The following is a 57,671-nucleotide window of genomic DNA, read 5'->3' as shown; positions in this document are numbered from 1 at the left end:
CAAACCAGCTTGCTTGTCTTTTGGCGTAGCCTTCAGCAAACCAAGAATCTTATTTGTATCAAACTCTTCTGCTTTAGTTGGATCGTAACGGTAGATGATAGTGGTCTTCTTATCATTACTCCAAGAAATACCTTCATCGGTATCGCGACCATCAATCTTATTACTCTTCCAAGTAACTTCGTAATCTGTGCGAATATTTGGAAGCTTTGTAAGCTTGCTCTCTTTTACATTAGATGTAAACTCGGCAACTGATTTGTCAGTTTTAATCTTAACTGTAATCTTGTTTTCTGCCTGACCATTAGAGATGCCTATATTTTCATGACCAACGGTAGTATCACCCGTAACATACTCAAGCGTAATTTGATCTTTGCTAGTAAGACCAAGCTCTTTATTTTCTTTGTTAGCGTCAAGAATAGCCTGCTTGATTCGGTCAATCTCGGCTTTTGAATATCCAAGTGGGTTAGACACAAAGACCGCTTTATCGTTTGCAGGAACAGAAATATCCTTTTCTGCAAACTTCTTCAACACAAGGTTGCGCAAAGGAATCTTAGGAGCGTCCTTTTCATCAACACCAGTGAAGTTGATAGCAACAGTGCCGTCATTGTTAATTACAACACTGTCTTCTGGCACGTGATTAAGGCGCGAAAGCTTCTTTTTAATATCGGTTTTCACCTCGTCAGACACCTTGGACGGGTCAGTGTCCTCAACAACTGGCTTTTGGATACGCGTATCGTAGCGCGCAACAGTAAGCGGTAAATCATCAGAGGTATAACCAGTGTCGGTTATGAGATGAGTTTTAAGGGTTTGTACTGTAGTTATATAAGTTGTTTCAGCAGCACCCTGTTTAGATGTTGTTCTATTAAAGCGAGTAAGCTCAGTTGGAAGATACGCACGCTGATTGTTAATAATTACCTTGTTTTCAGGGTCATCTGGCGTGTTGGTAAACGTTTTGGCTTCAACATTTCTCACACCCACGCCTTTAGATTTACTTGCGACTGTAATTTGCTCGCGAATTGATTGCTTACCGGTAGCTTCTGTAGGAGCATCTAAAGCAGCCTTGAGCTTATCTTGAATTTGTTTTTCAGTAAGCGCTTCATTATACTTCAGCACAATTGAGCCAGCTGTTTTAGGTGGAACAAGTGTTGCTGCACGCACAATATTCGTCTTATACAGCAGAACTTCCTTCCCGTCTTTCATGCCATACACATAGATGCAGCGGTTTGCAGCATAGCCAACAGCCGGCATATTGTTGTTTCTATAAAGAGAAGTCATGGTAAGCGTAGCTGAGCCATCATCGTGTGGCTGAAAGTCATATGTACCCGAATATGGCTGATGCTCATCAGAAGCAGAATAATACTCAAGGTACCTTCTACTCTTAGTATTATCAACAGTATTACCATCAGATGGGAAAATAGCTACCTTAGTAATGGTGCTGCCATCTGTTGGTTTTGCAAATTTAAAGGTTACTGCTTGGTTTTGCCCCTTTTCAATGTACACATTGTCAGAAGATCCCCATGCATACAAATTAGGGAGCGTATCTTTTGTTTCCTGTGAAATCGTTATCTCACTGTTGACTTTTGGAGCAGGTGCAGGCGTAGCTGAACGATCCGAATAAGTTGGAGTATTTCCATTAACACCATCTCTATTAACTTCAGCACCATCGCTGCCGGCACCATTAGCATCAGCACCAGAATCACTTTGAGTATTATCAAGATTCGATTGAATGTTTTGATCGTTACCACTTTGCGCAACACTACTAACAGCTACAGCCGGAGTAGTTCCTAATGCAAGAGCAGCGCCTGCAATTACGCCAGCAGCACTCGCTGTGAACGAAGCAACTTTGCGAGCGTCAACAGCACGTGCAATCGCGTTATTTACACTTGAATCCAACTTTACTTTACGCGCATGCTTACTAGACTTTGCACCCATTTTCTACTTCTTTCTTATTGTCTATTAGTTCAAAGTTAGGTAATTCTTAGAGATGATTTTTAGAGTGCAAAATCATATGCGCACAAATGTTTTCTACTTCTGCTACGTAAATTTAAACTTACGTAACTAAAAAGTTCACAACAACACATTGCACACAGCAACCGCATTCTTAATCATGCTCTGTTACTAATTTTTACGTATTTCCTTTTTTCAAAACATGGCACAACTGCGTCTTTGCATCAACTTTCAAACGCGCCAAAACAAAACTAGCGCACGAAACTTAACGCATCAGCGATGTTCCGCCGTAAGTTCAATAGCGTGCAACCAAAGTAGTATGGCTACAGCAACACTGTTAAGTCATTATAACATTTTAAAAAATTTTTTAAAGGCAAATAACATATGTTTAGACGAGAAAGCCTTGATGCCCCCCCCCCAGGGCATATTTTTCAACGATTTTTAAAAATATTATTTATTTGTGAATGTTTTGAAATGCGATATTTTTCACAACTTTTCACCAGTCAATCTAAACATTTGTTATAGTACAAATGTTGATTTCAATAATACAAATTCGTAAAACACAAACCAACCAACACACAACCACCACACCAGTAAACCACACAAACTCACTCACTAGAACGTAACAAAATCTCCTCAAGAGCGTGCTTTACAGACGCAGGCAAAGTACAACGCCATTGCGCCCACTTAACTACAGAAGGTTGCACGCAAGCATGAGCATTCACCATATCAACACTGTCACGCTGTTCAATCATCTGCTCTTCGCTTTCATATTCAAGAGCAGAAAGCGCACTCAAAGCACTCGCACTACCACAAGACTCACGAATAGCATCAAAAGCCATCTCTTTACCTCGATAAGGCACTTGAGCTTGCAAAAGCAAACGATAAGAATCCCCAACTTTAGGATCTTGTGCAATAAACAAACCTCCATCCACAATCACTCGCACACGCTTGCAAACAGGCACATTGCGCACAGAAACAGTAAGACTTAACGTAGATTCTTCGCCTTCATATGAAACTTCCACAGCGCTAGATTCAAGCTGAAACTCTCCACGAGAATCGCCCAGCAAAACGCGAACGCGCGAAAAATCAGGGCACGCCACGCCCCTAAATACAACGCTCCAATTGCGCTCAGACGGCAGAGATGACACAACACTGTCACAACCTTTTACAGCATCAATCACAAATTGCGTAGAAGAATTTTCATCTCTGAAAACAAATTTCATCTTCGTGTCGGCAGTTTTCCCAGCGCGCGCATCTTCAAAGCGACCATTATCTTCGCGCATCACAAACTCGCCGTTACCTCCAGGGAACGCCAGCACTCGCAAAGATTTCGGATTTTCAATACTATTAACAGACTTCGAAACATCACAATCGCGAGCGCATTCTTCAACGCTTGGCAAAACTTGCATCGGTATAATCGCTCCAGCTTTAGCAAATACAGGTACTCTATCAATCGCTCGCCAAGCTTCAAATCTGCGACCACCAAGAGAACGAGATACGTAGCGCCGCCCGTCAAAGAAATCATACCAATCTCCTTCAGGAAGCCACACTCCAGCACACCCTTTAGTAGTAGCATCGTCATTTTTAGAAACTATAGGCGAAACTATAAGCTCACTTCCAAAACGATATTCTTGCGGCATCTCGTAAGCAGCTCCAACTTCTGGAGATTGCCAATACATTGGCTCTACTATTGGCATATTCTCAAATGATGCACGATAATTCATCGTATATAAATAAGGTAGCAAAGATGCTCTTAATCTAAGCATTTTAACCATTGCGTCACGAGTTTCACGCGGAAAATTCCAAGGCTCTTTGCCAGCAAAAGGAGAACAACTTGAGTGAAGACGGTTAATAGGACTAAAAGCTCCAAGAGCATACCATCGCGCTTCCAACTCGTTATCTCGCACACCAAGCATATGACCACCAATATCGTGACTCCACCAGCCATAACCAATATTTGACGCAGTAGATGTGAAATATGCTTGAAAAGCAAGCGACTTCCAGGTTGTTACAGTATCTCCAGAGAATCCAACCGGGTATCGATGTGAGCCTGGGCCTGCATATCGCGAGAATGTAAGCGGCCAGCCACCATCACGAGCCAAATCCTCATAATGCATGTGATTAAGCATCCAAAGTGGATCTAATCCACGTTCACGCGTAACTCCGCCCTGCTGCCAATCAATCCACCAGAATTTAACGCCTTCGTCTTCCATGCGATGATGCATATTGAAATACGCTTCAACAAATCGCGGATTTGTTAAGTCAAATTCAACAGCTTTACCACTAGCTGGATCAATGCCCATATCGCGCGCAACTTGCGGATAATCCTTTTCAAAAGCGCGAATGCCATCTCTAGGATGCAAATTTAAAGTAGACGCCAATCCTTCGTTCGCGAGTTTTTTCAAGAAAGATTTATGATCTGGGAAAAGTTGATTATTCCACGTATAGCCAGTCCATCCAGATCCATACTTTGGATCAACGTCTGTAACATGCCAATCCATATCTATAACTGCTGTGCTAAAAGGTATTCCTTCATGCTTGAATTTGCTCATAAGATTTTCATAATCAGATTGCGAATACCTGCAATATCTACTCCACCAATTGCCAAGTGCAAACCTCGGCAACAGTGGCTGAGAGCCTGTAAGCTTATAAAAATCGCGGATTGCATCAATGTAGTTGTGACCATAGCCAAAAAAGTACAAGTCGTGATAACGCTTACTTTTAGAAGATAATTCTTTAGATGCATCAGAAACATCAGATTCTTCGGACGCATCAGACGAATCAGACACACAACCAGACGCATCAGATTTACCAAATCCGCTAGATCCGCTAAAACGCGGCTTAACCCACGCTCCATACGGATTTGGATTACCATTTACTTCGTCTGATTGCACAATAACACAAGATTTTGAATCATCTAACACAGCCCAACCATCTCGTGAAATAACGCCATAGTCGAGTTTTACAGCGCCATCTGCCTCATCTAAAGTACGAGCTGTTCCTAAAAGATTTCCAGGATTATCATCGCCATAATGCCAAGTATTAAATTGCGAGCACGGCACGCCGCGCACAACTACACTCAACCCTTCTTTAGTAAAAGATTTGCGATTATAGCTTAAAAGCAGCTTGTCTGTTTCAACTTCAAGCCAGCCATTTTCGTTTTCGCGCACAGAAAACTTTGGCTGCACAGAACTATCACTATAAAAATCACGACATACAACCATTTGAGTAGGAGAGTCAACAAAATAACCGTCATCACTCCACTCAAGACGTAGCATAGAATCAGTTATTACAGTAATCCTCCAGCAATCACCTTTGATAACCTGCTTAGGATTAGCTTTCACACTAGGATTATTTACAAAATCAGCAAAAATTCGTGATTTGTTTTTATGCACTATTCTTTCCTTTCCCACACAAAGCTATTCTATTAAAAAAGTAGGTTATAAAACAAAACTAAATACGCGAATACGAAACGAATAAAAGCAAATACACAGAGATCTAAACATAAAAAGCATGTTCAAATCTCTGTGTATTACATATAATTATCTGCTATCACTCAGATTGCGATCATCATTTACCTTGCATTACGGCAGCCATTGAAAGAACTCTAGCAGACTTAAACACTTCATCCGTGTGAACAACATTGCCATTCTCATCCGCAAGAGGAATACGCCAATTCGGGTACTCTGTGCTAGTGCCAGGCTGATTTTGAGAGCGTTTTTCGCCAACAGCATCAACCAATGCAACTTGCAACAAAAGCGATGGCGAAGTTCTTAACACAGCATGCATTCCTTCAACAATTTCTTGCACATGATTTTCAACATCATCTGCAGCTTCTTTGCTAATCCAACCGCCTTTAAGAAGCATAGCCATCATTGCATCACGCTCAGCTTGAGCAGCTTTCTTAAAGTTCTCAACAGGTTCAGTAAGCAAATGCAATTCTTCACGCAATTTCACATGCTCAAATTCCAGATATCCTGCAGTTGGAGGTAAATCATGAGTAGTAACAGAAGCTAAAGCATATTCGCGATACGTAGAAGGATTTGCGTAAATAATTTCCTTCTTTCCAGCTTTCTTACTAGCAGCCTCAGCTTTATCATCATGAGTAAACCACTCAACAACTGTTCCCAACACTCCATGAGATGCAAGAACTTTAGAAACATAAGCAGGAACTGTACCCAAATCCTCGCCTATAACAAGTCCGCCAGCTCGAGTAGCTTCAATAGTCAAAACTGCAAGCATCGCGTCAACGTTATAGTAAACATACGCACCATTTTTAGCGCCCTGACCTTGCGGAATCCACCACAAGCGGAAAAGCCCAAGCACGTGATCGATTCGAGCAGCACCAGCATGCAAGAACACATTGTGTACCATATCTCTATACGCAATGTATCCCGTTTCATCCAAATAATTTGGATCAAACGGTGGCTGTCCCCAATCCTGACCCTGCTGATTATAGAAATCAGGAGGAGCACCAACACTTACTCCATTAGCAAATCGCTCAGGACTCCACCAAACGTCAGCACCGTATCCATGAACTCCAACAGCCATATCTTGCATAAGGCCAATCGCCATTCCAGAATCTTTTGCCTCAGCGTGAGCAGCAGCAACCTGTTCGTCTGCAATCCACTGAAGCCAACGATGGAATTCCAATAAATCGGCATGTTCTTTCTTCAAAGATTCAATCTGAGGAGTTCCTTTACCTGTAGTATCAAACCACAAATTATCTCCCCAAGGAGCACCCCAAACTTCAAAAGCTACACACCAAGTTGCAAAAGCATCCAGATCTTCGCCGGAACGCAACTTAAATTCACTAAATTCACGCTCACGCGCATCACTACGCTTTTTCTTAAAAATCAAACGCAACGCTGGAAGCTTAGCGTCCCAAGCAGCATTGATATCAATTGGATTTGGATTGTCATTAGATGCAGCAACCTTATTATGCAATCTATCTACTTCTGCTTTTTCTTCACCAGATAACTCTGCATATTCAGGAATATCTTGAGGTCTAATATACGTCACGTTCAAGAATCTACGCGATTCAGGCAAATAAGGTGAAGGCTCTAACGGAGAAATAGGAGCGCAAGCATGTATAGGATTGATTAGCATAAAATCAGCCTTACCAATTTCACCAGCGTCCTTAAGAAGCCTGCGCAAATCACCGTAATCGCCCACTCCCCACGAATCTTTAGAGCGAACAGAATAAAGTTGCGTCATATAACCCCAGCGATGATGTTCCTTAACGCTTTGAGGAAGAGGAATACGTTCAGGTGCAGCTATAAGTGTTGAATCAGCATGAGCTACTAATTTGCCGTTATTATTTGTGATTCGAGCATGAATAGTGTGATATCCCATAGGAAGCTCATCTGTAAGTTCAATATAGAATTCACCATCTTCATCGACTTTAATCTCACCAAGATCACCCTCGTAATCTTTACCATCTTCGAGAGTTAAAGTAACAGAAATATTCTTTTCAGTTACTTTATTACCTTGCAATTCATAATTTTTAACGGCATGCATTGGCACGCAAGTTTTCACACCGTTAAACGCAACTACAGTTGGAGGTAACAATTCACTAGCTGTTTTTGCTAAAACACGCTCATAAGAATCAGCTATGCTTTCAGGAGTATCGGACTTAAACCCTAAAGCGTCAAGGACTCCAACCAACGCTTCATCAGTAATTTCAGTGTAATCACCTAATTGATCAATATAAAAAGTAGCCACTCCGCACGCTTTAGCTAATTTAATAAGTGGACGTTGAAGACGCTCTGCACTTTCTTCAACGGAAACTGCGCTCTCGGCTTTTTTGTCAGCCTCTTTTTTATCAGCCTCTTTGCTCATTATGCTCCTTTGTTAATAGCACATTTTATCTCATTGCACTAGTACCATGTGTGCAAACGATAGCGCGAGCGCAATAAACTTAACACATCTCTGGATTAAGACGCACTCTAGCTAATAATTATATAAATTATTGATATCGTTTGCAAACAAGTACTATTATTTATTCCTTCTAATTTTCATTGATTTCGCAGCGTTACCAATTCGATAACAATCTCACTAACCGTTTTCAAGCGGCTTCGCAAAACGTTTCACAAACAGTTTCACCACTGATTAAACCACTAGTTTTTCGCTAATAATTTACATTATTATTGTTATTTCTATCTATTATTTTTATGTTTATTTACTATTTTTATGTTTATTTCTACCTATTATTTTTCTATCCACTATTTTTCTATCCACTATTTTTACTTCCTGTTTTTCTATTTTTACCACTATTTCTACTTCTATCTACTTCTATCTATTTCTATCTATTTCTATCAACCTACTATTTTTTTGGCGTTTGGGCTGCATTACCAGACTTGCTTAGCACTACGAAAGTTCTAGATGGAATATGCAACACATGCGAACCCGTATTTAAGTTCTTCGAATCTAAATCCTCCAAGCGAGAATCGTTCACACTGTGACTATCTTTGCGCTCACAAGATTCTATATTCGCACACTTTGCATCTTTACCAGTCCAGTCAGCAAAGTAGAAGGAAGAATCAAGAACAATACTCCAATCATTACAACTTTCTTTACAAGACGCTTTTCCAGACGCTTTTCCAGACGCTTTAGAGTCTACATTCCCAGATAATTCAGGCAAAGTAACGCAAGCATCTGAATTATACATAGGATTAACGCATACTATTACGTCATCACCAATAAGAGAAGCTAGTACAGTTTTATTTGAAGCAGGAATTTGCACGCGCTTCGAATCATAGAAAGACTTATGTTTTGATCGCAAAGAAATCAAATCTTTATACCAGCGAACAAGCGGCTCAAACTTCTGCGAACGCACCCAATCAAGCTTATTAACATTTACACCGCTCTTATAAGTATTGTCATTGCCGCCTTTAGTTCGCCCAAATTCTTCACCACTTAACATAAACGGCAAACCTGCAGAGCACAAAACCATTCCAGCAGCAAGCATATTAGCAGTGAAAAGATCTGCAACTGAATTAGCGTCTTTAGCATAAAAATCGCAATCGCTAGGCTTTTCGCGCAAAGAAATACACAATTTATCCCACAGAGTTAAATCATCATGAGCAGAAATATATTGAATAATCTGTCCAACTTTTTTACCTGCAGAAGGAGTGCCGCGCCACCCATCTAAAGCTTGACGAGCAGAGTCAGAAGTCCAAAATTCATTTCCGTTAATATATCCATGCTCATGATGATCCATAACGTTACCCTTGAGAGTATCGCGAGTTTCATCACTAAACCAACCTATTCGATCATCTAAATTATGCCTTCCTAGCTTATCTCCCATGCTTGTTCCTTCAGGCACAGCAGTAAATCCAGCAGACCACGGTTCTCCATACATAAGTATGTTCTTACCGTCAGGAAGTTTATCAAGAGCTTGACGAGCTTGATTCAATGTTTCAGTATCAATCAAGCCCATAAGGTCGAATCTGAATCCGTCAATATGATAGCACCGAGCCCAATGCAATAGCGACTCAATAATGAACCTGCGGAACATAGGACGTTCACTAGCCATATCATTACCACAACCAGATCCATTAGAAAGTATACTTTCTTCATTTCTCCTGCAGAAGTAACCTGGAGCTGTACGTTCAAACGCATTATCCGCATGATACATATGGTTGTAAACCACATCCATAACCACGCGCAAACCATGCGCATGTAGCGAGGAAATCATAGCTTTGCATTCACGAATACGAACCGTTCCATCATAAGGGTCTGTAGAATAAGCTCCTTCTGGAACGTTATAAGCATCCGGATCGTAACCCCAGTTGTATAGAGAATCAACATTTTCGCCATTTTTACGAGCTTTATCGAGATTTATCTCGTTTACAGTGCAAAAATCATAAATTGGCATCAGCTGCACATGCGTAATTCCAAGCTTCTTAAGATAATCAAGACCTGTTGGAGAAGTTAAAGTTTTACCATCAACTTCAGAAGTTACGCAAGTATGTTCATCTGTAAAAGCTAAGAACCTTCCTCTATGATCTGGATTAAAACCGCCATTAGTATCGCTACTGTAATCAGACACGTGCGTTTCCCAAATCACAGTAGAATGAGCAGAAAACTTTGGAGATTTATCTTTATGCCAATTTGCAGGAGCTACACGATCTTCATCAATGACTAAACTTCTCTCACCGTTAATACCACTAGCAATACCCCAAGGATCACTCGTTCGATTAACTGTTCCATCTTGGAACGCAACTAAATAATCGTAATAAGTTCCATCAAGACGTTTACGAATATTAACTCGCCAAGCTCCATCATGATGAGGTTTTAATTCATAAGATTGAATTGGCTCGCTATTATTACCTGTTTCAAAAAGACGCAACGTCACTGAAGTTGCAGTAGGCGCCCATAATGTAAAAGTAGTTGATTTTGCATTTAGAGAAAAGCCAAGAGATCCTTCATAAGTTGGCCATTGCGCCGAAGGTAAATACGTCATAAAGCAATCCTTATAATTGTTAAGATAAACTCATCTAAGCTAAACAGAAATAAGCTAAACAGAAATACTCAGCTAAATTAAACTCAGCTAAATTAAACTCAGCTAAATACACGTTTTGCTAAAAATATTACTACATTTTTGAATATATAAATTAGATAGCGAAGGCCGAAACGCTTAATAACGTCCGGCCCTCACTACTATTTACTGAATCTGTATTTGTCCAATTTTTTAGTGTAAAAATCAGCCCTTTACAGAACCAGACATTGATTCTTCGTAGAATCGCTGCATCACAATGAACAGAATTGCAATTGGAATTGACACGCAAACAGCACCAGCTGAGAATCGTGCAAACCACTGATTTATATACTCTTTCTGCAACATTTGATACAGACCCAAAGCAACAGTGTAGTTATCTTGAGTACGAGCGATTGCCTTTGCTAAAACGAAGTCAAGCCATGGTCCAAGGAAGCCAACAATAGCCTGGAACACAATCATAGGCTTGCATATTGGAAGAATAATTCTCCAGAATACCTGCCAAGTTGTGCAGCCATCCAAATAAGCAGCTTCATCCAACGACTTTGGAATTGTATCCATATAGCCTTTCATAACATAGAAGCCTGCACCGCTACCTGCTGAATAAACTATAATCAGCGAGATAAGTACCACAGAACCGTTTGTTAATCCAAAGGCTTTAAGAATGAAGTAGATTGCAACAACAGCCATAATGGATGGGAACATGCCAAGAATCAAAGCAATATTCATGAATGTACGACGTCCGCGGAAGCGTAAACGTGACATGCAGAATGCCACTGCCAATACGAAGAACAGCGAAATTATGCACACGAATATAGACACAATAAGTGTGTTCATGAACATGCGTGGGAAATCAAGCACATTGCGCTCAGTGAACAATCTAACGTAGTTATCAAACGTATATTCCGTTGGGAAGAACGTCCTCTGATAAGGAGCTGGATTCTTGTTGAAACTTTCGAGCACAACCCATGCAATTGGCGCTAGCCAGATAATTGACATAACCACAAGGAATATGTGAGTAAGAATATCCCCAATGATTCTCAATACACGCTGGTCTCGCAATAATGGAACTGTACGAGTGCTGTGTACTACAGCAGACTTATATTTCTTCTTTCCAGTCGCTCCAGCAGATCTAGGATTTTTATCACTCACCGGAATCCCTCCTCGTTCTTGTAAGAGCCAGAGTTACGGTATGTAATCAATGCGACTACAGCCAACACGATGAAGGTCATAATACCGATTACCGCGCCCATGCAGTAGTTGTCTTTATCAACAGTCAACTTGTACAGCCATGTAATAAGCAAATCAGTCTTACCTGCAGAAGATCCGACTTCCGTTGGAGCACCGCCGGAAAGCAGGTAGATGACGTTGAAGTTATTGACATTGCCTGTAAAGGTGGTAATTAAGTACGGGGTCATAACGAAGAAGATATATGGCATTGTAACGTTCATAAAACGCTGCCACCATCCTGCACCATCGAGTTGTGCAGCTTCGTAAAGCTCCGCTGGCACGTTCTGCAAAATACCTGTAATTTGCATTATCGTATAAGGAATACCAACCCAAAGGTTGATAAGAATAACAGTTACGCGAGCCCATGTAGCGTCTTCAAAGAATGGAAGTGGGTCACCAATCCAACCCAATGAATGCAAAAGACGATTGATTGCACCATCATGCTGAAGCATGCTATGCATAATCAACAATGACACGAACTGAGGAACTGCAATTGTTAACGAGAAGCAAGTACGCCACAAGTTCTTCAACACAGTTGTGCGCCTGTTAATAATCATTGCAATAAACATGCCAAAGAAGAAGTTCAGGAATGTAGCAAAGAATGCCCACACAAGAGTCCATACAAGAACTTCTATGAATGTTGCTGCGTTGATTGCACCGCTAGACGTAGAGAAAATCTTGAAGAAGTTAGTTAATCCAACCCACTGGAACAGCGGAACATGCTTAGAATCGTAGTTAGTGAAGGCCATGGAAATCATGAAGATCAATGGCAAAATGCTAAATACAACTATGCCAGCTGTTGGTAATGACATTAAGCCAACATGCGCATTACGATCAAAAAGCGAAGCTACGTCTTCTATAAAGTTAACAGGACGTTTGCCTTTAGCAACAATTGATTGAGCTTTGTACGCGCTACGCAAAGACAAAGTTGCTACATAAACAAGTAAAACAACTGCCGCTATTGACATAACACTGTAAAGCAAAATTTCTACAGAACTGTCTCCTGCTGTGCACTCTGGGAAACCGTCAACTTTAACGCAATGCTGCGTCTCAGTACCTAAAGTCACTATTTTAGGAAGATACTCAGCGCCGATGGTGAATAAGAATGCAAAGATTGCGACCTCAGACGCCAAGAAAACAATGCCCTTAACGAACTGACGGCGTGCAAAAGTACCAAATCCGAAAATAAGAATTGAAATCCAGGAAAGAACGTCAGCATTCTTTGCTGCCTCTTTTAAGGAAAAAGCTGAAGGCTCAAAGCGCTCAGGATCTGGCGACTTTTTGCGCTTGCCTTTGGTGGATGCCGTGCTAGTCATGACATACCTTTCATATGGTTATGGGCTTTATAAGGCAAGATGCCCCGCCCCGTGCAACTTTAAAAATGGGGAGCGGGGCATCTGCCGGTAAGAAGCCATAAGATAATAAATTCCTATGACCTATTTTGTTTTATAAGTTACTTGCTCAAAGCAGCTTCAAAGCCCTTGGCCCAATCTGCAGTCTTAGCAGCAGCATTACCTTCGTTAATTTCCTTATTAGCGAGGGCGGTACCGAAGGTCTTGGTTGGATCCCAGAAGGAACCCATCTCAGCAATAGTTGGCTGCAACACGGAGGTGTTGGCGATGGTGTTCATCTGAGCAACAGCAGCTGGATCACCCTTAACGATGTCTGCAAGAGACTTATCGGAAGGAATGGTGTTCTGAAGCTCATAGTACTTCTTCTGAGATTCCTTAGAACCTAGGAATGCTGCAAACTTAGCAGCAATGCGTGCAGCCTTGGAGTTCGGGTTGTAAGCAACAGCCTTAGAACCAGCGAAGGACTTCATCTGGAATTCGCCAGCTTCAGTCTTGAACTTTGGAAGCTGAGCAGCAGCATAGTTTGCGCCCAAAGCTTTCTTAACGTCATTTGCTTGCCAAGAACCAGAGAAGAATGCGTCAGCAGTGTGGTTCTGGATTGCAGCTAAGCCAGCGCCTTCATCATTATCCATGACGAAGTTCTTGTTAGCAACGAGCTTAACGAGGTACTTAGTGATGGCAGCAGCTTTATCGCTGAGCTTAATGCCAGCCTTGCCGTCATTGCTCTTCTCACCAAAGAGGGACATATTGCCATCGAGATAGAAGCCTGGGAGATACCAAGCGTTAGCAACGTTGAAAGCAACCTTGCCCTTTGCGAGCATAGCATCGAGAGACTTAACATCTTCATCGGTGAACTTGGACTTATCGTAGTACATGAACCAAGTATTACCAGTGAATGGAACGCCGTACATCTTGCCATTCTGAGCAGTTACAGACTGAATCAATGGCTCCGCATCCTGCTGCTTAACCTGTGCAACTGCGTCATCGCTCAACTCACCAATAGCATTAGCCTGTACCAAATCGCCCAACTGATCGTTAGCGAAGAGATACACATCAGCTGCAGCCTTAGCATCCTGCTTTACAGTCTTGGAAGCATCTGGTGGAGCAACCACAGCGTTCTTAAAAGTAATCTTGTACTCTGGATGAGCCTTCTTGAAGGCCTCTTCCATAGTTGGTAACCAAGAATCAGACTTTGCCTGATCTTCTGAAGCTGCCCATACAGTGAGCTTGGCTTCCTTTGGTTCCGAGCTTTTTGTGCTGGAGCTTGAACCACATGCTGCAAATCCAAGCAATGAAGCAACTGCAATACCAGCGCCCAGCATCTTCTTGATATTCGTCATCCTTGACCTCCTCATGTCATGCCCTTGTTGGCATGTTCCTTGGTGGCGTAGTGACGGATTAAGCTGTGGCGCAACATCGCGTTTTGCTGCGCTTGGCAGCGTCACATGCTTTGAGTATCCGTCCGTAAGCACTGTGAAGTATACACGAATATGAATACGTTCGCAAACCACGTATAACAGCATGCTTGATTTTGTTATTAAAATGTTTGGTTTATGTTTGGTTTATGTTTAGTTTTGTGTGAAAAATATAGTTTTAATAGTTAATGCAAAATCTAAAAAATGTTGATATCGCTTGCATTTAATATTTTTAATAATGTTATAGCTGTATATTCTTTAATTATTTATGGTATGTTTTGTGAGTTTTGCATATATCTGCATGTTTGCATTTAATAAATTCGGCTTGTTTACTGAAAAAATGATGCGAAAACTCCAAATAAAATTGACTGATTAACTTTATTGAATAATTTACTGATTAAATGATTAAATCTGATTAAATTATTAACTAAATCTGATTGAATAATTTACTGATTAACTAATTGGCTGATTGAATAATTGGCTGATTAACTGATCAATGTAAGCAACAACTGATTGATAACAATTGATAATAATTGATAATGAAAAATCTATACGAGATAATAAAAATAAATAAGATAAAAAATACTAAATAAGATAAAAAATAAATAGAAAATTGGCAAATTTACAAGCGAATTAAGTACAAAGAGGTTTTAAAATGTCATTACACGATCACCCTGAATGGCTTAAAGATGCCGTATTTTACGAAATTTATCCTCAAAGCTTCTGCGATTCAAATGGCGATGGAATTGGCGATATAGCTGGAATTATTGAAAAATTAGATTATGTGAAATCTATCGGATGTAACGCAATTTGGCTTAATCCTTGCTATGACTCACCTTTCAAAGATGCTGGATACGATGTGCGTAACTACAAAAAGGTTGCTAAGCGTTATGGAACTAATGAGGATTTGAAACGTCTTTTTCTTGAAGCTCACAAAAGGGATATGCATATTTTGCTTGACTTAGTTCCCGGTCATACAAGCGAAGAGCACGAATGGTTTAAGAAAAGCTCTAGTGCTGAAGAAAATGAATTTACTAAGCGTTACATTTGGACAGATAGCGCTTTTTCTGGTTATTCTATGCCATTTATTGGCGGAGAAACAGATAGAGATGCAACGTATATTTTGAATTTCTTTAAGTGTCAGCCAGCGTTAAATTACGGTTTCGCTAATCGTGATAGATCTTGGCAATCTTCTCCAGAGTCTGAAGAAGCTGCAGCAACTCGCTTATCAATGGTCGATGTAATGCGTTTTTGGCTTGGAATGGGTGCAGATGGATTCCGTGTTGACATGGCAGATTCGCTTGTAAAAAATGACGACAATAATGGCGAAGGAAGTCTAGGTAAAGATAACACAATTCACGCTTGGCAAGAGATGTTAGGAATTGTGAAAGATGAATATCCACAAGCTGCATTTGTTTCAGAATGGGGCAGACCACGTCAAGCTTTGGCTGCCGGATTTGATATGGATTTCTATCTTAATTGGAGATGGGACGGTTATCCAAATGGCTACGCTAGACTCACGAGGGATGTTGACAATGCGTTAGATAATAACCCTGAACATGATCACAGTTATTTTAACGCTCTAGGCGGTGGTAGTATTTGTCAATTTTTGGACGATTATTGCCCACAATATGAATCTACTTGCAATGAGGGCTATTTTAGTTTTATAACTTGCAATCATGACACTCCTCGCATGGCTCCACGCTTAAGCGACAGGGAAAGACGCGTGGCTTTTGGCATGATTCTCACCATGCCGGGAGTTCCATTCGTGTATTACGGCGATGAAATAGGCATGAAATATCGCGATATTCCAACTAAAGAAGGCGGATACGCTAGGACTGGAACTCGCACACCAATGCAGTGGGACGATTCTAAGAATTTAGGTTTTTCTACAGCGCCAAAGTCGAAATTGTATTTGCCTGTTGAAGAAAGTTCAAACGCTTCCGAACGCCGTTGCCTAGTGAAATCTGGAGAGATACCTACAGTGTCAGCTCAAGAAGAATGTGAAGATTCTTTACTCTCATGGGTACGCGCGCTGATATTCTTGCGACACAATCGCGCTTCTTTACATGCAAATGCTTCATGGAGAGTATTACACGCTCCTGTTAATGGGCGTAGTTTTGCATATGAACGTTGCTCTGTAGACAGTTTAGAAGGATCTGATTTTAGAGCTGAAAAGACTATTGTTGTAATGAATCCTAGCTTAAGCAATGAGTCTATCCCGCTTGACGCTCTTGCAGGACTAAATTCTAAAGAATCAAACCAAGCTCTATTGCAAATTGGAGAAATTTCTTTCAACAGTTCTTCTCTTATACTTGGATCACAATCTTTCGCAATATTTAAGCTGTAAGCAGAATTGATACTAACTTGTAAGCGGCAAGCATCACTATCAGCTTGCATACGAAACTGATACGAACTTGTAAGCAACAAACATCGCTATCAGCTTGCATACAAAAGGCATCTTCATCAACTCGCACATGAAAGACATTGATACTAAGCAGATAAATATGCAGACTACATTCTAAATTGCTTGGTTACACTCTAAGCATGCTGACTAGATAATTTGATCTCAAGCCAAACTACACTGCAATACAGCCTAATTACGTCAATAATTACACTCTTGAAAAAACAAAGCGCAAACAAAACTTCGAGTCCACAGCTAAACAGCTAACACTTATAGCTATAAGTAGTAACCAAATCCATAAGTAGCGCCAAAGTTATAAGTAGCGCCAAAACTGAAGTTAAAGCTCTGTAGCTACAGCTGTACTAGCGCTTAAAGCTATAAATCTAATGGATTATCGCAAAAAATCGAATGTAAACTTGCCTGATTCTAACTATGAATTGAATCTACAGAAGTATTATTATTGACGCAACTAGCAGCATTAACGGATACCAAGCGTACATAATCCATCTGAATCTATTAGTTGGCATAGGACCATCACCATATACGCTCCTGTAGTGCAATACTGCTACTCCAATTCCAGGCGCTACAAGAGATAGTCCACCAAACATGCCTGCTGTAAGTTCCATGCTAATTTCGCGCTTCTTCATAAGCTCAAAAATCATAGCTAAAACAAAAATAATTATTCCTCCCCACATGATTCTCTGCCTTACGCCAACCATTCCAATCAAATTCCATAAAGCTCCTGCAATTACAATAATTGAAGACATAAGTATTTTGATAAAGCCTTTTAATTTTGATTGCGCCATATCTAAGCCACTAAGAACAACAAGCGATATAAGAAGTGCAAATACCGGATTTTGTGAGCTCATATCCCATATTTTTCCTGATGTTACAAAGTCGTAAGGCACTTCGCATATTAAAGCCAAAGCCAATAATCTTAATCCGTAAAACGTAACGTTATGCGTATTATGATATCCACGAACTAGCGCCCAAGCATACCAAGGTAAAGCAGTCCAAGACACGACCTCGCATAAAACAGCAAATAATCCGCCAGAAAAATTCGACAACAATGTTGTTCCAAAAACACTTAATACAATCATTGAAGCACACATCACTTTAAGCTTGTTCAGCGTGATTCCCTTTTTAATGTTTTTATCTGAGCGAATGGGATTTCCGTTATTATCAAGCTTTTCTTCATGTGAAGATTCATGAAAATACCCATTAAATGATACTCCACTAAGACTTGTGCTAGTCAATCTTGAGGAATCATCTTTCGAATTATCTGTTTGCTTATCTAAAAACTTTTTATTTTTAAAAAATCCCATAATCATACCTCTTTGTAACCTAATCACATCTATAAACTTCTACAAATCTACCTTCACTATTCTATTTATATCATGCAATCGTGTATATCATACAATCACCGTAATCACGCAATCACCGTAATCACGCAAATCTCAATTGAGCAATCACCGAAACAAACAATCGCATGCACTGCATCGCACGCTCACACAATTACAACTGCGACCGTTGACGCAACGCTTGCACATATGCGTTTACATGAACATCAAATGCACATAATGCAATCCAACAAGCGCACGCATAATGCCGACAACACGAATGCATTATCATGACGGTTGTGTGCAATCCCGCGAGCGCACACATAACAGCACAGAATCACGCAATCACTTATATAACACAATCATCTAAGCAAGTAATCGCACAATGCACAATCACAGGTATCAAACGCACATCGCGTGAGCACATATACGAAATTCTCAATTACGTATATCACTCAACCACACGAGCGTATGCATATAATGCACACCACACAATCATGCAATCACCAAAGCAAGCAATCGCACACATTGCGCACATTGCACACATTGCATCACACTCTCAGGCGCATACGCACAACACACACAACCTGTAATTCCGCGAGCGCACATAAATTAAAATAAACGCAACTCGTTAGATTTTGTATCTCGCATGTCATCATAGTCAAGTATTAGGCATGTAAAACCGCGATCTTGCGCCAATACTCTTGCTTGCGGAGTAATGGTTTGTGCTGCAAAAACTCCTCGTACAGGTTTTAATAATGGATCACGATTCAACAGTTCGCAATATCTAGTAAGTTGTTCAACTCCATCTATTCCACCATGACGTTTAATCTCTATTGCTACATGCACTCCATCAGCATCAACAGCCATAATATCCACAGGACCTATTGCTGTAGGATATTCTCGCCTAATTAACGAAGCACCTTTACCTATTCTTTCAATTTGTTCTGCTAAATAACGTTGTAAATGATCTTCAACACCATCTTTAATAAGACCTGGATCTTCACCAAGATCATGCGACTGATCATCATAAACGTGATGCAAAATAATTGTTAATAGATCCTTGCCTTTTTTTGCAGCAACTTTTAACACATCACCATCACAAAAATTACAATCATCATAAAGATTTTCAGATATTCTCAGATCGTCTTCATCACCTTTAACTTTATAAGAAGAATCATTAACCACATCTCCAGAAACCCGATCTTCATTAACTCCAGCTCCAGTAACCTCATCTCCAGAAATTTCACCTTCAGAAACCAGAGCTCCAGAAACTCCAGCTCCAGAAATTTCCTTCATATTGTTTCTATCATTTTCCACGTTGTTATTATTTGATCTCATCCCTTGAGCAACATGCTCCACACGCGTAGTGCATGGAGCAGCCATCCAATTAAGAGGTTTATAAGAACCTAATTCTGAAAAGATCAATACGCTACCATCTGCTTTAATAAGCAGAACACGTTTCGCAGCTGGGAGCGAAGCATTAAGACGACCTGAGTATTCAGCACTACAATCAGCAACAATAATTCGCACAGCGCAAGCATAACAAAATTACTATCCATGAGCCATAGCTCACATAATCTTCTAAGTTCTTATGCAATAAAATCCAATTTCTCAATCACAAAATTATGAAAAATAACATAAAATAATTCAGAATTTATGAAGTTTTAACCAAAATTTTAATAATTTAATAAATTAAAACTATTTTATTGGTATAACTATATTAAATTTCTCATAATTTCTAGTATGCTTATCTTATGCATTGTCCTTTTTGTAAAAATTCTGACACAAAAGTTATTGACACCAGAATCAGCGAAGATGGCTATTCTATACGCCGTCGTCGTGAATGCCAAATGTGCGGCAACCGATTCACGACTGTAGAAACTACACAACTTCTTGTCATGAAAAGGTCTGGATCAGTAGAACCATTTGATAGGTCAAAAGTAGTTGCTGGCGTAAGCAAAGCATGCCAGGGCAGACCTATTGATTCTGAAGCGCTTAAAACTCTAGGAATGAGAGTTGAAGCAGATTTAAGGGCGCGCGGACTAGCGCAAGTTACATCCGAAGAAGTTGGAAAAGCCATTTTACAACCTTTACGAGAATTAGATGAAGTCGCTTATTTAAGATTTGCAAGTGTATATCAAAACTTCACCGGCCTTAAAGATTTTGAAAAAGCCATTGAAGATTTGAAACAAAACAAATCAAGTGCACAATCCTAATTGCTAATCGATAATCGCTAATTACCGGTAGCTAATCGCTAATATCTAATTAGTGATTACTAATCAATAATTACTAATCAATAATTACTAATCAATAATTATTGATCACTAGTAGCTAATTACTAATCACAAGTCACTAATCACAAGTCACAAGATTCAGCATAAGAGTCTATATAATTCAATACTTTTTCAGCTGCGTTTTAACTAACCGCACTTAAGCACCTAGAACAATAGCCACGCAACTAAATTAAATACCACTGCAAACACTTTTATGCTTCACACGCTTTCAATAACACTGCAAACACTTTCCAACACTGACACGCTTTTAACACAGTAAACACTTTTACGCCACGCAAGCCTTCAGCACCATACAAGCGTTAATACAGTAAACACTTTTACGCCGAGCAAGCCTTCACAACCGCCATGCTTTTATACAGTACGTACTCTCACACCATGCACGCTCTCACGCTATGCACACTCTCAGCACCATACACGCATTAACACCATTCACGCATTAACACCACAAATACTTTTATGATGAACACGCTCTTCATCAGCATAAACATTCTTCACAACCGCACACACTCTCAGAACCACAAACACTTCTATGCTCCACACAGACGATTGCAATTGCAAATGTGAACATGTTTTGCACACACCATATAACACGCTCCACTGGCTGGAAATACAGTGCTATGAGTATACTTACTCGCGTTGGTTACCTGCAAAAGTGACCATCATTCCACTTAATAATGCGTTCGTATTGCATTGATGCTTTTACGAATGCGCAAGATGATGTCCTGTGAGGCGAATGTCTATGATGATATTCGCCTCACATATTATCTGGGTTTATAGGTCTGGGTTAGAGTTATCAACGGATAAGCTGCAAAATTTGGGTTATTCCCCAAAATGTGGGTTATTCCCCAAAATTTAGTGCTATAGGCAAAAATTTGAGTTATTTCGGTCGTACACAAAAGCGTGATTATAGGCAAAAAGCATCTAAAGCTAAACTAACTAATATTCTTAAAAAGAATTAGTCAACTTAGATTTTATAAGTCAAAAGCAAGATACTTTGATTACATCACACAGCATTTGCTAACGATCAAAACGAGCGCCAGTAAGCAATAGCAATTTGCGAGTTACAATACAAGCGATCTTCGAAACATAAGCTATAACCAAAAGCATGGTATTGCATCTTGAAAAATGCATAAATATAAACTGATAATAAACAACCAGCTTAAATCTATTTTGCACTAGACAACACACGAACAAAACACAACATACTCTCGATTACACCCGTCAGTTCCATCTAAATTAGCAGAGCCACAATCCCCACTTTTTGACAATAATGAATAACAAGATAAAGAATCATCCTCACGATTCATACAACCAGAATCATCTCTTTGACAATAGTAGGAATTAGTACACTCTTCTATACATTCGCGTAAAAGATCCCGTAATCTCATAGCAGCAAATTGACTATCAGCCAAACGAGCGTAAATATATTTCATAGCATCAACATTCATATGAAGCTCAATATTCATAGGAACTTTTGAATAAATTGAATCGCCAAAATCCTTAATACAATTCCTATCCTTATTTTTTATACCTATATCCATATATTGGTTTATTTCAACTATTACATTTTCCGAACTATCAATAGCATTTGGATAGTCATTGCCAAAACTTTCATCATTGCTTTTACATCCAAAGCACTGACAACTATCTACGCGATTCAAATCGTTATTATCACAACTCATTATAATTCCCCCAATTCATAGTTATTAGTTGACTTTTACATGTTCAAAAAACTCTGTACACAACTGACCCAAATCTCATACAGAAGAATAATTCGTATGCAATCTAGCAATACAATAAAAAAGCACTTAAATCATTTTTCTATAACTGGTACGTTAATAATCTGACCAACTTGTAGATCATATGAAGAAAGATGATTTATCTCCATTAAACGCTCTACATCATCAGAAATATCTCCGCCATCATTTATTGATTTTGCATACCCCCATAAAGTGTCACCAGGTCTTACTGTGTAAGAAACAAGCTTTTCTGTAGTAGCCGAAGCAGTAACTTTAGGAAAAGCGACTAACCATATGGCAAAAATAGCTAAAAGCACCACGCTAATTCGCGAAATAAAATACTTTTTAACAACTCTGCTTCTCTTTACTGAGCGCACACCAGATATCTTGTTCATACGTTTCTCCTTCCATACAATCTTCTTTGTGAACATTTGTTCTATCGAACAAGTGTTTTAATAATTACACATTCTCAAAAAATATGCAACGGCGTGTCGAACAGATGTTTGATTTTTTATTAAACATGCGCTACTATAAACATTGAAAGGAGCGACCATGAACGACGAAAACACTAAACAAGATGATTTTCCGGAAGATAATGCCGTCTCACTGACCGAACGACAGAAAAAAATTATGGATGCCATACAGCGAAATATAATCGCTCATGGTTTCCCACCTTCATTCCGAGAAATCGGCGAAATAGTTGGACTGCGTAGCACATCTTCTGTTAAGCATCAACTAAAAGCTCTAGAAACTAAGGGACTTATTCGCATTAGCGCGAACAAGGGAAGAGCCATCGAGGTTATCAACAATACTCAAACAAGCCAATTAAATAAATTAACTCCAACACCCTCACTAGGCATTGACGTAGATATGTATGAAAGCGAAAGCATACAAACATCACATGACGTGCCACTCGTTGGGAGAATTGCAGCAGGAACGCCAATAACAGCAGAACAGCATATTGACGATGTAATGCGTCTTCCAGAGAGATTAACAGGATCAGGAAACCTCTTTATGTTAGAAGTACATGGCGATTCCATGATCGACGCAGCTATATGCGATGGAGATTACGTTGTTGTACGAGAACAGCATGACGCTAACAACGGAGATATAGTTGCAGCACTACTTGATAACGAAGCTACAGTTAAAACATTAAGAAACGATAACGGACACGTCTGGCTGATACCACACAATCCAACATATTCTCCTATAGACGGAACCAACGCAACGATAATGGGAAAGGTCGTAACAGTTCTAAGAAAAATTTAATAGTATATATAGAAAATACTATTGTAAAATGTAATTTTTCAGTATAATAAATCGCATAACCTTATTAATTTCATTGATGAAATCGATAAGAGCATCATAGAGAATAATAAATAGCTAATGTACTTTTTACAGAAAAATACATTTGCATATTTTATGAATTTCTATGATTTTTACATTAGACGTTTCCAGCAAGGGAGCTAAACATGTCTATTATAAACGTTGCTAACCGCATATTAGACAATCTCGGAACCATGACAACAATGAGATTGCAAAAATTAACATACTATGCCCAAGCTCATAGCCTTGCCACAACAGATAGAGAACTCTTTTATGAGGACTTTGAAGCATGGGATAATGGACCAGTATCTTTAGAACTATTCAATAGGTATAGAGATAAAGTCATAATACACAGAGGATGTTTAATAATGTCTTTGTATGAACGAGAACATCCTCTCAACAAATCTCAACTAAAACTCATAGACACTGTGAGCAAAAAGCTAAAGAACTGTTCGGGTCTGACTTTATATAACAGAGTAATTACAGAAATGCCATGGCGTATAACACGAATGCCTCATGAAGAAAACAAATATTGCGAAGATATCATACTCAAAAGTTATATGAAAACTTATTACAAGGCCTACCCTGCTATATAGCAATTATTCTAGTTTTTCGATTCTTATACAGCCAATAAATATAATTTATTATCACTTTGAAACCTATGTTTTAAATTATATTGCACGAAAACATTACGTAGAGAGAAATACGCTATGCACGATAACAAAAATATCAGAATCAAAATATCAAAAGATGACAAATTAGCAAGAAAGATATTTTCAACCAAAGATCCTAAAGAAAAAAATAGATGCATACAAATAATAGTAGATATATTTATTTCTTTGCGGAAATCATTAACAAATGACTTATCAGCTGCAAAAGTAATCACTTTACAAACAAGATTAAACACACAATTGATATTAGCTTGGTACAGATTTTACGAAGAGACTAAAGAACGAAGAAGACATAAAGAGAACCCTTTATATTCTGAAGAATGGGAAAAGCAATGCTTTATAGGGTATGAAGCTGCAGAAAAGCTGCGCAACTCTAATAAAGATGAAACTGATCAAAACTCAGAAATACAAGATGACGAAATGCCGGAATTCGCTCGACCATGCGAATACGATGGCCAATCCATTAACGGACCAAATTTGCCTGAAAATTATCAAGATTACATGCATAGCAATGTAAAGAAAGGCAAGAAAACCAAGAAAAGTAAGTAATAAAGAAAAAGCGAATAATAAAGAAAAGTACAAATAGTAATACTAAATAAACTAATAAAGTGCATAAAAGCAAAGAGAAAACAAAATTACAAAAAGAAAGGAAAATAAAAGTAAAACACAGTGTTATTTCCTAAAAGTGTGTACACGCATTTCGGGTTATTCCCCAAAATTTGTGTACAGAATTTCTTGTTTATGTTCTTATTTCAAGCGTTGTTCTTATTTCAAGCGTTGGCAGGTCTACTACATGCTTAAAAATCATGCATGAAGAACAAGTCTTGCAATAATCACGTTTGTAGCGCATGCGGCAACGACATAGCTAGTCAATATGAACAGTTGGAAAGAAATGCAGTAATAACAGCTATTATCGAATACTAGCAGTGCTTGGCAAACGGTGTCCCATTAGCAAATTCATAGCTGATCACGCGAAAGATGAACACAATATGCTAACAACACACTACTTTTATGCTAACAACACACTACTTTTGTACACACTTTTTAGGAAACAAAACACAACGGAAAAATACAACAAATACACAGCAAAAAACAAAAACAAAAAAAAACAAAAAGCTACTCTTACTTGAAACGCATATATAACTCAAGCTTAACGAATATAAACCTATACGAGCTAATAGCAAAAATACAGAGTAGCTTTAAATTTTTAAAAAATTCAAAATTCAAAATTCAAAAAATTATTCCACAATATCTACTGAAATTATACCAATCGGTTCTATCGGGAAATCAGTAGAATCAGTAGGACAATTTTGAATCGCATCAACTACCTTGCGTGAATCTTCATTACTTACAACGCCGAAAATAGTATGATGACCGTTAAGCCAAGGAGTAGGAACAGTGGTTATAAAGAATTGAGAACCATTCGTACCATGAACACTACCGTCAGCGTCACGATATTTTCCTGCATTTGCCATAGCAAACAAATAAGGCTTGTCGAAGGTTTCAGAAGGATCAATCTCATCATCAAATTCATAACCAGGTCCACCAGTACCATTACCTAATGGGCAACCGCCTTGAATCATAAAATCCTTAATAATACGATGGAAAAGCAGACCATTATAAAATGGTTCATGCGATTTTTTATGAGTATATGGATCTTCCCAAGCTATAGCTCCAGTCGCTAATCCAATGAAATTTTTAACAGTATTTGGAGCTTTATCATCGAAGAGATTTATTTCAATCTTTCCTTCAGTTGTATTCAAAATCGCTTTAGTCATAATAGCAATTCTCACATATGTTCAAGACTGTGCACTAAAAATAGCATAAGAAATAGTCAAATACGATGATTTTATACTAACTTATAATAAAAATACCGTTTTTTCAGGGTTTTTTAAGGGTTTGGTATTCTTTTGTTCAGGATAGTGTGGTTTTATTTTTAATAGGATTTAAATCATTGAGTTTAATGTTTTGAGTTGTGTTTAATATAATTTAATTTTCTTCTTCTCTTTTAGTTAGAAACCCTGGGACTAAAGCCCCGGGGTTTTTAATTTAACTCATAAACCGTGCTTAACTTATAAGACTGCTCAACTTATAAGCCGGTCTATAAAACGTGTTATAAGCGAAGACTAGCGTTTCGAAGACTAGCGTTTCGAGTGTTTATAACGTGTTCATTGTTTAGGCTTTTAATTGTGAGGTTTTTATTTTTTTATTTTATGAACTTTGGTTTATAACATTAAACTCTACTTTTTTGCTTACAATCCCTTGTAAATCCCTTGTAACCTATTACTTTCAGGTTAAAAAGCGGGTTATTCCGGGTTATTCCCCAAAGTGTTTAAATAATAGGGATTATAGGGGTTAATAGTAAACCAAAAAGTGTTTAAAGTAATAGTGTTAAGAGTGTTTAAACAGCTAAACCATAAAGTGTTTAAAGTAGTAAAGACTAATAGTGTTTAAAGTAATATAAGAAAACGGGGAGTCAAGTGACTCCCCGTTAAAAGAATAATGCGGCAGCGTGCTAGTCTCCCACACCCTATCGAGTGCAGTACCCTCACCGTGTCAGGCCTTAGCTTCCGGGTTCGGAATGGGACCGGGCGTCTCACCTGAGCCATGACCACCGCAAAACTATATTATACACTCACTTAATGAGTGGAAAGTGACGGTTTGGGAACCGGACATGAACGCGAGTATAACTTAAATCAATCTCAACAATCTTAACCGCAGAAACGTTTAACACTCCAAGCGTCTAAAACATTAAACTGTTTAAACCTTAAATTTAAAGTATATTACAATCACCCATTAGTACTGGTCAGCTCCACCCCTCACAGGGCTTCCACATCCAGCCTATCAACCACGTGTTCTACATGGGGGTTCACACACAAAAGTGTAAGGAATGCTAATCTTAGAGCAGGCTTCCCGCTTAGATGCTTTCAGCGGTTATCCCTTCCAAACGTAGCTAACCGGCAGCGCCACTGGCGTGACGACCGGCATACCAGAGGTTTGTCCACCCAGGTCCTCTCGTACTATGGGCAGGCCTCTTCAACATTCCAACGAGCGCAGAGGATAGAGACCAAACTGTCTCACGACGTTCTGAACCCAGCTCGCGTGCCGCTTTAATCGGCGAACAGCCGAACCCTTGGGACCTGCTCCAGCCCCAGGATGCGACGAGCCGACATCGAGGTGCCAAACCATCCCGTCGATATGGACTCTTGGGAATGATCAGCCTGTTATCCCCGGGGTACCTTTTATCCGTTGAGCGATGCCACGTCCGTACGCCGGCACCGGATCACTATCTCCGACTTTCGTCCCTGCTCGACCCGTCAGTCTCACAGTCAAGCCCGCTTGTGCGATTACACTCAACACCCGATTGCCAACCGGGCTGAGCGGACCATTGAGCGCCTCCGTTACTCTTTAGGAGGCAACCGCCCCAGTTAAACTACCCGCCAGGCACTGTCCCTAACACGGATAACATGTTGAGGTTAGACGCCAGATATGGAAAGAGCGGTATTTCACCTTACGACTCCACGCAAGCTAGCGCCCACGCTTCACAGCCTCCCGCCTATGCTACACGATCCACACCTAACGACAATACCAAGGTATAGTAAAGGTCCCGGGGTCTTTTCGTCCTTCTGCGCTTAACGAGCATCTTTACTCGTACTGCAATTTCGCCGGGCTCCTGGCCGAGACAGTGGGGAAGTCGTTACGCCATTCGTGCAGGTCGGAACTTACCCGACAAGGAATTTCGCTACCTTAGGATGGTTATAGTTACCACCGCCGTTTACCGGGGCTTAAATTCACCGCTTCACCCGAGGGCTAACGGATCCTCTTAACCTTCCGGCACCGGGCAGGCGTCAGAGCGTATACAGCGGCTTACGCCTTCGCACGCTCCTGTGTTTTTGGTAAACAGTCGCTACCCCCTAGCTTGTGCCACCCCCAACAGCTCAACAATGTGAAACCATATCACCATCAGGGGTCTCCCTTATGCCGAAGGCACGGGAGTAATTTGCCGAGTTCCTTGGCCAGGATTCGCCCGATCGCTTCGGTATACTCTACCAGACCACCAGTGTCGGTTTAGGGTACGAGCGGAATCACACCTCACGTTGAAGCTTTTCTTGGCAAGCAGGATCACCGGAATCAGCCTTACAGCCTACCCATCACGCCTCAGCTTAACATCCCCCGGATTTACCTAGAGGACAGCCCACACGCTTAGCCACGGAAAACCACCTCCGCAGCCGGCTACCTACCCGCGTCACTCCCACGCTAACCTACTACCGATACAGTCCCAACATTAAACCATCTAACAACCCCGAAAGGAAACCAGATAATAAAACGAAGGTTAGTACTCTCAGATTCAGTTCGAACGGTGTAACACCGGTACGGGAATATCAACCCGTTCATCCATTCGACTACGCCTGTCGGCCTCGCCTTAGGACTCGACTCACCCGGGGACGACGAACGTGGCCCCGGAACCCTTAGTCATTCAGCGGACAGGATTCACACCTGTCTCTCGCTACTCATGTCTGCATTCTCACTCCCGTATAATCCACGACACGTTCACACGGCCGCTTCACCTCATACAGGACGCTCTCCTACCCCGCGTGAAAAAATCACACAGTCGCGTCTTCGGTGGCGTGCTTAAGCCCCGCTACATTGTCGGCGCGGAACCACTAGACCAGTGAGCTGTTACGCACTCTTTCAAGGGTGGCTGCTTCTAAGCCAACCTCCTGGCTGTCTATGCGACTCCACATCCTTTCCCACTTAGCACACGCTTAGGGACCTTAGACGACGATCAGGGCTGTTTCCCTTTTGACGACGGAGCTTATCCCCCGCCGACTCACTGCCATGATAAACCTAACAGGTATTCGGAGTTTGGCTGCTATTAGTACCCGGTATGGGCCCGCAAGCATCCAGTAGCTCTACCCCCTGCAAGCAATAACATGACGCTGCACCTAAATGCATTTCGGAGAGAACCAGCTATCACGGAATTTGATTGGCCTTTCACCCCTAACCCCAAGTCATCCCCCCAGTTTTCAACCTAGGTGGGTTCGGTCCTCCACACGGTCTTACCCGCGCTTCAACCTGCTCAGGGCTAGATCATCCCGCTTCGGGTCCAGGACATGCGACTCAAACGCCTTTTAAAACTCGCTTTCGCTACGGCTCCCCCACCCGGGTTAGCCTCGCCACATACCACTGACTCGCAGACTCATTTTTCGATAGGCACGCCGTCACCCCATAAAAAGGCTCCGACGGATTGTAAGCGCACGGTTTCAGGAACTATTTCACTCCCCTCCCGGGGTGCTTTTCACCTTTCCCTCACGGTACTAGTACACTATCGGTCAGACAGGAATACTTAGGCTTACCCAACGGTCTGGGCAGATTCACGCGGGATTCCACGAGGCCCGCGCTACTTGGGAATAAACATAAAGAGACATCGCACGACTTGCTACGGGGCCATCACCCTCTACGGCTGGGAATTCAATCCCATTCACATAACACGACATTTTATCACTCTTCTCAACCCCGTCAGAGGCTGAACAATCAATCCCACGACCCCGAGCACGCAACACCTGACGGTTATCACACGCACCCGGTTTAGCCTCATCCGCTTTCGCTCGCCACTACTAACGGAGTATCCTTTCCTGCAGGTACTAAGATGTTTCACTTCCCTGCGTACCCCCCACAAAACTGTGGTGACCACTCATAACAATGGCCGGGTCTCCCCATTCGGAAATCCTCGGATCAAAGCCCACTCGGCAGCTCCCCGAGGCATATCGCAGCCCGTCACGTCCTTCATCGGTCCTGTCTACCAAGGCATCCACCATACGCCCTTACCAGTAATACACACTAATAAGACCTACCAGCAAAATACTCTAGACAACTAATCATCACACTAAACGATCATAAAACGATCAAGACGACTCCACCAAAATGGAGCCGGTTGAAATTGATAAAAGCAAAAAAACAAAACAAAAAGTTTCGTATTCTTACTCGCGTCCACTATCCAGTTCTCAAACCACCACAACACCACGAAACACGAGCCAGTAAAACACCAACCCGTAATCCCATGAGTCACAGACTACAACCCCAAAACAAGGGGGGTGGCAATCCGGGAACCCAAAAACATGCCTAAACCACTCACATAAAAACATCAACTATTGTTTTCCACACCAGTAACCACACTCAAACCGAGCGTGCACAAAAACTCCGTAGAAAGGAGGTGATCCAGCCGCACCTTCCGGTACGGCTACCTTGTTACGACTTAGTCCCAATCACGAGCCTCACCTTAGACGGCTCCCTCCAAAAAGGTCAGGCCACCGGCTTCGGGTGCTGCCCACTTTCATGACTTGACGGGCGGTGTGTACAAGGCCCGGGAACGCATTCACCGCGACGTTGCTGATTCGCGATTACTAGCGACTCCGCCTTCACGTAGTCGAGTTGCAGACTACGATCCGAACTGAGACCGGTTTTAAGGGATTAGCTCCATGTCACCATGTCGCACCCCGTTGTACCGGCCATTGTAGCATGCGTGAAGCCCTGGACGTAAGGGGCATGATGATCTGACGTCATCCCCACCTTCCTCCGAGTTAACCCCGGCGGTCCCCCGTGAGTTCCCGGCATAACCCGCTGGCAACACAGGGCGAGGGTTGCGCTCGTTGCGGGACTTAACCCAACATCTCACGACACGAGCTGACGACGACCATGCACCACCTGTGAACCTGCCCCGAAAGGAAACCACATCTCTGCAGTCATCAGGCACATGTCAAGCCCAGGTAAGGTTCTTCGCGTTGCATCGAATTAATCCGCATGCTCCGCCGCTTGTGCGGGCCCCCGTCAATTTCTTTGAGTTTTAGCCTTGCGGCCGTACTCCCCAGGCGGGACGCTTAACGCGTTAGCTCCGACACGGAACCCGTGGAATGGGCCCCACATCCAGCGTCCACCGTTTACGGCGTGGACTACCAGGGTATCTAATCCTGTTCGCTCCCCACGCTTTCGCTTCTCAGCGTCAGTAACAGCCCAGAAACCTGCCTTCGCCATTGGTGTTCTTCCCGATATCTACACATTCCACCGTTACACCGAGAATTCCAGTTTCCCCTACTGCACTCTAGCCCGCCCGTACCCGGCGCAGACCCACCGTTAAGCGATGGGCTTTCACACCAGACGCGACGAACCGCCTACAAGCTCTTTACGCCCAATAAATCCGGATAACGCTTGCGCCCTACGTATTACCGCGGCTGCTGGCACGTAGTTAGCCGGCGCTTATTCGAAAGGTACACTCACCCGAAGGCTTGCTCCCAATCAAAAGCGGTTTACAACCCGAAGGCCTTCATCCCGCACGCGGCGTCGCTGCGTCAGGGTTTCCCCCATTGCGCAATATTCCCCACTGCTGCCTCCCGTAGGAGTCTGGGCCGTATCTCAGTCCCAATGTGGCCGTCCGCCCTCTCAGGCCGGCTACCCGTCGAAGCCTAGGTGGGCCATTACCCCGCCTACAAGCTGATAGGACGCGACCCCATCCCATGCCGCTAAACACTTTCCCAACAAAACATGCGTCAAGTTGGAGCATCCAGCATTACCACCCGTTTCCAGGAGCTATTCTGGAGCATAGGGTAGGTTGGTCACGCATTACTCACCCGTTCGCCACTCTCACCAACCAGCAAGCTGGTCAGATCCCGTTCGACTTGCATGTGTTAAGCACGCCGCCAGCGTTCATCCTGAGCCAGAATCGAACCCTCCACGAAAAAAATTTCAATGAAAAGCCAAACTAGGCTCCAAAAAATAAAGAAAAAGACGAGACATTCTTTAAGGAAAAAACATCCCACAAAAACCTCACCACCATTTAACCATCTCTCAGGCACCCCACAAACTGTGAGGCTGACAATGAACTGGCAATAATTAACTAAATAAGTAGTACAGACACGCTTTTGAGTTCTCAAACCACCACCACACCAGCCGGCCCATCAACCCCAACCGAGGAGAACCAGCCGCGCTGAGCAGCAAAAGATAAACTTACACCAACACACACTAAAACGCAAACCCAAAAAACAAAACAACCCCAAAACCACTGAAAACAAGCCAAAACACCGGCGTGTCGAAAAACACCAACCCAACCCCACAAACAAGCAAAAACAAGAAACAAGACCAAGAAACAGACAAATAAACAGTAAAAAAAAACTAATAAACAAATAAAACAAAATAAAGAAATAAAGAAAACTCAAGAAACAAAAACAAACAGACAGACAAAAACTTAAACAACAAAAAATAAAGAAATAAACAAACAGACAAATAAACAGACAAATAAATAAATAAAAACTATCTAATCAACTCTAAGCCCAAAGAACTCTGCTAAAGCATAAACATCTGGCTCGCCATATTTTTCTACTAAACTCATCCAACGCAATGAGTTAGCATTACCAAAACGAGCTGCCTTACGTCGATACGATTCAACTGTCAAAAATCGCGGAGGAACTGACTTACTATTGTATTTATCTGCAACCATAACAATTTCTTGCTCAACTGTGCGAGGCATATAGTCATCAACAGGCAAAGGTAAATTCTGTGATTTAACTTGTTCTCTAGAAAGCCCAACGCCAGTATGATTGCGCGCAAATTGTGCAATATCTTCACTAACTGAATTCTTTAGCAAATAGTTGTATCCCAATAATCCATGAGTAATATAACGCGGACCGTCAAATCTTAAAGTTCCAGAAGTTCCATCTTCCTTCAATAATTTATAAGTTCCAATATCATGCAATAAAGCACCAATACAGACTGCATATTCATCAACGTAGCAACTAGGCGCACATCCGCCAACAAAATTCGGCAAAGTCTTATTACCAATAAGCGAAATCATCCCACTTCTTGCCATAAGCGCGCGATCAGCATAGGATTTCGGCATAAAGGATAAGTACTCAAGATTAGAATCACAATAACTCAAATTGCTATCGTGGTGCTTATCATTACACAATTTCTCGCATAACAACTTATTCTGATTCATCGCAATTTGCCAAGCAATAGTAGCAATAACAACACAATGACCATGAATTAAATCGTATGCAGATTTAGACGGAGCAATCTCACAGTGCAATCGCTCAACTTCAGAAAAATCAGGAATATCCGACAATATCACTCCAGAACCATCAACATTCCCAGAAATTTCAGAATTAAAAAGCATATTTATTGCCTAGCTTTAGAAACATTATTAGATGACTTGTCGTTAGACGACTTGTCATTAGATGACTTGTCATTAGATGACTTACCATCTTGATGCGAATCAAGAATATCAACAGAATCAATAGTTCCATTAACAGCAGCAATATCTCGAGCATTCATAATAGCTGTTTGCTCAGCGTCACTTGGACGATTGCTTTGCAAATCAGAAACTATTTCAGCTGCAGAAGCACCTTGCAAAGACTGCACTGCTCTAGAAGAATCGTCTTCACGATTCAAACGCGGAGGCCTACGAGTAGAAACAAACAAAGGCTGAACTTCTACAATAGGATTGTAAGGCGCTAAACCAAACCACTTAACAGGAGTTCCAGCAATATGCCTAATCGCATACTTCATCTTCAAAGACAAAGCTCCACGAACTGAAACATTAGATTCAGGCATTAAAGCTTTATGCAAAAGTACATAACGAATTGGTCCAATATCTGGATCAGCATCAACCTTAGGATACACAGATTTCTGCCGAGGTAACTCTCCAGTGTGAGAAAGATCGTGCATAATTTGATGCAAATAAGCAGGAATTGAAGGCGAAACTTTAAAACCAAGCTTTATTTTTACTCGGAACAAATAATCAGTTCCAAAATTCTCAACACAATACTCGCGTGTGAACGGAGCATCATCAGTTTCAACAGACACAGCCCACCAAGCTCTAGCACGCTTAGGATGATCAGCAAAAATCGAGAAGAAAATACCTGTATCTAAACGCTTCATCTCTCGATCAGAAGTTAAATATACGATATTATCCGCAAAATAAGGGATACGGAAATCGCTATGCAACTTATCTAAAACAGGTAAGAAATCCTTAGGTTTCATATGCAAGCGCTGTGAACGTTCAATCTTAGTTCCATCTTTCCAAGTGAGCATAATAATCAAAATCGATGCTCCAAGAAGCATAGTAAACCAGCCACCATGCATGAACTTAGCCAAAGACGCCACGAAGAACATAAGCTCAATAACTAAGAATCCGATTGCAAACACAAGCGCTCCAACGCGTTTCTTCTGATACCACATATGCGCAGTAAGAAGAATTGTTGTTGCAATCATTGTCATAGTCAAAGCCAGACCATAAGCACCAGAAATATGCTCTGAATCGCGAAATACTGCTAACACAGTCAAAGTTGAAATACACAAAACAACATTCACAACTGGAATATAAAGCTGACCTCGAGTACGAGCAGGATATCGAACTTGCAAATGAGGCATCCAATTCAAACTTGTTGCTTCAGAAACCATAGTAAAAGCACCAGTAATCAAAGCTTGAGATGCAATGATGCCAGCTGTAACAGAAAGAACAACAGCAACATATCGCAAATTTGGACCAAGCATTTGGAAGAACGGATTCAAACCTTCAGTAGACCATAACGACTTATCGCTTTGATGCTTCAACATCCACGAACCTTGACCGAAATAATTAAGTATAAGCGCTACTTTAATAAACGGCCAAGTAACATAAACATTCCCTCTACCAACATGACCCATATCTGAATACAAAGCTTCAGCACCAGTAGTCGAAAGGAAGATAGTACCCATAACAGCCAAGCCAGCAATATTATGAGAGCTAAATAAGAACTTAATACCATAAACAGGATTAAGAGCTTCAAAAATAGCAAAATCAGTTCCGATATTCATTATTCCAACAAGCGCAAGGAAGGCAAACCAAATCATAACTACGATTCCAAATACTTTGCCAATCCTCTCTGTACCACGTTGCTGAACAGAGAATAAAATCACGATTATAACAATCGTAATCATCAAAGCTAAATTGCTATTTTCTAAGAAAATCGGCTTAAACGCATCAATAGTGCGAAGACCTTCAACTGCAGAAGATATTGAAACTGCAGGAGTTAAAACAGAATCAGCTAAAAATGCTGCTCCACCAATCATTGCAGGAATAGCAAGCCAAGCTCCGCGCTTACGCATCAATGAATACAAAGCAAAGATGCCGCCCTCACCCTTGTTATCTGTGCGCATTGCAACAAAAACATATTTGACTGTAGTAATCAAAGATATTGACCAAAACACCAAAGAAAGCATTCCAAAAATAGCTTCACGATTGATATTTTGCAATCCGCCTTGACCAGCTAAAAATGTTTGAGCAGTATACAAAGGCGAAGTACCAATATCTCCATAAACCACTCCAAGAGCAACAATAGCCATTGAAAGAGTGAATTTATCTGAACTTGTCTGAATCTTAGCCCACAAACGTCCAAGCGGACCACGAACAGCGGAATCAGCAAGCTTTTCTGCTTCTTTAACTTCTTGAGCTTGCTGTTGAGCTATTACTTCGCGCTCTTCGCGAGTAGTCGTTTTTTGCGAAACTTTCGGCGCTTTAGTAAATGATGCAGCGCGCAAAATCGCAGATTTTGAGCTTTTTGTAGAATCTTTCGCACCGTTGCGAGGATCCTTTGCACCTTCTTTCGTTGGCACACTAATGCGTGACTTCGTCATGCCAGATTCCTCCATAGCTAAGACGTATTTCCACATATGCGGAAGATAATAACAGCCTTATTCAATCTACAGTTTTATTTAACTCGTACTTGGATATTGTATACAATAATAGATATATAGTGCAAAAAATATTCAAAAATCGTTGAAAAATAAGGATTCTTGAAAGTTGTTTTACACTTAAAATCCGTAAATTTTCTCTGTATTTTCTCGTGTTACTTTAGCAGCTTTTGAAAGACTAATATCGAGTACTTGGGAAAGCGTTTCCAAAGTATATGGAACCATATAAGGAGCATTAGGTCGTCCACGGTAAGGCATCGGAGTCAGATACGGCGCATCTGTTTCAACAGTAATATGATTTAGACCAATAATACGAGCAGATTCACGCAAATCTTCATTACCTTTATACCCAATAGTTCCAGAAAAACTAGCAAACCAGCCATTTTCACGAAGAATAGCCGCAATGCAAGCATCACCTGAATAACTATGAAATACAGTCATTTCTGGAGCGCCATCTTTTAATAAAATTTCTATAACATCACTATGAGCCTCACGATCGTGAATTTGCAATGGCATATTAAGCTCTTTAGCAAGTGATATGTGATCTCGAAAAGCCTCACGTTGAGCAAACCTAGATGGTTCGCCTGTACGAAAATAATCTAAGCCTGTTTCACCAATAGCAACTATTTCTTCCGGATTTGAGATTATAAGCGAGCGCAAATGCTGCATTGCTTCATCGAAAGGTATGTCATGATATGGCTTATAAACTACAGGCAATCCGTCTGGACCAGTTGTACCTCTATGACCATGCAACACTGCTTCATTTGGATGTATTGCAATTGCAGCACGAACACAATCCGAGTGTGATTTAGCAAATGAGATAGTTGGCTCCCAATCTGGGTACTCGCAGCCAACTTCTAACATATGCGAAACTCCTGATGCTTTTGCTTTAACAACTAAATCATCTGCAGTTGGCTGATATATTAAATCACGACCTTTTTGGGCTAATTGCAAATTTAGTTCGTGCACAAAATTTACTACACTTAACATATGAGTGTGATCGTCTGCTATTGACACTCCGCTTTTAATTAGATTTAACCATGAATCAGATTGCGATACTGCAGATTGCGAAACTGCAGATTGCGAAACTACAGATTGCGATAATTCCAAATCTTTATTTGAGAGTTCGTCTTCATTAAGCGATGCCAATGCAGGCGCCCAATTATGTTCACGATGATGTTTACTCATATTTTCAAGTGTACTCGCGCAATAAAAATTCTATTTTGTAGCGAAAAACGCCGCAAAACTTAAGATAAATATAGACTAGCTAAATCACAAACAAAATCTCAAACAACCTCACGCAATCACAAACAAAATCTCAAACAACCTCAAACAATTGCTTTACGAATCGCATCATATTGTGATTTAACAAGACGATAATAAGATCCCTTTTCTGCCATAAGCGCTTCATGAGAACCTCGCTCAACAATTTCCCCATGATCTACTACACAAATCAAATCAGAATTTTCAATAGTAGAAAGCCTATGAGCAATTACAAAAGAAGTACGATTTTTAAGTAGCTGAGCTAATCCTGCTTGCAAAGCTTCTTCTGTACGAGTATCAATATTACTTGTTGCTTCATCGAGAATTAAAATGCGCGGATCTGCCAAAAGTACGCGCGCAAATGAAATGAGCTGTCTTTGACCTGCAGAAAGAGTAGCTCCACGCTCCTCAATTTCAGTATCATAACCATCTGGTAAATCTTCAATAAACTCATGTGCATGAACTGCGCGCGCTGCAGCCTCAATTTCTTCATCACTTGCGTCAAGCTTTCCATAACGAATGTTTTCACGAACTGTTCCACTAAAAATAAAACTGTCTTGAAGCATAACACCCATCTGCTTACGTAAAGACGCTAAAGTTACTGAACGCACGTCATATCCGTCAATAGTGATTGAGCCTTCACAAACATCGTAGAATCTTGAAAGAAGACTTACAATCGTAGTTTTTCCAGCACCAGTAGGACCTACCAAAGCAACAGTAGTTCCTGGTTTAACATGCAAATCAACAAGATTCAAAATCGGTCTTCCGTCATCCTCATAACGGAATACAACATCATTTATATCTACTTTACCTTCAATTTTAGGCAAGTCGATAGCGTCAGGACTATCTACAATCTTTGGTTTAATTCTCAAAGTTTCAAAAATTCGCTCCAAATATACAGAACATGTTACAAGTTGAGTATAAAAATTACCAATATTCACTACAGGTTCCCAGAAAGTAGTTGAATACCAAATAAAAGCTATAAGCGTACCAGTGCTCACATTCATTGAGAACACATTCGTTACACCAACATAGTAGAGCAAAGATATTGCAGAAGTTTCAATGATTAACGCTCCAGGCCAAAGCAATAATTGAAATCTAACATTCTTCATCCATGCTTTTCTTACTTCAGACTGCTGACCTTGGAAAATACCATACGCTTCAGCTTCTCGAGCAAAAGTTTGAGTTGTTTTTACACCTGCAATTGACTCATGCAAATACGCGTTAAGATTACTTTGCTTATTTGATAATTTTTTAGACGCTTTTTGTTGCAAAATTTGCAAAGTACGAGTCCAAATTATAAATATTGGAAACAGAACTAAGCTCCACAACGCCATTCGCCAATCTATTACAAACATTGTAATCAACGTAATAATAAGCACGAAAACATCAGAAAACACGTTAATAAGGCCCGAAGAAAGAGTGTCCGACAACGTGTTTATATAATTTACAATGCGAATCAAAATTTTTCCGTGAGGACGAGAATCAAAATAATCAAAAGATAACGATTGAACATGCGTAAAAATATCTCTTCGCATATCTTTAATTATCAACTGACCTATTTTTGTAATAGCTAAAGTTCTGTATGCCAAACCTAACTCGTATAAAATAATAAGAATTAGAAAAACTGCAATGATTACATATAGATACGTTAAACTTTTTTGTGGCAAAACCACATCTATCAATATTTTTGTAATCATAGGCATAGCTGTCATAATTATGCTGCCGCTAATAACTACCATAATTACTAATAGAAGCTTTATAGAATATGGCTTCACGTATTTTCTAATACGCATAAGCTCATGAATATTTATACGTTCTTCTTGACTTTCATCTTCGCGATATGTGTTTCTTTGAGCCATATTCTATTCCGCCTTAGTAGTTTCAAATCCCGCAGACTTTCCAGTTTGCAATCCCAACTGCTTTCTGTAAATCTCCCAATATCTTCCGTGCTTAGCAACAAGATCACTGTGCGTTCCGCGCTCCACGATTTCGCCATGATCTAACACAACAATCATGTCTGCATCTTTAACAGATGAAATTCTGTGTGCGATTGTGATTACAGTGCGCGTGCCATCAAGTTTCTTTAACTCCTGCTGAATATGCTCTTCTGTTTCCATGTCTACAGCGGAAGTTGTGTCGTCCATAATCAAAATTGCAGGATTGTTCGCCAATGCCCTAGCCAAGCTTAAACGTTGCTTTTGCCCTCCAGAAAGACCAACTCCACGCTCTCCTACTACAGTTTCATAGCCATCTGGCATATTTGCAATAAAATCGTCAGCAGCAGCAATACGAGCCATTCGGCGAATAGTATCATCTAATTCTTTGCAATTTTCTTTGTTTTTAGCCAAACCAAAACTAATATTTCCGGCAATTGTATCTGAAAATAGGAAAGTTTCTTGCGCAACTATACTAACTTCACTACGAACAGTTTCTAGCGGCAACAAGCGCACATCTTTCCCGTCAATTAGAACGCGTCCGCGCGTCGGATCATAAAATCTTGAAATAAGATTTACAAGAGTTGATTTTCCAGATCCAGTTTCGCCAAGAATACCAAGCTTACTTCCAGCAGGAATTCTTAAATCAATGTCTTTCAAAATAGGAGAATCTTCATCGTCTGGGAACGCAAAATCAACATGCTCAAAAGTGATTTCACCTTTAACTTTAACGTCTTTATCCGCTTCTTTTGAAATATCAATATGCGATTCTTGCGTAAGAAGCTTGCGAATATTCACACATCCTGCGTTAAATCGCTGCCAATCGTTAATAAGCCAGCCAGACATTCTAATAGGCATATTAAGCATCCAAAGGAAACTGTTAAAAGTAACAAATACGCCTAAAGTCATGCTCCCGTTCAAAACAAGCAATCCGCCAAAACCAACTGTTATAAGATCAAGCACAAATCCCATGCTGTCAATCCACGGCATATATTTTTGAGTATTCTTTGCAAGCGTAATATTGCGATTAAAGTAGTCTTCGTTGCATTCATCGAATTTTTTAGTTTCGTAAGTCTCACGCACGAAAGCTTTTACGATACGATTCCCTTCAATATTTTCTTCAACCATAGAATTCATACGAGCAAAAGATTCACGAATCGCAAGGAATTTTGGCCTAGCATTTTTACCTAGAGTTCGTGTAAGCCAAAACAGCAATGGAGTAATAGCCATTAACGCTAATGCAAGTTGCCACTGAATTATCGTCATTATAATTAACGCGAATATAAACATTACAACGCAATCTAACGCCATATATGAAACCCAGCTGAGCAAGTGACGAATCGCATCCGTATCAGACGTCATTCTGCTCATAATATCGCCGGTACGCGTGTGATTGAAGTATGTAAAATCAAGCGAATGAAGTTTCTCATATTCGTCACTCACAAGGCGATACACTGCATTTTGACCAAATTTCTCCATCAAAAGCTGATAAATATACCTTGAGAATACACGAATAATCATCATCGCTATCATCAATGTGCATACGCCAATAAGCAGATTATGCTTCTTTCCAATAATGATTTTGTCTACAATAAAGCCAGAAAGTAACGGCATTGTCATTGCCATTGTGTCGTTAATAATAAACAGAAAAATCGAAATCCAAACTTTCCACATATCTGGTTTGCAATATTGCAATATCCAGCGCACATTGCTCGCATCTTTGCGTTTATTTGGGTTTACATACATGCGCTAGATTCTCCTTTATTTCGATTTTTAACTTGATCTTGCTCTAATTCGATTTTAATTTCTATTTTTAACTCGATCTTGCTCTAATTCAATTTTGCTTTAATTCGATTTTAATTTCTATCTTTATTTCGATTTTAATTTCTATCTTGCTTTAATTTTGCTTATTCGCAAAAGATTAAAAATTATTTAATTATTAAGTTTTGTAACTAGACAAGAATAAAAGCATGTGGTGCATAGCTCAAAGCCACACACCACATGCTGTAAGTTAAGCAATTAGCTTAAGTAAATTCTTACAAGTTATTGTAACAAATTTACTCACTTCTGCCAGCCCATATCCTCTGGGTAGGTGGTTGCATAACCAGCAGGGCCATTGTTAGCAAAGCCCTTCTTGAACACCTGATAGATAGGAGGAGCGGAAACTGGAAGAGTGCCATACAGTGCAAGAGCTTCAGATTCTGCCTTGTTAGCGTACTCAGTCTGTTCCTTGTAATCGTAAGTCTTGCCGACCTTATCGAGCATGGCATCAATATCCTTGTTGCCAACAAGACCCAAGTTAGAATCGCTATCAGACTTGTAAACCTGGCTAGCTGCAGACAAGAAGCTCAATGGAGATTGGGACTGCCATGCCAATGGAAGTACCTGGTAATCGTGAGCAGCAACAACCTTAGAGAACTTAGCAACAGCCTGGTTCACAGTCTTGCACTTGATTCCAGCCTTCTTCATCATAGCTTGGAAAGCGTTAGCAAGAGCTGCCTGAGTAGAGTCATCACCGAAGAAGGTGAAGGAAATCTCGAGTGGCTTACCATCCTTAGCGTAGTAGCCATCAGAGCCCATCTTGTAACCAGCAGCTTCAAGAGTCTTCTTTGCATTAGCAACGTTGTACTTGCCTTCAGCTGGGAGATTGTTCTTGTATCCTGCCTGGAACATGGAAAGGAGCTCAGAACCTGGCTGTTCGCTCTTCCAGTTCATGCCCTGGAACTGAATCTTGTTGTAAGTAGTAACATCGAAAGCCTGAACAACAGCCTTGCGGACTGCAAGATCATTCAATGGCTTGGACTGAGAATTGAAGTTCAAAACGCGAACCTTGGTGCTGTAGCCGTAACGGAGCTGAGCGCCCTTAACGCTACGAGCAGCCTTAATAGAATCCTTATAGGAGATAGAATCGGTTACAGCATCGATTTCGCCATTCTGGAAAGCGTTCAAAGCAGCAGTATCTTCCATACGCTTTACAACGATCTTATCGAGCTTAGCCTTCTTGCCCCACCACTTTGGATTGCGTGTGAAGACAACCTGGTTATCAGTTGCAGACTCAATCTGGAATGGACCTGCACCCCACTCATTGTGAGGCTTATTAACCCAACCCTGGTTGAAGGTCTGAACGTCACCAGCCTTTGGATGAACTAATGGAGCGAAAAGCATTTCCCAAGTAGCGCATGGCTTGTTGTACTTAACGATTACTTGCTTAGGGCTGGAGCCTTGCTCAACAGACTCGATGCAATCATAACCTTCGGTGCTAGGAACAGAATAATCCTTGTTCTTTCCGTTCAAAGCTTGCCAAGTCGCCTTAAAAGCAGTGTAGTCGATATCTGTGCCATCGTTCCACTTAGCCTTTGGGTTCAAGTTGTACTGAACGACGAGTGGATTATCGCTAACTTTCTTGACGGAAGTGACGTAGTCAGGGTTGTACTTGATCTTCTCACCCTTGACGGTGTCGTAAGCCATAAGATTTGGCTGGTAGAAGCTCCACAAAGTAGCCATGTAACCAGAATTACCATCGTTAGAAGCGTAATTCCAGTTTGGACCGAGAACAGGAAGAGCAACGGTGTAAGTACCGCCATCCTTGATGTTATCGCGAGTCTGTGGATTGTCGTAACGCTTGTTGACATCTGGCATTGGAAGTTCGCCAGTATAAGAAGTGTCAACACCGGCAGCTGGCTCTTCAGTCAAAGACTTATTGCCACTGTTAGCAGTATCAGCACCACAGGCACCAAGCAACATGGTGAGCGAAAGAGCTGCAGCTGCAAATACAGTCAATTTACCTGCATTCGTATTTTTCATGATTCCTCTCATTCCCCGGATGATGTCCTCTTTTCCGGTATGTGGATAGAGTATATCCAATCATGTGACATTTGGGTTACAATTTTCTCAAATACTTCCGCAGATAACGTTTGCTAAACAAATCTTCATTAAATAAAATGGTAATTCATTCAAATAAAAGTGAAAACTAAAAATTTTTTAGTTAATTTTTATTAAAAAACAAAATATTTTACTTTACGTTAGTTTATCTAATGTTTACAAAAAAATAGACGTGCATAACATTTTTTTAAATAAAAAATCTTGTACTAGCATGAAGCAATTTTAGAAAAAATTATGGGGCGATTCCTAAATTCTATGGAATACGCCCCAAGTAAAAGTAAGTTCAAAAATCTTTTTAAGACTTTTAGAAATCACTTAATATTATCAAACGAATCATCTTCGGAAAGAATAATACGCTTACGATTCTTCTCAATAGTAGGATCTGGAATAGGAACAGCGCTAATCAAAGCCTTAGTGTAAGGATGCTGAGGATTGTCAAAGACTTCATCAGTTTCTCCAGCTTCCACAATTCGTCCGTGATACATAACTGCAATTCGACTAGAAATATGACGAACCACTGCCATATTATGCGCCACAAACAAATATGCAACACCGAGCTTATCTTGCAAATCTTCAAGCAAATTGATAATTCCAGCCTGAATAGAAACATCCAAAGCAGATACAGGCTCATCAAGAAGTAAAAGCTTAGGATTTACAGCTAAAGCACGCGCAATAGCAATACGCTGACGCTGACCACCAGAGAACTGAGTTGGGAATCGATCAACTTGATCTGGATTCAACTCAACCAATTGCATAAGCTCAGCAATTCGCACGCGAATGTCTTCCTTAGACTTATGCTGCACACGCAAAGGCTCAGCTAAAATATCGTAAACCAACATACGCGGATCAAGCGAGCTCATTGGATCTTGGAAGACGTATTGCATATTCGCACGCAATTTCATGCGATCCAAATTGGTTAAACTTCTATCTAATTTCTTACCAAAAACAGTAATAGAACCAGACTCAGGCTGTTTCAAGCCCATAATCTCCATCAACGTTGTAGATTTACCAGAGCCAGATTCACCAACTAAAGCTACGGTTTCACCTTCACGAACTTCTAAGCTCACGCCATCAACAGCACGAACTTCGCCAATCTTACGGCGTAAGAAACCACCGCCTGTAATCGGGAAAGTCTTAACCAAATTTTTAACTTCCAAGACAATCCTACGATTTTCACGAGGGATGCCTTCAAACATAGGCTTGATTGGTTTTTCAGTTTCAGAATGGATTAACGAACGAACAGTTTCACTTTCTGCTTCAAGTCCAATCATGCTATCAGGATTTCCATTATTTTCTTCAGCCATCAACATATCCATAGTTGGCTTAGAAATAGGAGTTAAACGATGCTGACGCTTCTGATCTACACGTGGAACAGCACCAAGCAAACCAATCGTATACGGTTGCGTTGGATGAGCGAAAATTTCTTCTACGCTGTTATGCTCAACCAAATGTCCTGAATACATAACTATAACTTCGTCAGCAATACCAGCTATAACACCCAAATCATGAGTGATGAAAATCATTGCTGCGCCAGTTTCACGCTGAGCTTTCTTCAAAACTTCCAAAACTTGAGCTTGAATAGTAACATCCAAAGCAGTTGTTGGTTCGTCTGCAATAATTATGTCTGGATTATTAGCAATTGCCATAGCGATCATCACACGCTGACGCATACCACCAGAGAACTCATGAGGAAAAGCTTTCAACCGTTCGCTAGGCTTGCTGATGCCTACCAAATTAAGTAGTTCAATAGAACGACGACGAATCTGTTCATCAGTCATCTTTGGATTATGAATTATCAAAGCTTCTTTAAGCTGATCTCCGATAGAGAAAACAGGCGTCAAAGCTGAAAGAGGATCCTGGAAAACCATGGCTATGTTCTTGCCACGAATCTTACTCATATCAGCATCTGACTTAGTTAAAAGCTCTTCACCCATATATTTTACTGAGCCTTTAACACTAGCATTTTTATCTAGCAAACCCATAACAGCCAAAGAAGTAACAGATTTACCAGAGCCAGATTCGCCAACAATACCAATTGTTTTCCCGCGATACAAATCAAAATTCATATCTCGAACTGCGTGAACAGTTCCAGCTTCAGAAGCAAAGCTAACGGATAAGTTTCGAACAGAAAGCAAAGGTTCTCCAGCAGAATCTCCTGCAAAATTGCCAGAATCTACTGGATTCACTTGAGCCATTTGATTTATATTATTCGTTTCGCTCATTTCGCCATTCCCCACATTCATAGTCATGTTTATTACTCCAAACGCTCGTTACTCAGCTTTACCAACTGACTTGGAATATGGATCAATTGCATCGCGCAAGCCGTCACCAATAAGCTGAACAGAGAAAGTGAGCAAAACAAGCACAGCTGATGGAACTAATAAGACCCATGGAGAAGTCTGAACAACACTTTGACCTGCGTTAAGTAAAGTACCAAGAGAAGTATCTGGAGCTTTAATACCAAGGCCTAAGAAGCTCAAAGCAGTTTCACCGTTAATTGCACCAATAACGCCAAGAACTGTGTTAATAATCAACACAGAACCAAGATTTGGAACTAAATGGCGCACAATAATAACAAACGAAGAAACACCAGCAAACTTAGCTGCACGAACATATTCACGCTCACGTAAGCTCAATGTAAGTGTACGAAGAGTACGAGCATAACCAATCCAGCCAAACGCTGTTAAACCAAATGCAAGCCAGAGCCAATCGCTGCCGCCAGTAGATGCGCTGATTATTAACGCGATAAGCAGGAATGAAGGTACGATCAGCAGCATATCAAGAATCCACATTCCGACTTGCTCAAACCAACCTTCAAAGTATGAGATAGCAGTACCAACCAAAGCAGCAATAACAGTGATTGTAATTGAGCTAACAATACCTATAGAAAGAGAACGACCTAAACCACGAACTACCATAGCGTACATGTCTGAACCGCCAGGAGTAGTTCCAAGCCAGTGATCAGCAGAAGGAGGAGTGGCAAGAGCCGTAAAATCTGGCTCATCGTACTTATACTTCGAAATCTTTGAACCAAATATTGCGAAGAGAACCAAGATAATAAGCATAACCAAACCAACAACTGCAGAAGGACGTCTAAAGAAACGACGTGTATAAAGTGTTAATTTGCCAGTACGCTTAAAATTACCCCATGCGCCAGAAGCATTCTTTTTCGAATGATTCTTCTCAGAAGAAGCTACAGGTTGTGAAGATTTATCACTATTCATGCTAATGTCACCTACACTGTCTTGCATTTAGTTCAAACGAATACGCGGATCAAGCCAAGCAGAGAAGATATCTGCCAGCAAAGCACCAGTCAATGTACATACTGCACCAAACGCAGCAATGGCAACAGAACCATTGATATCGTTTTGCAAAATTGTTTGCACAAAATAGCTACCCAAGCCGTTAATAGCAAACACAGTTTCTGTAATAACAGCACCAGTAAATACGCCAGCGATAGAGAATGCAACGTCAACAGCAGTTGGAATCAAAGAGGTTCGCAATGCGTGACGGCGTATAGCCAAATTCAATGGCAAACCCTTAGCACGAGCAGTACGAACGTAATCAGCGTTCATAGTATCAAGCAAATAAGTACGCTGCGTTAAATGATAACTAACCATACCTGGAATAGTCATCACAATAGTTGGCAATATCAAATGCTGCAAGAAATCAAGAATAAACATAAGTGGATTAGAACCCTGATACGAATGTAATCCAGTAACGTAGAACATACGAATTCCTGAAAGGCGATTGATGTTAATAGCAGCAAGAACAACCATCAATCCCAAAACTGCTGCAGGAACAACAAGCAAGAATGTAGCAGTAGAGTTCAAAACTCGATCTTGCCACTTATATTGTCTAATTGCTGTATATACACCAACGCTTACGCCTAAAACAATTCCAAGCACAGTAGCACCAGTAACAAGCTGAACTGATGCACCAATACGAGAAGCAATTGCTGGGCCTACTGGAGCTTGATCTGGGCTTAATCCCCAATCCCATCTAGTGAGAATGCCGTAAAGCCAACGACCATAACGTGTAAGCACTGGTGTTTGATCGTTAATATTTGCTAAGTCTAAGGAACGGTTGATTGAAGCAATCGGCGGATGCGGATGCCTAGACATGTAATTCGAACGTGGATCCATAAAAGCGCTCGCCAAAAAATACGTCATAGATACGGCGACAAACAGCATCACCACATAGTTCAGGCATCGCTTAACGATGTATCTTATCATTGTGACTCTTTTCTCCGCCTACCATTATTCCTCCATAGGCAATTACGAACTGCGGAGGTTCGTACGCCGCTTTTACAACTAAAATACCCGAAAAAGGACGCACTTAATCCGCCCTTCTGCAGAACTCGGGACTGTAATTAGTATATTTTCAGCTAACCTATGTACAACACGACATATAAGTAACGCACTATTTAGCGCATAATCTAATATATTTTCTACATAAAATTTTATATAATTTCGTTACTATAAATAGGTCAACAATCGCAATATATCAAAGGTTTTGAGCTATTTTTATTTTCTTTAATTAACAAAATAAAAATAAATTTCTCTTAAGTAAATCTTTTATTGTAATAAATATTGAAAATAATAATAAATAAAATAAATTCTGAATTTGACGATAAAAACAGAAAATTTATCGAAACAAGGGCAATAATTCAAAAATTCCTCAAGTTTGTAAATAATATGTCACAATTACGAAACATAAAGCAATAAGCCTAATGCATTCCAGTAGATACAATAGCATTTATTCTCTAATACACAATCTAATTCAAGGAGAAAAATAAGTCATATGGCAGAAAATATCAAAGCCGTGACACTGGATCATGTGCATGCTTATTCAAAACATTTTAACGACCAACGCGCTAATCGCGTAGCTGCAAACGCTTCTGTTTCTAGCGGCGTTCTTAAAGCAGCAACAAGCTATCAAGGTCAAAGAGCTCTACCAAGAACATTCTCAGTAGAGTTAAAGCAAGGAGCAATAACAGATCAACAGCACTCAGGACGTTGCTGGATGTTTGCATCTCTTAACACTTTGCGCTATGAGCTAATGCACAAGTGGAATTTAGAAGACTTCGAGTTCTCAGAAACATATCTTTTCTTCTGGGATAAGATTGAAAAAGCAAACGCGTATTTAGAAAACGTGTTATCTACTTTAGACGAGCCAGTTGATAGCAGACTCTTCCAAGTAATTAACGAAGGACCAATCGATGATGGCGGTTGGTGGCAGATGTTCGTAAACTTGGTAAACAAATACGGACTTGTTCCAAAATCAGCATATCCAGAATCAGAAAACTCTCGTGATTCAGACGCTTTCGTACAATACGTGAACACTAAGTTGCGTGAATTTGCTTCTCAAATGCGTGAAGCTCATAAAAATGGAGCTTCATTAGAAGAATTGCGTGAAATGAAAGTACGCGATTTGGAAACTGTGTACAGAATGGTAACAATTGCATTAGGTGAACCACCAGAGCGATTTGACTTCATTGCGCGCACTAAAGAAGAAGACGACGATAAAAAAGATAGTGAAAAGAAAGACGGAACAAAAGCCGAAGAAAGTGAAAAGAAAGACGACAATAAAAAGCCTAAGACAGGCAAAGATGAACGTCCTATGATTCGCGAATATGGCATCACTCCTCTAGAGTTCGCTAAAAAGTACTTACCAGTTGACGTAAACGATTTCGTCACACTAAATAACTCTCCGATGGAACGCACACCATTTAACAAGAGATATAGCATTAAATACACAACAAATGTTGCAGAAACACCAGATATGGAATTTGTAAACGTTTCATTAGATGTATTCCGTAAAGCTGCTGTAGCACAGCTTGAAGCAGGACACCCAATCTGGTTTGCATGCGATTGCACTCAATTCTCTCTTCGACATGATGGATTCTTTGATCCAGCAGTAGTTAGAGTTGATGAACTATTCGATGTAAAGTTCACTTTTGACAAAGCTAAAGGCTTAGAATACATGGATAGCCCAAGCAACCATGCAATGACTTTCACAGGCGTGAACTTAGACAAAGACGGCAATCCAGACCGCTGGAAGATTGAAAACAGCTGGGGTAAAGATGCAGGAGAAGACGGATATTACGTTGGATCTGCACAATGGTTCGATCGCTATGTAACAGAGATCATTATTGATAAGAAGTATCTTGATTCAGCAACACTTGAAGTATTGAAGCAAGAACCTATTCAAGTTGAACCATGGGAACCGCTAACAAAGCGTTGCAAGTAAAGTAATTTCATATTACTTAATTTAATTAAGCATTAAAGCGCAGATTGAAAAATCAGTCTGCGCTTTTTTATATACAAAAATACGGGCTATTCCGGGCTATTCCGGGTTATTCCCCAAAATACGGGTTAATCTACTAGCTATTACTAGATATTTACCCAAAATGTAGTTATTACGCAAAATGCAGTTATTGTAGTTATTACGCAAAATAGAAAAGCGCAATTTATAATAAGAAGCCCAGCGGGAGAGAAAGCCCGCTGGGGCAGAGAGAAAGAGAGAAGAAGGTTTCAGTTATGGGATTCGACTTGCGAATCTCACTAACGGCGAACCGCTAGCACACTCAAGTATACACCATACTTCCTTAGAAAAAGTTTATTTTAAGCTAAAAATTTCCTGAAAAAAATCTAAAGATTCCTGATTAAACGCTTAACTTTTGTTATATACGTCACTTTTAGATAAATTTTTAACTAAAACTCACTTATTAGCTAAATCTTTCTGCGCTAGTGAAAGACGCTCAGCTTCTTTACGCTTGCGCTCAGCTAAAGCAGATTCAAAACGTTCAAGTTCCTCATCTACTGCTTCCTTAGGGATTTTAGCAAAGATTGGAACAGGCTTAGGCACAGGAGTGCCAACAACCAACTCTTCACTCTCCCAAGGATGCACAGTTTCACCAAGACAATAATCACCAGTAATAATCGGATACTTAAATCCTGGCTTATCCAAATCTTCCACTTCTTCTATGCGAGGCAAAGGTGAAAACACTCCAGTTCCACCAAGAGCTTCCCAAACTTTTTGAGAAGAATGAGGAAGGAACGGAGCTAACAAATGATTCGCATCAGAAACAGCTTGAGCAGCAACATGCAAAACTGTGCCCAAACGTACATCGTCATCTTTAATCTTCCAAGGCTCAGTAGCGGAAATATATTTATTTATATCCCCAACTACGCGCATAGCTTCAGTCAAAGCATTCTTTTGATGATGACGATCAATCATACCTCCAACAATCTCGAAAGCATTAGAAGTTTGATCCAATAAAGCGCGATCCATATCTGTCATAGAATCCTCATCTAAAGGAGGAATTTCACCAAAGTTTTTATGAATCAAATTAGCTACGCGATTTACAAGATTTCCCCAGCTAGAAGCAAGCTCTTCGTTATTATGTCGGACAAACTCAGACCATGTAAAATCAGCATCCGAACTTTCAGGACCAGCAATAGAAATGTAATAGCGAACTGCATCCACAGGATAACGCGCTAAAATATCTTTAACATAAATCACGATTCCGCGCGAAGAACTAAATTTTTTACCTTCCATAGTCATAAACTCAGAAGCAACAACTTGCTCAGGCATATTAAGCGGTCCATAAGAGCCAGTTTCTCCACCTAAAGAGCCTTGACCATTATAAGCAAGCATTTCTGAAGGCCAAATTTGAGAATGGAAAGTTATGTTATCTTTGCCCATGAAATAATATCCAGGAGTCTTTGGATCACACCACCAATCGCGCCAAGCATCAGGAGTTCCCTGTCTACGAGCCCATTCAATAGAAGCAGACAAATAACCAATTACAGCGTCAAACCACACATATAAACGCTTATTTGGATTATCAATCCAACCTTCAACTGGAACAGGAATACCCCAATCAATATCACGAGTAATAGCACGAGGTTTTACTTCTCTAAATAATCCTAAAGAAAAGTTAATAACATTCGTGCGCCAAGAATCGCGAGAATTAAGCCATTTCAGATTTGCTTCTGCTAAAGCTGGCAAATCAAGGAAATAATGCTCAGTTTCTTCAAAACGAGGAGTTTCACCATTTATTTTAGAAACTGGATTGATTAAATCATCTGGATCAAGCTCGTTACCACACGCATCACATTGATCTCCCCTAGCGCCATCAGCACCACATAAAGGGCAAGTTCCTTCAATATAACGATCTGGCAAAGTCCTACCAGTAGAAGGAGAGATAGCAACTTTTTGTGTACCTTTATAAATATAACCATTTTTTAAGCATTGGCGGAACATCTCTTGCACAACATGCTCATGATTTCCAGTCGTAGTACGAGTAAATAAATCGTAGCTCAACCCCAAATCGCACAAATCTTTTGTAATCACTCGATTATAACGATTCGCGAGTTCTTGCGCGCTGACCCCTTCTTTATCTGCTTCTACTAAAATAGGTGTACCGTGTTCATCCGTGCCAGACACCATCAATACATCATTGCCCTTCATGCGCTCATAGCGCGCATACACATCTGAAGGAACTCCAAAGCCAGCAACGTGGCCTATATGACGAGGACCATTAGCATATGGCCAAGCAACATTCACCAAAATATGACTCATAGCCAAATATTATCTTGTTCAGCGAGGACACATCAAAGAAATACTCGAAAATGAACAGCAAAAAATAAAGTAATAATCGTAAAAATATGAAGATTTATTTATCCACATATCCACATTTTTAAAAACTATGTAGCGGAATTTAATAAATAAGCTTAGGCTATAAAAAACCTCATTTTAGAAGATACGAATATAAAAAAAATACAAATATAAACGAGTATAAAAGACACAAATAAAATACAAAATACGTGCAAAAACACACAATAATATACAAAAAATTCGTAAAGAATTAAGACATAAGAAAACATAAGAAAACATAAGAAAATGCAAGAAAACATAAGAAAATACAAGAAAACGCAAAATCAAAATCAAGCAAAACAAAACACAAGAAACACAAATACAAACACAAATTTTGAAAGGAACGAAAATGAAAGAAGCTACTAAATATACAAAAGCTCGCAATCTATTAGAATGCAATCAATTAAATACGTCACCTCGAAATACTAGGCCACACGAAACATCTCTTGCAAAAGTAATCAGAAGAAAAAACGTAAAAAATATTTCAGATTTCACAAATGATGCAATCAAAAAAGCAGAATTAACGAAATCTAACGAAATAAATCAAAATCTACCAATAATTTTAGATACTTCGCATTTACCTGGTCCTTTATGTATGAACAGGCTAAAAAATCTTGGAATTTTTGATCAACTTGACACTCAAAGCGGCTTTCTTCGCAAAGAATCCTCAACCATAGAAGGACGAAGCAAAATAGTAAAAAAGCTACTCCCTTCTAATTCAATAGCATGCTTATACACAGCATCATGGATTTGGCTTGGAGGACAATTCCCAGATTCTTTAGACATACTTTCAAACGGACACTATAGAAGAAGGCCATACGGTCACCCGATACACGTTTATACTCGCAAAATCATTGACAATGATTACGTAAAAATTGGAGATTTATTTGTAACAACACCTACTAGAACAATATGCGATATAGCGCTCACGAAAACTGAATCAGACTCAGAAAATACAATAAGATTTAACACAATACGTACAATTATGGAAAATTATACGATAAATATATATGATTGTGCAAAAATTTTACAAGATAACCATCATTTTCCAAGCTCAGTAGCAGCACGAGCATGGATGGAAAATATCATATACAGCATGAAAAAGAGAACTAGTAAAAAAGCTAAATAAAAATCTTAAAATATGCCAAAACACAAAGAAGAAATTAGCTTAATAAAAGAAAGAATATATAACAGCAACAAACCCAGCAACAAACCCAACAACAATAAACTATAGGCAAACTATGAAAAACACTTATAAAGAAAAACTTACTCCACCCAAACCGCCAATTATGCCAACTGAAGACATTGCAAGTTCGCCTGAAACTAAACCCGAAATATTGTGGTACATAGCACAAAATATTCCACACTTAAGAAAATGGATTATTGCAAACACTTCAGCGGATGCAAGACTTTTAGAATACGTATCTCAAAAAGGCGGCCCAGACGTGAAACATAGTTTCAACATACTTTTTGAAAGCTACAATTATATGCACGAAAAATTGCAAAACAAGTATACTAAAAATTCACAAATCTAAAAGCAAAAAGTCTAAGCAAATTCGCGCAAATCTTAATAAACAAGAACACAAGAGCGCGCAAACACTATCGTAATCACGCGCAAACCTATTAAAGTAATGCAAACGCACAAATTCGCGCAAAATCACTTTTTAATCTCCATGCACTCGGAATATATTTGCTTGCGATTAGCAAAAGATCCATCCGATAAAGGATGATTTTCTACAACACGAGAAATAGCATCTTTAAGGCGAATATTTTCCGATTTTGCAAGCTCAATTGAAAGCTCAGCAAACTGCTTAACACTAAGAGGCGCAGCATCAATTGAAACTTCATCATCGCTTGCACCAGAAATAACTAACACTATTTCTCCACGAGGAGGATTTTCAAGAACGCTATCTAAAATTTCTTTTACACTTCCACGACGAATCTCTTCATAATCTTTAGTAAGCTCACGGCATAAAGCCATTAAACGATTAGGTCCTATAACATCACATATATCTTCCATAGCTTCTTTAATGCGATGCGGAGCCTCGTAGAATACAATCGTTCTGCGCTCAGAAGATAGCGAGCGCAAATGTTGCTTACGCTCACCTGATTTTCTAGGCAAAAATCCTTCGTAACAAAATCTATCAGTTGGCAAACCAGAAAGAGCTAAAGCATCTAAGACAGCACTAGGACCAGGCGCACAAGTTACAGGAATACAACGCTCAATTGCTCTACGAACAATTGCTAAACCAGGATCGTTAATTGTTGGCATTCCAGCATCTGAAACAACTAATACAATCGCACCTTTTTCAACATCATCTAGTAAACCATCAGCTTTATTTCGCTCATTATGATCGTGATAAGCAATAACTTTCCCAGACACACGCACATTCAACCTATTCGCTAAGTCATATAAACGGCGCGTATCTTCAGCTGCTATAATATCCGCGTTTTGTAAAAGATGAACTAGCCTAGATGAAGCATCTTCCATATTGCCAATCGGAGTAGCTGCAAGCACAACTTTACCTACATTTTTAATATTTATATTCGTATCTTCATCACACATATAAAATCTCCTTAAAACTCATAAAAATCCCTAAATATCCTTAAATCTTCTTAAACTCTACACGAATTTAACATATAACGCACTTAAAAAAGCAAGGTATTTGATTAGAACTATGCTTGAGATAAATAGTGCAATTTTATACAAAAAGAAAGAAATGCTATGAAAACTATTGAGCGTGAAATTAAAGGCATTGACGGAAGTGTTGCAAAACTTACTGGATACGTTTTAGACGATAACACAGATACAGAAGTAAAACAGATTAGACCAGCAGTTCTAATTCTTCCAGGAGGAGGATTCTTACGCACTTCAAATCGTGAATCTGAACCAATTGCAATGAAATTTGCATCTGAAGGTTTCCATGCGTTTGTTTTACGATATTCTCTAGTACCAAGCACGCACCCAACGCAACTTTTGGAAGCAGCTCTTGCAATGAATTTAATACGAAAAAATGCTGAAGAATGGCATATAAATCCGCAAAATGTTGCAATTATTGGATTCTCTGCAGGAGGGCATGTTGCAGCAAATCTCGCAACTCACGTAAGCGATGAAATTGAAGAAGCTAACGGATATAAAGCTGACGAAGTTCGTCCAAATGCTCTTATGCTTGCATACCCTGTGATTTCTGCAGGAATTTACGCACACAAGCCAACTTTCGATCGTCTTTTTGGCAATGTTAGCGAAGATGAGCGCGAGAAACTTGTTGAAGATCTTTCTCTTGAAAAGCATGTAGATTCTAAAACTCCACCTGTTTTCATATGGCAAACTGTTACAGATCAAACTGTTCCAGTTGAAAATTCAATTATGTTTATAGATGCATGCGTCAAAGCAGGTGTGAATGTTGAAGCACACTTATTCCCTAAAGGTCCTCATGGTTTGGCACTTGCTGTTGAACAAACTGCTAAACGAGATGAAAATGGACGCGTTATTCCTGAGTTTGTACAGCCAGAAGTACAACAATGGATTGGTTTTGCATGCGATTGGTTGAGAAGAACTTTCAATTTATAATAACAAAAATGAAGGTTATTTCCCAAAAATAAATTAAGAAACGTCGCCCACACAATAATGCGTTGGCGACGTTTTCTATTAACGGCTAAAAATCTTGGATAAAAGATGGATATAAGATAAATATAAGATAGATAAAATCACACAATCTTAGGCATTGGAGTTGTAAGCGAAGATGTGAGATTTACTTGCACAAGTCCAGCACCAGAATGAACTTCTACTTTCTTCAAAGTCACAGTGCGCTCGTCACAAGGCTTGCGATCGTCATCTGTCATAGTAGCAGGAGATTTAACTGCAACTAAAACTAAATCATCAAAAGCGATACCTGCTTTATTACACAAATCTTGTGCAGTAGCCAAAGAATCTTCAAAACCATCTTTCTTAATCACGCGCTCTGCTGGAACTCCATAAGATTCTTCACAAAGCGACTCAATACGATTAAGCAACGACTTACCACGATGGCTTTTAGGTAGGATTCTTACAGCAGGAAGTTCACTTTCAACAACAGATACGAAATCATCAAGCTGATTAACTAAACTATCTCCGCCATCACGGAAAAGATTTCCAATCAAAGGATTGCGAAACTCAAGAGATTCAGCAATAGAGCACAAATCAGAAATTTGATCATCTTCACCTTCCCACAAATTTATAAGAGGGAATGCAGGAATATGCAAAGACTCAAGATGTTCAACATGGAACGGATAGCGCCATGCGAGATCTGGATCATCACGCCAAGTAGTCGAACGAGTCACAACAACAGCTGCTGTTGGCCATTGAGCACCATATTCACGAGCTGCAATATCTAGCCACTTTTGAGCACCTGCATCTGCACCATATCCAGCTTCAACAATTACTACATCATGCTCAGCACATGCCATCTCAACACTTATTAAGCTAGGAATTCCAAGAGAAACATTCGCAAATGGCCCACAATGTACATAAATTGGTGAACCATTCACTGTTTCAGTTTTTACAGGCTTTACAGCATCTGAAAGTATATTTGTGATTCTCCATAAATCAACAAAAGAACCGAAAGTTACAGGATTTCCATCCTTTGTGCCAGCAATCATAGAAGAAACGCGATTAGAAATCTCATCCATACTTCTTGAAAGCACAACAATTTGCATAAGCTCACAAGTTGGAGTTAGCACAACACGCTCAGGAACTGTTCTTTTAGAAAAATCTACAGCAATACTTCTTAAAGAACGAGAAGGTACTTCACTCACTCTAGGAACTAAAATAGTATCTAATAAACCTTCATCAATCGCTTTTTCAGCAAAAGAAACAAGAAGATTTTGCGCACTAGCAATAGCAGCCATTTCACCGCACAAACCCCAATCAATCAATTCAGGATTTACAAGAGAAGACTTTCCACCGCCAGAAGCTCCACCCTTAGAGCCAGCTGCAGTAATTCCCATACTTGGTTGGCGAAGAACAGCAGCAGCATCAATACCGCGTTTACGTAATGCATCTACAAGAGCGATTGTGGTAGTTGTTTTACCCTCACCTCTGGAAGCTTTAAGAGGAGTATCTGCCGTAACGAGAACAACTTTACCGTGCTTACGATTCTCATTAGGATGTTTGCTAAGATAATCCATAAATCCAAAAGCATCAATTTTAGAAACCAACCCGTATGAAGTTGTAAATGATTCAAGAATTGTCATATTCCCCACTTTCTTTGCGCAACATACTGATTTGTGAAAACTTTTGCCGTTAATCCTAGCTGTAACCCAATTAGATTTGGCAACACTCGTAAATGCAAATCAAAATTCACAAGCAAAAACAATATTATACGAATACGTAGGCTATCAATAGTCTATGTGTTTAATCACACATAATAAAAAAACTGCATCATAAAACTAATTAGATGCAGTTTACAAGAAATTTAAATGTTCTCAAATAATTTTCATATTTGTTTCACGAAATACAAATTGGGATAAATCTTAATATTTCACCTAAAATTTTGAGAACCATCACCTTCCTGTGGATTATAGTTGCCACGATTACGCTGCTGAGGATTTTGGGAATTTGGCTGTCCGAATTGTTGGTTCTGTTGACCAAACTGCGGATTCTGCTGACCAAACTGAGAACTCTGTTGACCAAATGGAGGTTGCTGTTGACCAAACTGCGGATTCTGTCCAAACTGCGGAGCACGATTCTGACCAAACTGCGAGTTTTGACCGAACTGTGGGTTTTGTTGACCAAATTGAGGATTCTGACCAAATGGAGCTTGCTGCTGACCAAACTGACCATAAGGAGGCTGGCTCTGTGGATTCTGTCCAAACTGTGGATTGCGCTGACCGAACTGATTTGGCTGACCAAACTGAGGATTTTGACCAAACTGCGGAGCACGATTCTGACCAAATGGAGCTTGCTGTTGACCAAACTGACCATAAGGAGCTTGACCATAAG

At 40.2% G+C, this 57,671-nt stretch carries 33 protein-coding genes, 3 rRNA genes and 1 pseudogene (1 of these 37 only partly in view); 9 read left to right on the top strand and 28 right to left on the bottom strand.

From position 1 onward, the window contains the following. From HMPREF3230_RS04130 to HMPREF3230_RS04100, 7 genes are all read right to left on the bottom strand, one after another. The coding region annotated (locus tag HMPREF3230_RS04130) for an FIVAR domain-containing protein (protein ID WP_075523679.1) crosses the window boundary (this coding region is incomplete at its 3' end): on the bottom strand, window positions 1-1,929 show 1,929 of its 6,343 nt. Its footprint begins 4,414 nt before the window's first position. Between the two features lie 623 nt (window positions 1,930-2,552). After that, window positions 2,553-5,342 (bottom strand): glycoside hydrolase family 31 protein, encoded by a 2,790-nt coding sequence (locus tag HMPREF3230_RS04125; protein WP_075523678.1) that lies wholly within the window; start codon window positions 5,340-5,342, stop codon window positions 2,553-2,555. A 175-nt stretch (window positions 5,343-5,517) separates the two neighbouring features. After that, window positions 5,518-7,788, bottom strand: coding sequence for a 4-alpha-glucanotransferase (malQ, locus tag HMPREF3230_RS04120; RefSeq protein ID WP_075523677.1), 2,271 nt, complete (start codon window positions 7,786-7,788; stop codon window positions 5,518-5,520). Window positions 7,789-8,272: 484 nt separating this feature from the next. Next, entirely contained in the window at window positions 8,273-10,414 is a 2,142-nt protein-coding gene (gene pulA, locus HMPREF3230_RS04115; protein WP_082266279.1) for a type I pullulanase, read from the bottom strand. A gap of 240 nt (window positions 10,415-10,654) precedes the next feature. After that, window positions 10,655-11,509, bottom strand: a complete 855-nt coding sequence (locus tag HMPREF3230_RS04110; RefSeq protein WP_075523689.1) for a sugar ABC transporter permease — start codon at window positions 11,507-11,509, stop codon at window positions 10,655-10,657. A gap of 86 nt (window positions 11,510-11,595) precedes the next feature. Next, window positions 11,596-12,993 carry a carbohydrate ABC transporter permease gene (locus HMPREF3230_RS04105; RefSeq protein ID WP_075523676.1) on the bottom strand — a complete coding sequence of 466 codons (1,398 nt, stop codon included), beginning with the start codon at window positions 12,991-12,993 and terminating at the stop codon, window positions 11,596-11,598. A 137-nt stretch (window positions 12,994-13,130) separates the two neighbouring features. After that, window positions 13,131-14,369 carry an extracellular solute-binding protein gene (locus HMPREF3230_RS04100; RefSeq protein ID WP_075523675.1) on the bottom strand — a complete coding sequence of 413 codons (1,239 nt, stop codon included), beginning with the start codon at window positions 14,367-14,369 and terminating at the stop codon, window positions 13,131-13,133. Between the two features lie 730 nt (window positions 14,370-15,099). Between HMPREF3230_RS04100 and HMPREF3230_RS04095 the strand changes: the two genes are divergently transcribed. After that, window positions 15,100-16,794 (top strand): alpha-amylase family glycosyl hydrolase, encoded by a 1,695-nt coding sequence (locus tag HMPREF3230_RS04095; RefSeq protein WP_075523674.1) that lies wholly within the window; start codon window positions 15,100-15,102, stop codon window positions 16,792-16,794. A gap of 497 nt (window positions 16,795-17,291) precedes the next feature. Here HMPREF3230_RS04095 and HMPREF3230_RS04090 read toward each other — a convergent pair whose 3' ends face one another. Together HMPREF3230_RS04090 and nucS are read right to left on the bottom strand one after the other, a co-directional pair. Next, window positions 17,292-18,173 carry a TraX family protein gene (locus HMPREF3230_RS04090; RefSeq protein ID WP_082266278.1) on the bottom strand — a complete coding sequence of 294 codons (882 nt, stop codon included), beginning with the start codon at window positions 18,171-18,173 and terminating at the stop codon, window positions 17,292-17,294. A gap of 627 nt (window positions 18,174-18,800) precedes the next feature. Then, window positions 18,801-19,721, bottom strand: coding sequence for an endonuclease NucS (gene nucS, locus HMPREF3230_RS04085; RefSeq protein WP_075523673.1), 921 nt, complete (start codon window positions 19,719-19,721; stop codon window positions 18,801-18,803). Between the two features lie 224 nt (window positions 19,722-19,945). Here nucS and nrdR point away from each other — a divergent pair, with 224 nt between their 5' ends. Then, a complete protein-coding gene (gene nrdR / locus HMPREF3230_RS04080; protein ID WP_075523672.1) occupies window positions 19,946-20,407 on the top strand; it encodes a transcriptional regulator NrdR in 462 nt (153 codons plus the stop codon). Between the two features lie 1,253 nt (window positions 20,408-21,660). On the opposite strand, the gene HMPREF3230_RS04075 is transcribed toward nrdR, so the two are convergent. Then, window positions 21,661-22,167 (bottom strand): hypothetical protein, encoded by a 507-nt coding sequence (locus HMPREF3230_RS04075; RefSeq protein WP_075523671.1) that lies wholly within the window; start codon window positions 22,165-22,167, stop codon window positions 21,661-21,663. A 131-nt stretch (window positions 22,168-22,298) separates the two neighbouring features. Beyond that, window positions 22,299-22,619: a LysM peptidoglycan-binding domain-containing protein gene (locus HMPREF3230_RS04070; protein ID WP_075523670.1), complete on the bottom strand. Its 321-nt coding sequence runs from the start codon at window positions 22,617-22,619 to the stop codon at window positions 22,299-22,301. A gap of 157 nt (window positions 22,620-22,776) precedes the next feature. On the opposite strand from HMPREF3230_RS04070, the gene lexA reads away from it, so the two are divergent. The 3 genes from lexA (at window position 22,777) to HMPREF3230_RS04055 (ending at window position 24,770) form a co-directional block, all read left to right on the top strand. Continuing rightward, on the top strand, window positions 22,777-23,493 hold the full coding sequence (lexA, locus tag HMPREF3230_RS04065) for a transcriptional repressor LexA (RefSeq protein WP_075523669.1): 717 nt from the start codon (window positions 22,777-22,779) through the stop codon (window positions 23,491-23,493). A gap of 203 nt (window positions 23,494-23,696) precedes the next feature. Then, complete coding sequence (locus HMPREF3230_RS04060) at window positions 23,697-24,146, top strand: Panacea domain-containing protein (RefSeq protein ID WP_075523668.1); 450 nt, start codon at window positions 23,697-23,699, stop codon at window positions 24,144-24,146. Between the two features lie 114 nt (window positions 24,147-24,260). Continuing rightward, window positions 24,261-24,770: a hypothetical protein gene (locus HMPREF3230_RS04055; RefSeq protein ID WP_075523667.1), complete on the top strand. Its 510-nt coding sequence runs from the start codon at window positions 24,261-24,263 to the stop codon at window positions 24,768-24,770. Window positions 24,771-25,459: 689 nt separating this feature from the next. On the opposite strand, the gene HMPREF3230_RS04045 is transcribed toward HMPREF3230_RS04055, so the two are convergent. The 13 genes from HMPREF3230_RS04045 to HMPREF3230_RS03980 all read right to left on the bottom strand — a co-directional run bounded on the left by HMPREF3230_RS04045 (window position 25,460) and on the right by HMPREF3230_RS03980 (window position 47,262). After that, complete coding sequence (locus tag HMPREF3230_RS04045; RefSeq protein ID WP_075523665.1) at window positions 25,460-25,999, bottom strand: peptidylprolyl isomerase; 540 nt, start codon at window positions 25,997-25,999, stop codon at window positions 25,460-25,462. A 724-nt stretch (window positions 26,000-26,723) separates the two neighbouring features. Further along, window positions 26,724-26,840 (bottom strand): 5S ribosomal RNA (gene rrf, locus HMPREF3230_RS04040). 157 nt (window positions 26,841-26,997) lie between these two features. Then, window positions 26,998-30,061 (bottom strand): 23S ribosomal RNA (locus HMPREF3230_RS04035). Window positions 30,062-30,428: 367 nt separating this feature from the next. Beyond that, a 16S ribosomal RNA gene (locus HMPREF3230_RS04025) occupies window positions 30,429-31,954 on the bottom strand. Together the 16S, 23S and 5S rRNA genes form the textbook arrangement of a ribosomal RNA operon. Before the next feature lie 575 nt (window positions 31,955-32,529). Beyond that, window positions 32,530-33,387 carry an HD domain-containing protein gene (locus tag HMPREF3230_RS04020; protein ID WP_075523663.1) on the bottom strand — a complete coding sequence of 286 codons (858 nt, stop codon included), beginning with the start codon at window positions 33,385-33,387 and terminating at the stop codon, window positions 32,530-32,532. Window positions 33,388-33,389: 2 nt separating this feature from the next. Further along, window positions 33,390-35,888: a KUP/HAK/KT family potassium transporter gene (locus HMPREF3230_RS04015; RefSeq protein WP_075523662.1), complete on the bottom strand. Its 2,499-nt coding sequence runs from the start codon at window positions 35,886-35,888 to the stop codon at window positions 33,390-33,392. A 177-nt stretch (window positions 35,889-36,065) separates the two neighbouring features. Next, window positions 36,066-37,133 carry a TatD family hydrolase gene (locus HMPREF3230_RS04010; protein ID WP_082266276.1) on the bottom strand — a complete coding sequence of 356 codons (1,068 nt, stop codon included), beginning with the start codon at window positions 37,131-37,133 and terminating at the stop codon, window positions 36,066-36,068. A gap of 140 nt (window positions 37,134-37,273) precedes the next feature. After that, window positions 37,274-39,070, bottom strand: a complete 1,797-nt coding sequence (locus HMPREF3230_RS04005) for an ABC transporter ATP-binding protein (protein ID WP_075523661.1) — start codon at window positions 39,068-39,070, stop codon at window positions 37,274-37,276. 3 nt (window positions 39,071-39,073) lie between these two features. Further along, complete coding sequence (locus HMPREF3230_RS04000; RefSeq protein ID WP_075523660.1) at window positions 39,074-40,891, bottom strand: ABC transporter ATP-binding protein; 1,818 nt, start codon at window positions 40,889-40,891, stop codon at window positions 39,074-39,076. 315 nt (window positions 40,892-41,206) lie between these two features. Further along, on the bottom strand, window positions 41,207-42,949 hold the full coding sequence (locus HMPREF3230_RS03995) for an ABC transporter family substrate-binding protein (RefSeq protein ID WP_075523659.1): 1,743 nt from the start codon (window positions 42,947-42,949) through the stop codon (window positions 41,207-41,209). Window positions 42,950-43,338: 389 nt separating this feature from the next. Beyond that, the gene (locus HMPREF3230_RS03990) at window positions 43,339-45,222 is read right to left on the bottom strand and encodes an ABC transporter ATP-binding protein (protein ID WP_075523686.1); all 1,884 of its coding nucleotides are present in this window, start codon (window positions 45,220-45,222) and stop codon (window positions 43,339-43,341) included. Window positions 45,223-45,297: 75 nt separating this feature from the next. Then, window positions 45,298-46,251, bottom strand: a complete 954-nt coding sequence (locus HMPREF3230_RS03985; protein ID WP_075523684.1) for an ABC transporter permease — start codon at window positions 46,249-46,251, stop codon at window positions 45,298-45,300. Window positions 46,252-46,278: 27 nt separating this feature from the next. After that, on the bottom strand, window positions 46,279-47,262 hold the full coding sequence (locus tag HMPREF3230_RS03980; RefSeq protein WP_082266275.1) for an ABC transporter permease: 984 nt from the start codon (window positions 47,260-47,262) through the stop codon (window positions 46,279-46,281). Window positions 47,263-47,830: 568 nt separating this feature from the next. Between HMPREF3230_RS03980 and HMPREF3230_RS03975 the strand changes: the two genes are divergently transcribed. Further along, entirely contained in the window at window positions 47,831-49,279 is a 1,449-nt protein-coding gene (locus HMPREF3230_RS03975) for a C1 family peptidase (RefSeq protein WP_075523658.1), read from the top strand. Between the two features lie 471 nt (window positions 49,280-49,750). On the opposite strand, the gene metG is transcribed toward HMPREF3230_RS03975, so the two are convergent. Next, entirely contained in the window at window positions 49,751-51,616 is a 1,866-nt protein-coding gene (metG, locus tag HMPREF3230_RS03970) for a methionine--tRNA ligase (RefSeq protein WP_075523683.1), read from the bottom strand. Between the two features lie 424 nt (window positions 51,617-52,040). On the opposite strand from metG, the gene HMPREF3230_RS03965 reads away from it, so the two are divergent. Then, window positions 52,041-52,820, top strand: a complete 780-nt coding sequence (locus HMPREF3230_RS03965) for a hypothetical protein (protein ID WP_075523657.1) — start codon at window positions 52,041-52,043, stop codon at window positions 52,818-52,820. Between the two features lie 112 nt (window positions 52,821-52,932). After that, window positions 52,933-53,226 (top strand): variant leucine-rich repeat-containing protein, encoded by a 294-nt coding sequence (locus tag HMPREF3230_RS03960; protein ID WP_075523656.1) that lies wholly within the window; start codon window positions 52,933-52,935, stop codon window positions 53,224-53,226. 122 nt (window positions 53,227-53,348) lie between these two features. Here HMPREF3230_RS03960 and rsmI read toward each other — a convergent pair whose 3' ends face one another. Continuing rightward, window positions 53,349-54,257 (bottom strand): 16S rRNA (cytidine(1402)-2'-O)-methyltransferase, encoded by a 909-nt coding sequence (gene rsmI, locus HMPREF3230_RS03955; RefSeq protein ID WP_075523655.1) that lies wholly within the window; start codon window positions 54,255-54,257, stop codon window positions 53,349-53,351. Between the two features lie 159 nt (window positions 54,258-54,416). On the opposite strand from rsmI, the gene HMPREF3230_RS03950 reads away from it, so the two are divergent. Next, complete coding sequence (locus tag HMPREF3230_RS03950; protein WP_075523654.1) at window positions 54,417-55,262, top strand: alpha/beta hydrolase; 846 nt, start codon at window positions 54,417-54,419, stop codon at window positions 55,260-55,262. 137 nt (window positions 55,263-55,399) lie between these two features. Here the strand turns inward: HMPREF3230_RS03950 and HMPREF3230_RS03945 are convergent, their stop codons facing one another. Together HMPREF3230_RS03945 and HMPREF3230_RS03940 are read right to left on the bottom strand one after the other, a co-directional pair. After that, window positions 55,400-56,923, bottom strand: a complete 1,524-nt coding sequence (locus tag HMPREF3230_RS03945; RefSeq protein WP_075523653.1) for a formate--tetrahydrofolate ligase — start codon at window positions 56,921-56,923, stop codon at window positions 55,400-55,402. 287 nt (window positions 56,924-57,210) lie between these two features. Continuing rightward, window positions 57,211-57,671 (bottom strand): annotated as a pseudogene (locus HMPREF3230_RS03940) (hypothetical protein); the annotation flags it as partial.

The organism is Gardnerella vaginalis (genome assembly GCF_001563665.1).
Taxonomy (GTDB): Bacteria; Actinomycetota; Actinomycetes; order Actinomycetales; family Bifidobacteriaceae; genus Bifidobacterium; species Bifidobacterium vaginale_A.
This window is presented reverse-complemented; position numbering and strand designations above follow the sequence as displayed.

Bases quoted from the DNA above. Each gene is read 5' to 3' on its own strand.
- HMPREF3230_RS03985 (WP_075523684.1), bottom strand. From the start codon at position 46,251: ATGAATAGTGATAAATCTTCACAACCTGTAGCTTCTTCTGAGAAGAAT.
- HMPREF3230_RS04075 (WP_075523671.1), bottom strand. From the start codon at position 22,167: ATGAGTTGTGATAATAACGATTTGAATCGCGTAGATAGTTGTCAGTGC.
- HMPREF3230_RS04055 (WP_075523667.1), top strand. From the start codon at position 24,261: ATGCACGATAACAAAAATATCAGAATCAAAATATCAAAAGATGACAAA.
- pulA (WP_082266279.1), bottom strand. From the start codon at position 10,414: ATGACGTATTTACCTTCGGCGCAATGGCCAACTTATGAAGGATCTCTT.
- nrdR (WP_075523672.1), top strand. From the start codon at position 19,946: ATGCATTGTCCTTTTTGTAAAAATTCTGACACAAAAGTTATTGACACC.
- HMPREF3230_RS04010 (WP_082266276.1), bottom strand. From the start codon at position 37,133: ATGAGTAAACATCATCGTGAACATAATTGGGCGCCTGCATTGGCATCG.
- HMPREF3230_RS03950 (WP_075523654.1), top strand. From the start codon at position 54,417: ATGAAAACTATTGAGCGTGAAATTAAAGGCATTGACGGAAGTGTTGCA.
- HMPREF3230_RS03990 (WP_075523686.1), bottom strand. From the start codon at position 45,222: ATGGCTCAAGTGAATCCAGTAGATTCTGGCAATTTTGCAGGAGATTCT.
- HMPREF3230_RS03960 (WP_075523656.1), top strand. From the start codon at position 52,933: ATGAAAAACACTTATAAAGAAAAACTTACTCCACCCAAACCGCCAATT.
- metG (WP_075523683.1), bottom strand. From the start codon at position 51,616: ATGAGTCATATTTTGGTGAATGTTGCTTGGCCATATGCTAATGGTCCT.
- HMPREF3230_RS04015 (WP_075523662.1), bottom strand. From the start codon at position 35,888: ATGACGAAGTCACGCATTAGTGTGCCAACGAAAGAAGGTGCAAAGGAT.
- HMPREF3230_RS04020 (WP_075523663.1), bottom strand. From the start codon at position 33,387: ATGCTTTTTAATTCTGAAATTTCTGGGAATGTTGATGGTTCTGGAGTG.
- HMPREF3230_RS03965 (WP_075523657.1), top strand. From the start codon at position 52,041: ATGAAAGAAGCTACTAAATATACAAAAGCTCGCAATCTATTAGAATGC.
- lexA (WP_075523669.1), top strand. From the start codon at position 22,777: ATGAACGACGAAAACACTAAACAAGATGATTTTCCGGAAGATAATGCC.
- HMPREF3230_RS04005 (WP_075523661.1), bottom strand. From the start codon at position 39,070: ATGGCTCAAAGAAACACATATCGCGAAGATGAAAGTCAAGAAGAACGT.
- HMPREF3230_RS03995 (WP_075523659.1), bottom strand. From the start codon at position 42,949: ATGAAAAATACGAATGCAGGTAAATTGACTGTATTTGCAGCTGCAGCT.
- HMPREF3230_RS03945 (WP_075523653.1), bottom strand. From the start codon at position 56,923: ATGACAATTCTTGAATCATTTACAACTTCATACGGGTTGGTTTCTAAA.
- HMPREF3230_RS04045 (WP_075523665.1), bottom strand. From the start codon at position 25,999: ATGACTAAAGCGATTTTGAATACAACTGAAGGAAAGATTGAAATAAAT.
- HMPREF3230_RS04100 (WP_075523675.1), bottom strand. From the start codon at position 14,369: ATGACGAATATCAAGAAGATGCTGGGCGCTGGTATTGCAGTTGCTTCA.
- HMPREF3230_RS03980 (WP_082266275.1), bottom strand. From the start codon at position 47,262: ATGATAAGATACATCGTTAAGCGATGCCTGAACTATGTGGTGATGCTG.
- HMPREF3230_RS04060 (WP_075523668.1), top strand. From the start codon at position 23,697: ATGTCTATTATAAACGTTGCTAACCGCATATTAGACAATCTCGGAACC.
- HMPREF3230_RS04105 (WP_075523676.1), bottom strand. From the start codon at position 12,993: ATGACTAGCACGGCATCCACCAAAGGCAAGCGCAAAAAGTCGCCAGAT.
- HMPREF3230_RS03975 (WP_075523658.1), top strand. From the start codon at position 47,831: ATGGCAGAAAATATCAAAGCCGTGACACTGGATCATGTGCATGCTTAT.
- HMPREF3230_RS04000 (WP_075523660.1), bottom strand. From the start codon at position 40,891: ATGTATGTAAACCCAAATAAACGCAAAGATGCGAGCAATGTGCGCTGG.
- malQ (WP_075523677.1), bottom strand. From the start codon at position 7,788: ATGAGCAAAGAGGCTGATAAAAAAGAGGCTGACAAAAAAGCCGAGAGC.
- HMPREF3230_RS04070 (WP_075523670.1), bottom strand. From the start codon at position 22,619: ATGAACAAGATATCTGGTGTGCGCTCAGTAAAGAGAAGCAGAGTTGTT.
- HMPREF3230_RS04090 (WP_082266278.1), bottom strand. From the start codon at position 18,173: ATGGGATTTTTTAAAAATAAAAAGTTTTTAGATAAGCAAACAGATAAT.
- rsmI (WP_075523655.1), bottom strand. From the start codon at position 54,257: ATGTGTGATGAAGATACGAATATAAATATTAAAAATGTAGGTAAAGTT.
- HMPREF3230_RS04095 (WP_075523674.1), top strand. From the start codon at position 15,100: ATGTCATTACACGATCACCCTGAATGGCTTAAAGATGCCGTATTTTAC.